General features: G+C 42.3%; 44 protein-coding genes, 4 tRNA genes and 1 other RNA gene. 26 read left to right on the top strand and 23 right to left on the bottom strand.

The genetic code is table 11. From position 1 onward, the window contains the following. From B9T34_RS18360 to B9T34_RS18330, 7 genes are all read left to right on the top strand, one after another. Positions 1-1624, top strand: a 1624-nt coding sequence (locus B9T34_RS18360) for an Ig-like domain-containing protein (RefSeq protein WP_171265243.1), incomplete at its 5' end; no start/stop codon positions are given. Positions 1625-1762: 138 nt separating this feature from the next. Beyond that, complete coding sequence (locus tag B9T34_RS18355) at positions 1763-3412, top strand: poly alpha-glucosyltransferase (protein WP_086214571.1); 1650 nt, start codon at positions 1763-1765, stop codon at positions 3410-3412. 13 nt (positions 3413-3425) lie between these two features. After that, positions 3426-4919, top strand: a complete 1494-nt coding sequence (locus B9T34_RS18350) for a glycosyltransferase (protein ID WP_086214570.1) — start codon at positions 3426-3428, stop codon at positions 4917-4919. Further along, on the top strand, positions 4912-6708 hold the full coding sequence (locus tag B9T34_RS18345; protein WP_086214569.1) for a CapA family protein: 1797 nt from the start codon (positions 4912-4914) through the stop codon (positions 6706-6708). The genes B9T34_RS18350 and B9T34_RS18345 overlap by 8 nt, the downstream gene beginning before the upstream one ends. A gap of 122 nt (positions 6709-6830) precedes the next feature. Continuing rightward, on the top strand, positions 6831-8354 hold the full coding sequence (locus B9T34_RS18340) for a TolC family protein (RefSeq protein ID WP_086214568.1): 1524 nt from the start codon (positions 6831-6833) through the stop codon (positions 8352-8354). Then, positions 8351-10489, top strand: a complete 2139-nt coding sequence (locus tag B9T34_RS18335; protein ID WP_086214567.1) for a type I secretion system permease/ATPase — start codon at positions 8351-8353, stop codon at positions 10487-10489. The genes B9T34_RS18340 and B9T34_RS18335 overlap by 4 nt, the downstream gene beginning before the upstream one ends. Next, positions 10473-11651 (top strand): HlyD family type I secretion periplasmic adaptor subunit, encoded by a 1179-nt coding sequence (locus B9T34_RS18330; RefSeq protein WP_086214566.1) that lies wholly within the window; start codon positions 10473-10475, stop codon positions 11649-11651. The genes B9T34_RS18335 and B9T34_RS18330 overlap by 17 nt, the downstream gene beginning before the upstream one ends. Positions 11652-11805: 154 nt before the next feature. Here B9T34_RS18330 and ssrS read toward each other — a convergent pair. The 3 genes from ssrS to B9T34_RS18315 form a co-directional block, all read right to left on the bottom strand. After that, positions 11806-11988: non-coding RNA, 6S RNA (ssrS, locus tag B9T34_RS18325), on the bottom strand. 97 nt (positions 11989-12085) lie between these two features. Next, on the bottom strand, positions 12086-12373 hold the full coding sequence (locus tag B9T34_RS18320; RefSeq protein WP_086214565.1) for a cell division protein ZapA: 288 nt from the start codon (positions 12371-12373) through the stop codon (positions 12086-12088). A 2-nt stretch (positions 12374-12375) separates the two neighbouring features. Then, positions 12376-12927 (bottom strand): hypothetical protein, encoded by a 552-nt coding sequence (locus B9T34_RS18315; protein ID WP_086214564.1) that lies wholly within the window; start codon positions 12925-12927, stop codon positions 12376-12378. A gap of 64 nt (positions 12928-12991) precedes the next feature. Between B9T34_RS18315 and B9T34_RS18310 the strand changes: the two genes are divergently transcribed. Beyond that, the gene (locus B9T34_RS18310; RefSeq protein ID WP_086214563.1) at positions 12992-13609 is read left to right on the top strand and encodes a UPF0149 family protein; all 618 of its coding nucleotides are present in this window, start codon (positions 12992-12994) and stop codon (positions 13607-13609) included. A gap of 55 nt (positions 13610-13664) precedes the next feature. Further along, entirely contained in the window at positions 13665-14987 is a 1323-nt protein-coding gene (gene pepP, locus B9T34_RS18305; protein WP_086214562.1) for a Xaa-Pro aminopeptidase, read from the top strand. Between the two features lie 44 nt (positions 14988-15031). On the opposite strand, the gene B9T34_RS18300 is transcribed toward pepP, so the two are convergent. Together B9T34_RS18300 and B9T34_RS18295 are read right to left on the bottom strand one after the other, a co-directional pair. Continuing rightward, positions 15032-15412, bottom strand: a complete 381-nt coding sequence (locus tag B9T34_RS18300) for a hypothetical protein (RefSeq protein ID WP_086214561.1) — start codon at positions 15410-15412, stop codon at positions 15032-15034. A 128-nt stretch (positions 15413-15540) separates the two neighbouring features. Continuing rightward, on the bottom strand, positions 15541-16077 hold the full coding sequence (locus B9T34_RS18295) for a hypothetical protein (protein WP_086214560.1): 537 nt from the start codon (positions 16075-16077) through the stop codon (positions 15541-15543). A gap of 570 nt (positions 16078-16647) precedes the next feature. On the opposite strand from B9T34_RS18295, the gene ubiH reads away from it, so the two are divergent. From ubiH to B9T34_RS18280, 3 genes are all read left to right on the top strand, one after another. Next, complete coding sequence (gene ubiH / locus B9T34_RS18290; protein WP_086214559.1) at positions 16648-17856, top strand: 2-octaprenyl-6-methoxyphenyl hydroxylase; 1209 nt, start codon at positions 16648-16650, stop codon at positions 17854-17856. Between the two features lie 2 nt (positions 17857-17858). Continuing rightward, a complete protein-coding gene (locus B9T34_RS18285) occupies positions 17859-19097 on the top strand; it encodes an FAD-dependent monooxygenase (protein ID WP_171265246.1) in 1239 nt (412 codons plus the stop codon). A 177-nt stretch (positions 19098-19274) separates the two neighbouring features. Then, entirely contained in the window at positions 19275-19523 is a 249-nt protein-coding gene (locus B9T34_RS18280) for a hypothetical protein (RefSeq protein WP_086214557.1), read from the top strand. 40 nt (positions 19524-19563) lie between these two features. Here the strand turns inward: B9T34_RS18280 and B9T34_RS18275 are convergent, their stop codons facing one another. Both B9T34_RS18275 and rsmI read right to left on the bottom strand, forming a co-directional pair. After that, the gene (locus tag B9T34_RS18275) at positions 19564-19980 is read right to left on the bottom strand and encodes a hypothetical protein (protein ID WP_086214556.1); all 417 of its coding nucleotides are present in this window, start codon (positions 19978-19980) and stop codon (positions 19564-19566) included. Between the two features lie 220 nt (positions 19981-20200). After that, entirely contained in the window at positions 20201-21046 is an 846-nt protein-coding gene (gene rsmI, locus B9T34_RS18270) for a 16S rRNA (cytidine(1402)-2'-O)-methyltransferase (RefSeq protein WP_086214555.1), read from the bottom strand. Positions 21047-21056: 10 nt separating this feature from the next. Between rsmI and B9T34_RS18265 the strand changes: the two genes are divergently transcribed. The 4 genes from B9T34_RS18265 to B9T34_RS18250 all read left to right on the top strand — a co-directional run bounded on the left by B9T34_RS18265 (position 21057) and on the right by B9T34_RS18250 (position 24048). Then, entirely contained in the window at positions 21057-21992 is a 936-nt protein-coding gene (locus tag B9T34_RS18265; protein ID WP_086214554.1) for a penicillin-binding protein activator, read from the top strand. A gap of 34 nt (positions 21993-22026) precedes the next feature. Continuing rightward, positions 22027-22434 carry a YraN family protein gene (locus tag B9T34_RS18260; RefSeq protein WP_086214572.1) on the top strand — a complete coding sequence of 136 codons (408 nt, stop codon included), beginning with the start codon at positions 22027-22029 and terminating at the stop codon, positions 22432-22434. Between the two features lie 62 nt (positions 22435-22496). After that, the gene (locus tag B9T34_RS18255; RefSeq protein ID WP_086214553.1) at positions 22497-23177 is read left to right on the top strand and encodes a BON domain-containing protein; all 681 of its coding nucleotides are present in this window, start codon (positions 22497-22499) and stop codon (positions 23175-23177) included. Continuing rightward, positions 23167-24048 (top strand): alpha/beta hydrolase, encoded by an 882-nt coding sequence (locus tag B9T34_RS18250; RefSeq protein WP_086214552.1) that lies wholly within the window; start codon positions 23167-23169, stop codon positions 24046-24048. The genes B9T34_RS18255 and B9T34_RS18250 overlap by 11 nt, the downstream gene beginning before the upstream one ends. 79 nt (positions 24049-24127) lie before the next feature. On the opposite strand, the gene nudC is transcribed toward B9T34_RS18250, so the two are convergent. The 3 genes from nudC to dnaQ all read right to left on the bottom strand — a co-directional run bounded on the left by nudC (position 24128) and on the right by dnaQ (position 28057). Then, positions 24128-24901, bottom strand: a complete 774-nt coding sequence (gene nudC, locus B9T34_RS18245; protein ID WP_086214551.1) for an NAD(+) diphosphatase — start codon at positions 24899-24901, stop codon at positions 24128-24130. Further along, on the bottom strand, positions 24901-26544 hold the full coding sequence (locus B9T34_RS18240) for a chemotaxis protein (protein WP_086214550.1): 1644 nt from the start codon (positions 26542-26544) through the stop codon (positions 24901-24903). The genes nudC and B9T34_RS18240 overlap by 1 nt, the downstream gene beginning before the upstream one ends. A 127-nt stretch (positions 26545-26671) precedes the next feature. Beyond that, positions 26672-28057: a DNA polymerase III subunit epsilon gene (gene dnaQ, locus B9T34_RS18235; protein ID WP_086214549.1), complete on the bottom strand. Its 1386-nt coding sequence runs from the start codon at positions 28055-28057 to the stop codon at positions 26672-26674. 207 nt (positions 28058-28264) lie between these two features. On the opposite strand from dnaQ, the gene B9T34_RS18230 reads away from it, so the two are divergent. The 6 genes from B9T34_RS18230 (at position 28265) to B9T34_RS18205 (ending at position 38460) form a co-directional block, all read left to right on the top strand. Then, positions 28265-31573, top strand: a complete 3309-nt coding sequence (locus B9T34_RS18230) for a lytic transglycosylase (RefSeq protein ID WP_086214548.1) — start codon at positions 28265-28267, stop codon at positions 31571-31573. A 24-nt stretch (positions 31574-31597) separates the two neighbouring features. Beyond that, entirely contained in the window at positions 31598-33439 is a 1842-nt protein-coding gene (locus tag B9T34_RS18225; protein WP_086214547.1) for an extracellular solute-binding protein, read from the top strand. Positions 33440-33463: 24 nt separating this feature from the next. Further along, a complete protein-coding gene (locus B9T34_RS18220; RefSeq protein WP_086214546.1) occupies positions 33464-34531 on the top strand; it encodes a microcin C ABC transporter permease YejB in 1068 nt (355 codons plus the stop codon). Then, positions 34531-35544: an ABC transporter permease gene (locus B9T34_RS18215; RefSeq protein WP_086214545.1), complete on the top strand. Its 1014-nt coding sequence runs from the start codon at positions 34531-34533 to the stop codon at positions 35542-35544. The genes B9T34_RS18220 and B9T34_RS18215 overlap by 1 nt, the downstream gene beginning before the upstream one ends. Next, positions 35519-37111 (top strand): ABC transporter ATP-binding protein, encoded by a 1593-nt coding sequence (locus tag B9T34_RS18210; RefSeq protein ID WP_086214544.1) that lies wholly within the window; start codon positions 35519-35521, stop codon positions 37109-37111. Before B9T34_RS18215 ends, B9T34_RS18210 begins: the two co-directional genes overlap by 26 nt. A gap of 104 nt (positions 37112-37215) precedes the next feature. Continuing rightward, entirely contained in the window at positions 37216-38460 is a 1245-nt protein-coding gene (locus B9T34_RS18205) for an NADH:flavin oxidoreductase/NADH oxidase family protein (RefSeq protein ID WP_086214543.1), read from the top strand. Positions 38461-38525: 65 nt separating this feature from the next. Here the strand turns inward: B9T34_RS18205 and B9T34_RS18200 are convergent, their stop codons facing one another. From B9T34_RS18200 to pyrC, 12 genes are all read right to left on the bottom strand, one after another. After that, positions 38526-39215, bottom strand: a complete 690-nt coding sequence (locus B9T34_RS18200) for a glutathione S-transferase (RefSeq protein WP_086214542.1) — start codon at positions 39213-39215, stop codon at positions 38526-38528. A 219-nt stretch (positions 39216-39434) separates the two neighbouring features. Further along, positions 39435-39510, bottom strand: a tRNA-Glu gene (locus B9T34_RS18190). 45 nt (positions 39511-39555) lie between these two features. Further along, positions 39556-39631: transfer RNA gene (locus tag B9T34_RS18185), tRNA-Glu, on the bottom strand. Between the two features lie 24 nt (positions 39632-39655). Continuing rightward, positions 39656-39731 (bottom strand) — tRNA-Glu (locus B9T34_RS18180). A gap of 132 nt (positions 39732-39863) precedes the next feature. Next, positions 39864-40769: a hypothetical protein gene (locus B9T34_RS18175; RefSeq protein ID WP_086214540.1), complete on the bottom strand. Its 906-nt coding sequence runs from the start codon at positions 40767-40769 to the stop codon at positions 39864-39866. A gap of 100 nt (positions 40770-40869) precedes the next feature. After that, positions 40870-42294: an amino acid permease gene (locus tag B9T34_RS18170; protein ID WP_086214539.1), complete on the bottom strand. Its 1425-nt coding sequence runs from the start codon at positions 42292-42294 to the stop codon at positions 40870-40872. 121 nt (positions 42295-42415) lie between these two features. Further along, positions 42416-42491, bottom strand: a tRNA-Glu gene (locus B9T34_RS18165). A 346-nt stretch (positions 42492-42837) separates the two neighbouring features. Then, positions 42838-44268 (bottom strand): amino acid permease, encoded by a 1431-nt coding sequence (locus B9T34_RS18160; RefSeq protein ID WP_086214538.1) that lies wholly within the window; start codon positions 44266-44268, stop codon positions 42838-42840. A gap of 129 nt (positions 44269-44397) precedes the next feature. Then, entirely contained in the window at positions 44398-44538 is a 141-nt protein-coding gene (locus B9T34_RS18915; protein ID WP_171265242.1) for a hypothetical protein, read from the bottom strand. Positions 44539-44658: 120 nt separating this feature from the next. Next, the gene (locus B9T34_RS18155; RefSeq protein WP_086214537.1) at positions 44659-47142 is read right to left on the bottom strand and encodes a TonB-dependent receptor plug domain-containing protein; all 2484 of its coding nucleotides are present in this window, start codon (positions 47140-47142) and stop codon (positions 44659-44661) included. A gap of 243 nt (positions 47143-47385) precedes the next feature. Next, entirely contained in the window at positions 47386-48045 is a 660-nt protein-coding gene (gene rnt / locus B9T34_RS18150; RefSeq protein WP_086214536.1) for a ribonuclease T, read from the bottom strand. Beyond that, the gene (gene pyrC / locus B9T34_RS18145) at positions 48030-49064 is read right to left on the bottom strand and encodes a dihydroorotase (RefSeq protein WP_086214535.1); all 1035 of its coding nucleotides are present in this window, start codon (positions 49062-49064) and stop codon (positions 48030-48032) included. Before pyrC ends, rnt begins: the two co-directional genes overlap by 16 nt. A 152-nt stretch (positions 49065-49216) precedes the next feature. Between pyrC and B9T34_RS18140 the strand changes: the two genes are divergently transcribed. Further along, complete coding sequence (locus B9T34_RS18140) at positions 49217-50473, top strand: GGDEF domain-containing protein (RefSeq protein WP_086214534.1); 1257 nt, start codon at positions 49217-49219, stop codon at positions 50471-50473. Between the two features lie 92 nt (positions 50474-50565). On the opposite strand, the gene argG is transcribed toward B9T34_RS18140, so the two are convergent. After that, positions 50566-51909 carry an argininosuccinate synthase gene (argG, locus tag B9T34_RS18135; protein WP_086214533.1) on the bottom strand — a complete coding sequence of 448 codons (1344 nt, stop codon included), beginning with the start codon at positions 51907-51909 and terminating at the stop codon, positions 50566-50568. 233 nt (positions 51910-52142) lie between these two features. On the opposite strand from argG, the gene B9T34_RS18130 reads away from it, so the two are divergent. From B9T34_RS18130 to B9T34_RS18120, 3 genes are all read left to right on the top strand, one after another. After that, positions 52143-52529 carry a metal-dependent hydrolase gene (locus B9T34_RS18130; protein ID WP_086214532.1) on the top strand — a complete coding sequence of 129 codons (387 nt, stop codon included), beginning with the start codon at positions 52143-52145 and terminating at the stop codon, positions 52527-52529. A gap of 164 nt (positions 52530-52693) precedes the next feature. After that, positions 52694-53047 (top strand): hypothetical protein, encoded by a 354-nt coding sequence (locus B9T34_RS18125; protein ID WP_086214531.1) that lies wholly within the window; start codon positions 52694-52696, stop codon positions 53045-53047. A 238-nt stretch (positions 53048-53285) separates the two neighbouring features. Further along, positions 53286-54808, top strand: a 1523-nt coding sequence (locus B9T34_RS18120; RefSeq protein WP_086214530.1) for an NADPH-dependent 2,4-dienoyl-CoA reductase, incomplete at its 3' end; no start/stop codon positions are given.

Below are 54808 nucleotides of genomic sequence, written 5' to 3'. Positions count from 1 at the left end.
AACCGAACCAAATGCAGTGATTACTGTGAAAGATGCAGACGGCAACCCGATTGCAACGATTACAGCGGATTCAAATGGCGGCTACACCGTTCCATTGAGCCCGGCGCTTGTAGATGGTGAAGAAGTCACGGTAACAGCGAAAGATGCAGGCGGTGAATCAGCAGGTGCAGCAGTGACTGCGCCAGATACAACTGCGCCAGATGCTCCTGTTATTACAATGGGTTATGATGATGTAGGTACTACGACTGGACTGATTAATTCAGGCGCTACTACAGATGATTCGACCCCAACATTGTATGGAACAGCTGCAGCAGGCAGTGAGGTTTCTTTCTATATTGATGGAAATCCAACAGCAGTTGGTACTGTTACTGCAAATGCGGATGGATCGTGGGTATATACGTTGTCAACACCGTTGGCAGTTGGTTCACACACAATTCAGGCAAAAGCAGCAGATCAAGCTGATAATGAGAGTGGACTTTCAAATAGCTTTGCAATTACGGTAAATGCTCAGCAAACAGTTAATGTTGCCCCTGTAGTTGCGATCAAAGATTCAAGCTTATTAGGATTGATTGGCGCAGATGTTGCAGGATTAATCGTATTTGAACAGCAACCGTTATTAGCAGCCGATGCTAATAATAATATTACGAAGTTAACACTTAGTACGAGTAATGGGCTATCACTGTTAAGTACTCTGAAATTTGTATGGGGTGGAGACAGTTATGCAGTTACAACAGGTGCATTCAATAGTACTTATCAGCCCGCTGTTAATGGTCCTCATGGTTCAGCTTTGTTAGAAGAGCTAGGTATTAAAATCAGTACTGGAAGTACAAATACTTTCGTCGGGATTAATGCAACTGCAAACCTTGTCATTGAGTCAGCTGTTACAGGAGGTAATATTAGTAATGATGTGTTGAATGAGTTCTTGGCAGCAGTACAGATCCAAAGCGGAGGATTGGCATCACTTGTTGATTTATCATTGCTAGGATCGTTATCAATTAGTGCGACAGATTCAAATGGATTAACTACAACGGCGAATCAAGGCCAGTTGCTGAATTTAGGTGTGTTGCCAGGATTGTTGGATGGAGGGAATACCTTTATCAATTATGGTTCATCTTCTGGTGATATTATTGATAAGTCGGGAGTATTGACTAATCAGCGTCTGTATGGTTTTGACGGTGATGATACGTTGAAGGGTGGTTCTGCTGGCGACATTATTCGAGGTGGCGACGGTAATGACACACTTCAGGGTAATGGTGGAAATGATCAGCTTTATGGTGGTTCCGGTTCAGATACTGCAATATATACATTGTTAAATAATGCAGATAAAACTGGCGGAAACGGTATGGATACATGGGAAGATTTCCATTTTGGAAATGTAGCCACTGATCAGCAGGCTGATAAAATAGATGTATCCAGTTTGTTAGCTAACCAAAATGTAACATCAGCGAATATTAGCCAGTATGTATCTGTACTTTATGATGCTGCTAATAAAGTGGCAATAATAAGTGTTGATAAAGATGGTACGGGTAGCACTTTTGAAACAACACCATTGTTGGTCTTAACTAATCAGCAAAGCACAGTGACTTTGGATGATTTAATCCAAAATCAGCAATTATTATTCTAATTAATTAGAATAAAAGTGATATAAAAAGAGTCTCTGCGGAGGCTCTTTTTTTAGTCAAAAAAAACAATAAAAATTTAAAAAAAATGAATAATATGATATATTTAAGTTGTATTTTAAATTATAAAGAATGAGGGGAAAATGACGATTTCGTCTTATAAAGAACTACAGAGTTTTAAGGAAAAAATTACAATTTGGGTGCAGCAGAATAGTCAAAATATACAGCCTAAATATGGTCTTTTTTTATCTTATGGAGATAAAAAAAATAGGTGTAAAGTTTGGAACAATGTAGACACAGACATTGGTAAAGTACTGAAAAGGACCTGTACTTTTTTAGATAAAATTTTTGAAAAAAATTCTCGATTGCTTGAATATGTCAAACTAGATTATTTGATCAATTTAGAGCAAAAATCATGGAATGAGTTGGTTAAAGAAGTAAATACACAAAAACATAATAACCATTATAGAAAAGGCATCGGTTTTGATTCAAATCTAGAAATAAGTTTTTTAGAACAAGAGATGTATGGTAAAGCCATCATCCGCGGTGTCGTTTATAGTGAACCCAACTTTCTTGATGAAAAAAACTTAAATAATGCAATTCATAAAAAATATCCAAATATTACTAAGGAATATTCCTTTGATAAAATAGAAAATATATGGGTGTTTGATACTATTGCTGCTTTTTATGAAAATGGTGAGTTGCTTGAACTGTATTCTACAGGTCCAGAAAATGGAATAAGAAAACCAAATAAATCTAGAAAAGAAGAAATTAAAAAAATAGTTTTAGATAATGCAGAATTTTTATATCGTGATATTATAGAAAGCGGAAGATTTTGCTATGGATACTTCCCAGCATTTGATAGGGAAATTAAAAGTTATAATACAGTACGGCACTGCACAGCAATTTATGCATTATTAGAAACCTTAGAGGTTGAATATAATTCAAAATATTTGGATAAAATTAAAAAATCTATTCAATACGCCATTGATGAGTTTTATAAGGTTGTCGATGATAAAGCGTTTATGATTGATAGTGCTAATGATGGCATTGAAATTAAATTAGGTTCAAATGCTGCTGCTATTTTCATGTTTGCTAAGTATCAAGAAATAACCGAAGATAATAAATATAAAGAAATTGCAGAAAATCTTGCTAAAGGTATTATGCATATGGTTGATGAATATGGTGAAACAACACATATTCTTGATTATCCATCATTAAAATTAAAAGAAAAATTTAGAATCGTTTATTATGATGGTGAAGCTGCATTAGGTTTATTGCGACTATATCAAATTAATAATGATAAAAAATTACTGGATACTGTCAAATTAATGTTTGAGCATTTTATCACTAAAAATTATGATAAATACCATGACCACTGGTTAAGCTATTGTACAAACGAATTAACAAAAATATGTCCAGAAGAAAAATATTTCCAATTCGGACTGGATAACTATTTAAAACATATGAAATTTATTTATGAGCGTAAAACAGCTTATGCAACATTCTTAGAAATGATGATGTCTGCTCATAAGATGGTTAAGCGTATGAATGAGCAGGGATATAGTGAATTATTTGATCAGGCTAAGTTTGAAGAGTTGAAAGAACTCATTGAGCATCGGGTTGAGTTCCAGCGTGCGACGGGATATTTCTATCCTGAAATGGCGATGTATATGGCTAAGCCAGATAAAATTTTAAATGCTTTCTATGTGCGTCATGACCGTTTCCGTACACGAATTGATGATCAAGAACATAATTTGTCTGGTTATGTTGCATATATTAATCATTTTTGAATAGGGCTTTATTATGTATTTCTTTTTGAGTGCAGGTATAGGACAAAGTCTTACAGGAATTGAGCATGCAATATTAAAACGTGGTAAAGTTTTTAATTCATGTGGTATGCAATATAAAATTGTTACGCTTAATCATAATCCAGACTATAAGAAAAATTTAGATATACATGGTATATCTGAAAGTAATTTTTTAAATATTTATGATACATTTCAAAATATTATTTTTAAACAATTTAAGGAAAATAATTTAAAAAATTTTCTATCAGAAATTCATGGTGAAATTAGAGTTGAAGATAACACAAATCATTTTGATGTGAAGATATATGTAAATGAAGTTTATTATTGTTATATTCATTTTCATGAAAATGAGCAAATTTCCTATGTAAATTATTTTGATGGGGAGCGTATAAAATTTAAGAGAGAAATTTATACAGAAAATGGGTGGCTGTCACGAATTATTTATCTTGATAAAAACACTCCTAAGTTTTTGCATTATTTAGATTTTAAAAGAAATGTTGTTATAGAGGAGTGCTTTACGGAAGAGAAGAGTATTTCATGTATATTGTTGAAGCACTTTGATAAAAAAATAATATTTTATAATAAAAATGATTTTACCAAATACTGGCTAGATTTTATATTTTCAATGTACGAGAAAGCAGTTGTTTATTCTGATAAAAATAAACTTTATAATGATGTTTTAGTTGATATGGAAAATAAAAAATTTAAACTGATTTCGGTTTTTCACAGTGTTCATGTAAGTAATCCAAAACAAATTGAGAATGGAAAGTTAAATAGTAATTATCAAAAAGTAATTAATCATAAAGATCAATTTGATGGTTTTATTGTCTCGACGGAAAATCAGAAGCATGATTTACAGCTTAGATTTGGAACTGATATTAAGATTTGGGTAATCCCACCTTCATATGCTGAAGTTGAAGCTATAGAAAAAAATAATCATGAGGATTTTACAGTAATTTCCGTTGGACGTTATTATGTAGAAAAAAGATTGCATCATATTATTGAAGCAATTGAGTTATTAAAAGAAAAATATCCTGATATACAGCTTAATTTGTATGGTTTTGGAGACTCTAGAGATAAATTTGCCTATGAAAAGAAAATAAGAGCTTATGTGATCGAACATCAATTAGAAAATAATGTTCATTTTAAAGGATATTCACAAAATATCTTATCGCACTTAAGAGAGTCTAGTGTTTCTGTAATGACAAGTACCATTGAAGGTTTTTGTATAGGTATCTTAGATAGCCTTTCTGTTGGAACACCAGTTGTTGCATATGATATTAAATATGGTCCAGCTGAAATTTTACAACATGACTATTCAGGCTACCTTGTTGAGGAAGAAAATATAAATGAGTTATCTGCTGCAATTGAAAAATGCTATCTCAATACTGAGATGAGAGAAAATTCAGTTAACTCAATTGAAAAGTTTAGTTTTGAAACACTGAAGAAGAAATGGATTAATCATCTTTTGGAGTTGAGCAATGTTTAATTTTATCTTTAAAAAAGCTTTAAATGATATAAATTTATCTAATTCAAAAAAAGTAGATTTTTCTAAAAATAATCAGGGAATTGGTCCATTCTTAGCTCTATATACAGTTTTTAAACTTTTAGAACAGCGGAAAATTAATTTCGAAGATATTGTGGTTGTAAATGAAACAGCTATAAAAGAAAAAGGAAAAGGTATTGTTGGCTATCAATTAGGAGATCAACTTAGCTTATTTCAGGTATTAGTAAATTATAAGATTACCTCAGGTGTGGATTCACTTTTTTTATTATCAAATCATGTTTTTTTGAAAACACAAAAAAAAATGAGTGATTATTTTATTGAGATCATTAATGAAAATAATCTAAGTGAAAATTGTGCAAAAAATTTGTCTGGTAAATCAAATTCAAAGCTAAACCAAGATTATAATTTGGAAGATGTTTTAACTATTTCAGAATTGTTTTCTAAAATTAACCCATTTTATTTAAATATTCTTTCCGAAAGTAAAACGTATTTCAAAGGAAAGATTTTTTTAGCACAGTCTTATTTGCTTGATTTAAATAAAATTACATATTTTTTTGATTTTTTAAATATAAGTGTTTCTTGGAAGATCGAGCAGAATAAAGTTTTCTCTTATGTTGTTACTCAAGGTGTGGAAAATTCATTTCAACAAGACTCATTAATCGAAAGAGTTTTTTTAGACGAAAAAATTAATTTTCTAAGCTCTGATTTTTTGCAAGTCGATGCAGATATTAAAAAGTCTAATGCCATAATTAATTTAATTGGGGATACTTATTTAGGTGAATATTATTCAGCGCGTAGAAGTAAGCGTAAAGATTTTTTTGATCCATTAATTAATCATGGTTATTCTTATAGTTTTGGAAAATTAGAAATTTTTTTACATCATGCTGATATTAATATTGCAAACCATGAAGCGTGTTTTATTAATCAAAGTATTCAATCTCCACTCATTGGTTTGAAAAAATTTATTTTAGGTGCGGATGATGAAAAGACTATTACTGCATTGGAAAAAGCAAATATAAAATATTTATCATTAGCGAATAATCATACCGCAGATTATGGCGAAGACGGAATATCGCATACCTTAGAAATATTAAATAAGCACAATATTAAAAATTTTGGTGCAGGATTAAATGAATTAGATGCTTGTAAGCCATTAAGAGTTAAGATTAATGGGAGAGTCATTTCATTTTATGCAGGTTATTGGCATCGAGCGACGAATCAAAAAATATTTAAGTTTTATGCGACTCCTTCTGAACCAGGGGTTGCCACTCTTGAAAGTATATTAACTGAGTCAATTAAAGCAGAAAAAACATTTTATCCAGATCATACAATAATTGTTTTATCTCATTGGGGGGTAGATTTCTTACCTACTCAAAATTATCAGAAACATTTAGCAAATAAATTAATTCAATGTGGTGCAGATCTGATTGTTGGTCATGGTGCACACGCACTTCAGTCCATTGAAGACCATAAAGGAAAAACAGTTTTATATAGTATTGGTAATGGAATTTTTAATAGTGACGGGGAATATGAAGGTTATCCAGACGCTATGCCTTTTGGAATGATTGCGCAATTAAATTTTGATAATTCAAATATGAGCTTAAAGCTATTTCCTATAGATTCAAACAATAGAGAAACAATGTGGCAGCCAGATTTTGTGAATTTAGAACAATTTGCTGTGGTGCAAGATTACTATTCGAGTTTTAATTTTGATAGCGTAAATACATCTGAATGGCCATTTTATTTTGAAAAAAGGATTATTAATTTTTAATGATTGATGTGAGGGAATTAATACTAATTTTAGATTAATTAAATTTAGACAACAGGGTTGGCATGTATATTTTACTTGTCAGGTAAATTAATTAATAGTGGATTTAAAATAGATTTTTTAAAATGAGTATTATTAAATCAAAATTAGGACTGATGATCTTGATGTTGCCATTACCACTTGCTTTACAGCAAGTGCAGGCGGCTGAATTTCAAGACTATTTAAACTCAGCCAAAAAAGAAGTAAGCCAGATATTTAACCCTCAGCAAAACGACAGTAATAAAGTCAGTGTACAAGCATTAAGTAATTTTCAACTAGAACAACGCACAGAGTATGGCGCTTTGCCGACGGTTACAAGTGCGCAGCCTAAAGCCGTCGCTTCAGTTGCGGCATTAAGCAGTAATCAAATATCGAACCGCTCTGAAGTTTCTATGGTTGACGCAATCCATCAAGCTTTGCAGCAACATCCAGATATTTCTCAAAGTATTGCAAGTATGGCTAGCCAGAATGCCAATATTGATACTGCAAAATCACAGTATTTCCCACAAATCTCAGGCGGTATCAGCACTGCAGATTTAACCACAGGAGAACGCGGCAGGCAGCTGTACACTTTGTCTGCAACTCAAATGCTGTATGACTTTGGCAAAGTTAAAACATCAGTCAATACCGAAGAAGCGAAGTTATTAGAAAGTCAGGCACAGCTTTTAGTTGATGTCGATAACATTGCATATCAAACTGTTAATGCCATTGTAAATATCAACCGCTATCAGGAAATTGTTAAAATTGCCGAACAGCAAGTTAAAGGTGTGGGCCGTATTGCTGAAATTGCAAATTTGCGTGCACGGGCAGGTATCAGCAGTCAGGCCGATCCAGTGCAGGCACAATCTACTTTAGAAGCGGCAGAAACCAATAAAATTGTGCAGGAAACTGCCTTACGCCAATATCAGCAGAAACTCAGCACCTTGCTTGGCTATAACGCTTTAGGTATGAAATTTACGATTCCAGATTATGTCGTACGAAATGCGGGTTTATATCAAGATCCTGAATTTACGCGTATTCCAGATATGATGGCTGCGCAGGCTAATGTGGAAATTGCCAAATCACAAAAAGAACAGGCTAAATTGAATGCTTATCCCACAATCAATATCAAAGGCAGTTTAAGCCAAGCGCTGAATGGCCGAAATCCAAATAACAATGAAGATGATGGCTTATACAGTTCAGTCATGCTCGAAGCAAACAGCAACTTCTTCCAAGGCGGTGCAATTCGTTCTAGAGCGCGTTCAGCAGGCTATGCTGAAGAAGCGGCAAAAGCGCAAGTGAAAGCTGTATACAGAGATGTGTCAGATCAAGTCCGCTTAATCCGCGAGCAAGTAGTTTATAAGCAAAAACAGATGGATGTATTAAGCGCCCGCAGAGAAACTACAGCGCGCACTAAAGAGCTATATCAAGAGCAATATAAATTAGGCACTCGAACCGTGCTGGATTTATTGAATGCCGAACAATCCATACATAGTGTGGCTCAAGAAATTGAAAACGCCAGATACGATATTTATTCGGGCCTGATTGAATACATTAAAGTCACAGGCCGCTCCCGCGAATTTTATCAGTTAAATAATTTACCTATTCAAGGGATTGAGATCGAGCCATGAGCAATTCTATAAATTACCAGCCATGGCTGAATGCCGTACTTGCCATTGCTAAGCATTACCGAATCGAACCCTCAGAAGAGCGTTTACGCCTGCAGTTAGATTGGAACCCAAACCAAGATATTGACGATGTGCTGTCTACGGTTTGCCGTCAAATTGGTTTAAGCCTCAGGAAAAACAGCTTCAGTGAGGAGATGTTAAATCCATGGCGTTTGCCGCTGTTGATTGAAATGAAAAACGGTCAAGTTGGCGTTCTGGATAAAGTGGATGCAGAAGGAAATGCCAGTATTCAATTCAGCGGCGACCAAGGCCTTGCGCAAGTAATTAGTATTGATCTGCTTAAACAAAATACTGCCAATGTCTATATTCTGCGCCCAGAAAAATCTATTGCTGATGTGCGGGTTGATGAATACGTTAAACCCTATGAGCCGAGCTGGTTTTGGTCCATTGTATTGAAAGACTGGAAACGCTATATCGACATCATGTTTGCATCGATGATGGCAAATATTTTGGCGTTGGCTACCGTTGTTTTTTCGATGAATGTGTACGACCGCGTCATTCCAGCCCAATCTGTTCCAACCTTATGGGTATTGGCTGGCGGTGTTTTAATTGCTGCAGTATTTGAATTTAGCCTGCGCATTGCTCGAATATATCTGTCTGACATTATTGGTAAACGTGCAGATTTAAAAATTTCTGACCGTGTATTTGGTCATGCGCTGCGCATTAAAAATAAAGAACGTTCGAAATCTACAGGAACATTTATTTCTCAAATCCGTGAATTGGAAGGCGTACGTGAGCTAGTCACCTCGACCACAATCACAGCATTAGCCGATTTGCCATTTTTCTTATTGTTCTTGGCTATTTTCTGGATCATTGGCGGTAATTTATTCTGGGTGATGGTCGTTGTTGTGCCATTGATGATTATTCCAGGCATTTTAATTCAAAAGCCGCTGGCAAAATTAGCCTCAGAAGGCATGCGTGAAGGCGCTATCCGCAATGCTATTTTGGTAGAAGCAGTTCAGGGCATTGAAGATATTAAACTGCTGCGCGCTGAATCCCGTTTCCAAAATCAGTGGAACCATATGAATGAAATCTCAGCTGAGATTTCAATGCGTCAGCGTAAGCTGGTCGGCATTATGACCGCGTGGACACAAAAAATTCAGGGTTTAACTTTTGCCATTGTCGTGCTTGTGGGCTGTTTCGCAGTGATGAAAGGCGATATGACGACGGGTGCACTGGTTGCATGTTCAATTTTATCATCACGTATGCTTGCACCAATTTCACAAATTGCTGGCGTGCTGGGCAGATTGCAGCAGGCAAAAGTGGCAAAAGCCAGCTTAGATGAATTGATGAAAAAACCTGTCGATCAGCCGGATCAGGCACATTTAATTCACCGTCCTGCCATTTTAGGCCATTACGAATTGAACAATGTGATTTTCCAATATGGACAGGATGATGAACGCGCTTCTTTAACCATCCCTAAGCTGGAAATTAAAGAGGGAGAAAAAATTGCGATTTTAGGCCGCAACGGTGCGGGTAAATCGACCTTGCTGCAATTGCTTTCCGGTATGCAAGAGCCTGTGCAAGGCAAAATTAAATTGGACGGCATTGATCTAGGTTTGATTGATCCTTCGGATGTGCGCCGCGATATGGGCTTGCTGAACCAAAATGCACAGCTGTTCTTTGGTTCTGTACGTGAAAATTTAAAGCTGGGTGCGCCGCTGGTGACTGATGACGAAATTTTGCATACTTTAAAAATTACAGGCGCTTTAAGTTTTGTTCTTGATAAAAAAGAAGGTTTAGATCATCAAATTCTAGAAGGTGGTGTTGGTTTTTCTGGCGGTCAGCGTCAGGCTTTACTGTTGACTCGTTTGCTGCTGCGCCAGCCGAATATTCTGCTGTTGGATGAACCTACAGCAGCCATTGATGATGTGACAGAAAAAATGCTGATTGATCAATTAAAAACGTGGCTGGGCAATAAAACCTTGGTTATTGCGACGCATCGCCGCGCGGTGCTTGAATTGGTGGACCGAATTATTGTGGTGCATGAAGGCCGAATTGTGATGGATGGGCCCAAGGCGCAGGTATTAAATCAGACAACACCACATCAGGGGCAAAAAAATGAATCAGCAAAGTAAAGCAAGCCATATGCGTGATTTAGAACCGAGTTTGCCTAAACCGTCGTTGTTTATTTGGATAATTTGCATTGGATTACTGGCCCTGCTGATTTGGGCTTGGATGTTTAAGCTGGAAGAGGTTTCTACAGGTACGGGGAAAGTGATTGCATCGTCTAAAGAGCAAGTCATTCAATCACTTGAGGGCGGTATTTTAACTAAATTGACTGTACAGGAAGGTCAGATTGTTGAAAAAGGCCAAGTTTTGGCGCAGCTCGATCCGACTCGATTTGAATCCAATGTAGGTGAATCCGCGTCATTGCTTTTGTCGTCAAGAGCGACGGCTGCGCGATTGCGTGCAGAAGTCAACGGCACGCCTTTAAGCTTTCCTTCAGAGCTGGCCAAAGAGCAGGCGCTGATTCAGGAAGAAACAGCGTTATACCGTTCACGCCGCGCCAATTTAGAAGAATCGATTGCGGGTTTAAAACAGGCGCTGGTTTTAGTTGAGCAAGAACTGAAAATGACCGAACCCTTGGTTGCAAAGGGGGCTGCCAGTGAGGTTGAAGTGCTGCGCTTAAAACGTCAAGCAAATGAATTGCGCAATCAGATGAATGATATCCGTAATCAGTATTTTGTTCAGGCGCGGGAAGAGCTGGCAAAGGCCAATACTGATATTGAAACACAATCTCAGGTGGTGAGAGGCAAGTCTGATTCGCTGAGCCGTACTGTATTTAAATCGCCTGTACGCGGTATTGTCAAAGAAATTGATGTGATGACAATTGGTGGTGTCATAACTCAAAACGGTAAATTGATGACGATTGTTCCTTTAGATGAACAACTGCTGGTAGAAGCGCGAATTTCTCCGCGCGATATTGCCTTTATTCATCCGGGACAGGAAGCGCTGGTCAAAATTACTGCTTATGATTATTCCATTTATGGCGGGCTGAAAGGCAAAGTCACCGTAATTTCACCTGATACTTTGCGTGATGAGGTCAAGCAGGATCAATTCTACTACCGCGTTTATATCCGTACCGATGTAGACAAATTGAAAAATAAAGACGGTAAGCAATTTGCAATTACGCCGGGTATGGTGGCAACCGTAGATATTAAAACGGGAGCGAAGAGTGTGCTGGACTATCTGGTCAAGCCGTTTAACAAAGCGAAAGAAGCCTTGCGTGAACGATAGAAATGGCTTAGAAGATCATTAACTGAAAAACTCTGCTGAATGCAGGGTTTTTTATGCAATAAAATTAAAAAAGAATAACTAATATTAGCGGATAAGTTTCAGAAATAAGAGTGTATTTTTATAATGATTATAGGAGACAGACAGCAATAAAATAAATAGCTCCGAAAGTGCCGCTGCAATGTCGTTACCCTGAACCCGATGAGTTCAAGGTGGACGCGACGCATACTCCATGGGTTTCCTGCACGAAGGCAGGCATACACTCTAAATATGCAGAACGCATCCGGAGATATAAGTATCGGCAGGGATATAGACTTACTGGCGAACACCTCAGAGTTAAGGCAAGTATAACGAATTAAGCGCTGTTGGCAAATCACTTGCGGTATTTGATGCGTAAACTTATTTTATTTGGCTATGCTTTATGCAAAAAATCCCGCTTATTCAGCGAGATCTTTGGCTTCTTCTAAAATTGTCTGAAGCAATCGCTCACAGTGTTCATATTCCTGCAGGCTCTTGTTCATGCTGAGGACTTCCTGCATCAGTTCCAGCGCAACCATAATGATCAGCTTGCTGGGTTCCATACGTGGCGCTTTGCGGCGGAACTCATCATATTTATCATTTAACAGTTGAGCTGCACGTTCCAAGTCTGCTTGCTGATTTGCTGTGGTCGATAAACGGAAATTATGCCCAAGGACTTTTAAATCGACGGCAATTTGTTCGCTCATGCTTAAACTTCCTCGTTTGCGTCAGTTGGGTGGGCCAATTGCTGGATTTCCTGTGCATGCTGATCCTGCGCGGTGCCTAAAATGGCTAAACGCTGAATAATGGCTTCCACTTTTGCTTTGGCATGTTCATTTTTTTGCAGCAGGCGCTGGCGCTCTTGCTGCAAAGATTGAATTTCCTGCGCGGCTTGACGCTGTTCGTTTTGCATTTTTTCTTTCACCACTCGCAGTTCATTGCGCTCGGCTAAGATTTCCTGAAAACGGTTTTTTAAATCGGTGCAGCTTTTTTCCAGACGGCTATAGCGGTCAGCTAAAGACGCCGCATCGGTATTCAGATTTTGAAATTGACTGCGCGATTCAGTCAATTGCTCAGTCAGCGTATCAATTTCTTCTTGTTTTTGGGTGATGATGCCGTTTTTATGCACAATCTGCGCATGATGCTGTTCACCCGCAGAATTTTTTTCTTCTGTCAGTGAGCTGTTTTCACTTTCAAATTGCGCAAGTTTCGTTTTTAAAACGTTTAAATGCGCTTGCAGACGCTGTAATTCTTCTAACATATCGAGGTCGCACAGTATTGCAAACAAAGGTAATATATAAGAAGTATAGAGATTGGATAAACGAATGCAAGACGATATTTCAGGTTGGACCGAGTGGCACAGCAATTTTAGCGAAATCGAAGAGATTTCCAGCCCAAGCGAACTGCATGGTTTGCTCACGGGCATTGTCTGTATAACCCAAGCGCCGACGCGTGAAGAATGGCAGCAAATTCTAGCAACGCTGGAAGTGAATGAAATTAGCGAAGAAGCGATTGCGATTTTAGCTGATGAAACTGAAGACATCTCACATGCGCTTTCAGAAGATGAATTAGACTATTTACCGCTGCTTCCAGATGATGAACATAGTTTGGCAGAACGCGTTCAAGCCCTTGCAGATTGGTGTACAGGTGTAGTTTTGGGCTTTGGTTTGGCTTCTGGTCAGCTGCGTGCAGAAGAGCAAGAGTTGATTGAACATCTGCAAGATGTCGCATCGGTTGAATTTGATGAATCCGATGATGACGATGACGGTGAAGAAAGTTATCAGGAACTTTATGAATTTGTGCGCTTGATTCCGATCAGTCTGTCTATGGGCCGCAAGAAAATTGAAGTGGCTGAAAGCCCGCTTTTACAGCTCTTTTCTAAAAAGAAATCGGCTGAAACAAATAATGTTGTAGAAATGTTTACACCGCACCGCCCAAGCTAATTTTGGGCGTTTAACACCATTTAATCCATTTTTAAGAGTGACAAGAAGCATTCAGATGAAGAAACTTACACAAGCTGACTTTCAGGAACGCCGCGATATATTGGCTGGCGAAATGGGGCTGCGCAGCATTGCGATTATTGCAACCAGCAAAGAAGCAATGCGCAACCGAGATGCAGACTATAAATTCCGAGCGGACAGCAGTTTCTTTTATCTGACAGGCTTTGCAGAACCTGAAGCGGTAGCGGTCATTGAAACTTTTGACACGGAAGAAGAAGGCTATAGCTATAGCTTGTTTTGCCGTGAACGTGACCGTGAAATGGAAATTTGGAATGGTTACCGCGCGGGTGTTGATGGCGCAGTGGACGATTATGATGCTGATGAAGCTTATGCGATTGATTTGCTGGATGAAGAAATTCTAGAAAAACTGCAAAACAAGGACAAAGTATTTTACCGCATTGGTCAGCAAGCAGATTTTGACGCGCGTGTTGCCAAATGGATTGCTGATGCAAACGCTGACTCGCGTAAAGGCGCTTCTGCGCCCTCTCAGTTGATTCAGCTGGACCGTATTGTGGATGAAATGCGTCTGTGCAAATCTGCTGATGAATTAGCGTTGATGCAAATCGCTTCGGATATTTCAGCAGAAGCGCATACCCGTGCCATGCAAACAGTCAAACCCGGCATGATGGAATATGCGCTGGAAGCAGAGCTGAATTATGTATTTGGCAAAAACGGCTGTGTGCCGTCTTATAACAGTATTGTCGGCGGAGGCGAAAATGGCTGTATTCTGCATTATGTGGAAAATGACAAAGAACTGAAAGATGGCGATTTAGTGCTGATTGATGCGGCATGTGAATATCAGCTGTATGCCTCAGACATTACCCGTACTTTTCCTGTGAATGGTAAATTCAGCGCAGAGCAAAAAGCGCTTTATAATGTGATCCTCGAGGCGCAAATCGCTGCGATTGATGCGGTGCGAATCGGTAATTCATATAAAGAGCCGCATACTGTTGCGGTACGTATTATGGTGCAAGGCTTACTGGATTTGGGCTTGATGCAAGGCGATATTGAAGACATCATTACCAAAGAAAGCTATCGTCAATTTTACATGCACGGCACTGGCCATTGGTTAGGTATGGATGTGCATGATGTGGGTTCATACAAGCAAGAAGGTGAATGGCGTGCCTATGAAGAGGGCATGGTGGTCACGGTCGAGCCTGGACTTTATATTGCACCTGATGACGAAACGGTTGATGAAAAATGGCGTGGGATTGGCATCCGTATTGAAGATGATGTGGCGGTGACCAAAGCTGGTCCTCTGGTTTTAACTGCTGCTGTCGTTAAGTCTGTAGAAGAGATTGAAGCCTTGATGGCGAAGTAAGCCAAATTAGAAATAAGACCCGATCATATGATCGGGTCTTATTTCTAATAAAGCTTAGTAAGAGGGAAAAGACCATTTTCATCTTTCCATATAGGTGCATATTGAAAGCAAATGGGTTGTTGTGGCTGCAATGTACTGAGTCTTGGTAAATGCGTGTGAATGTATTTAATACCACTAAAACTGAATAATTCTCCTTGAGAATTCTTGAATGTATAGATAGCCCCAATACTGTCAGCTGCTTTCCCAGAGCTTTCTTTAACTATTTCTTTTCTTTCAATAAATTTACCACACTCTTGAATTTGGTTATCAGACTTCAAAGCCTGTTTATATTTCCAATGATGGTAGGAAGTATATCCGAAATACAGTGTAAAACCTAATACAGCCAGTATGGAAAACTCGACTACTTTTTTTGAATTTAATGACATTTAAAATATAAAATATTGATTTTATTAAGCTTAATATACGTTAATACTTGTCAATTTCACAGCAAATTATCAGTTTCTTCATGGTTTTTTATTAAAATTTCTGGCTACTATAGTTAGATTGATAATACTTAATGATCTCTTAACGCACTTATCACAACGGTGATTAATACAGTGAAAATAGTGAAGGATGAATATAAAAAAAACATAAAAACTAGATCAAAATAAATATTCCCGTTGTAAAGCCATAAACTTTTTGATGACTCAGTTGGATCCACCATAAAGAAGCCGTTAAAAGATAAGATATACAAGGTAATAAGAACTGTAGCTTCCAATAATGGTGATTTTTTTGAGTTCTTCTTTTTTTGGATTAACTTACGATGCTTTCTTATTTGAGCGATTGTTGATCTTGAAAAACCCTTCAAAAGGTAAATTAAAAAAATATAAAGTGCAGTAAAAAGTGTTAAGAAAAAAAGAACATCCCATAAGAGCCTATGGCTAGAAGTTACCAACTCATTCGTAGCTTTTAATGTTATACCTGTATAATCATCAGTTTGAATGAATGTTGTACAGAGTAAAACAATTAATCCCATAAAAAATAAGCTATATTCATTTTTAAAGGGGAAAAGATCTCTAAGGATGCTTTTATAATTACCTTGATTGGCCATTAACGTATCATCTATCTAAAGAAGTTAATAACTAACATAAATACAAAAAGTCCAATGAAGAGATATAATGGTTTCATAGTTTGATTTTTGAAAAAATTTTGTTTAATTATATAACTTAAATATTTAAGTTAAAATGTTTTTTAAATTAAATATCTTAGATAAAAGTCTAGGGCTGTTGATCTCGTATAATGCCCATTATGGATTACCTACTTTTTAGTTTATCTGCTAAGTTAAGGTTTCCTAAAATTAACATAATACACGTTATACGAAATGATTTTAATTTATTAATAATTTTCAGTATCTTAAATTAATTTAAAAGCCCAATCTCAGCCCATTGGGCTTTTTTTAATGATTTTTTATGTTTTAGTGATTAATTTTTGATCAATGTTCCACTTTTTTGTTGAGCTAAAATTCATCATAAGATTGAAGTATGGATTGATCCTTTCGAACTTTACTAAATGATTCAATATAAAAAATCATGTCCTTGATGTAAGATAAAATCCATTACAGATTATACGTATTTCGAGTGAATCTCCTGAATTCGAATACCTGATAAAAAAGGAACAAAGCATGCAGCAAGAAGTCATCATTGTTGGCGGCGGTATGGTCGGCCTGAGTCTGGCGCTCATGTTGGCAAAGGCAAATATTGGTGTAAAGCTTTTAGAAGCCATCAAATACCCAAATTATGATGATGCAAATCTTGCGCCGTATCATTCCAGTTTTGATGCCCGAAATAGCGCCTTATCACGCCGTACTGTGCAAATTTATCAAGAACTTGGCCTTTGGGATGCTTTGCAGGAACATGCAACGCCTATTTATGAAGTCCACATTACAGAGCAGGGCAGTTTTGGCAAAGCACGCTTAAAAGCAGAACAAGAAAAAGTCGAAAGCTTTGGGCAAGTCATAGAAAATGCATGGCTGGGCCGTGTGCTTTTGCAGCAAGTTAAACAAGAAGCGTTGATTGAGCTGATTGATGGCGTGCAAGTGACGTCACTGACTCAAGATGCAGACTTTGCTTATATTGAAGCAGAGCGCGGTGAATATACTCATAAATTACAATCAAAAATCGTCATTGCAGCAGATGGCCGTGATTCATTCTGCCGTAAGGCCTTAGGTATTGGTGCATCAGTACATGATTATGACCAAGTTGCCATTGTCACCACTGTACAAACATCAAAACCGCATTGTCATGTCGGTTTTGAGCGTTTTAGTCCGCTTGGCCCGCTAGCGCTGCTGCCGCTGCCGGGCGAATACCGCCGCTCAGTGGTTTGGCCTGTGCCTAAAGGCACAGAAGGCGAATGGATGGGTGATGAAAATGATCAGCACTTCTTAGATGCCCTACAAGAAACCTATGGCGACCGTGCCGGTAAATTCCAAAAAACCGGCAAACGCTTTAGCTTTCCATTGTCACAAGTACTTGCAGAAAAACAGGCTGTAGGTCGTGTAGTACTGATGGGTAATGCTGCACATACCATTCATCCTGTCGCTGGTCAGGGCTTTAACTTGTGTATGCGCGATGCCTATGTACTGCGCCGTTATTTAACAGAGCAAGTTGAAAATAATGCCGATTTGGGTGAAGCAGCTATGCTGCTGGATTATGAAAAATCACGCCTGACCGATCAGCAGCGCGTGATTAAGTTCTGTGATACGGTTGTGCGCGGATTCAGCAACCAAAACCCAATTTTAAAACTGATTCGTAATACAGGATTGGTTGCCTTTGACACCATTCCGGGCATTAAACCTTTAGTGGCGAACTATGCAATGGGGCTAAAAGCATGAATATGGGCCATGATCCGGTATTGGATGCAGTCATCATTGGCGGCGGTTTGGTGGGCGGCTTAGCAGCATTATTATTGGCGCAGGGCGGAGTACAGGCAACAGTTTTAGATGCGGCGCCTATTTTAGATGCAGAGAAAAATCTAGCAGCAGCCAATCCACGGGTACTGGCTTTAAGCCAAGCCACCATTCATTTGTTAAAAACTGCGGGTGTGTGGGATAAGCTGGCGCGGCAAATGCCATATAGCGGCATGCAGGTGTGGAATAAAAACGGCTATGGCGAAATCAATTTTGGTCAATCCTCAGTAAAGACACCAAGTGCCGAGCAAGCCTTAGGTACAATGGTCGAGCCGAGCATTTTAAATTTGGCTATTCAGCAGCAAATGCTGGAACAGCTTAACGACTACCGCACTCAAGTAAAAGTGACCCGTGTCGAAGAAGGTGTAGGGGGGTGGCATATTCATTTGGCAGACGGCACGCAGCTGAAAACCAAACTGGTGATTGGTGCAGACGGTGCAAATTCATTTGTACGCGAGCAGGCTTTTATTGATATTGATGTGCTGGATTACCAGCAGGCAGGCATCAGCTGTGCAATTCGTACTGCGCAGCCGCATCAGCATGTCGCGCGGCAGATTTTTTTAGAAACGGGCCCTTTGGCATTTTTGCCGATGGCAAGTTTAAAACCTGAAGAAAACGGCTATTGGCAGTCCATTGTTTGGACCTTGCCAGATGATTATGCCGACGAATATGCAGCTTTATCAGATGCAGAATTTACAGCGTTGCTGACGCGTGAAAGCTATCACATGCTAGGCGAAGTCTTAGAAGCAACGCCACGTGCTAAATTTCCATTGAAAGCGCGCGCGGCGCAGCAGTATGTCAAAAATGGTCTGGCTTTAATTGGCGATGCTGCACATGTGATTCATCCTTTAGCAGGTCAAGGCGTGAATATTGGCTGTTTGGATGCTGCTGTGCTGTGTGATGCGCTGCTGCATGACCAAGCGCGCGGCGTATGGGCGCATGAGCAGACGCTTAAGCGTTATGAACACCGCCGTAAAGGGCAAAATGATGCCATGATGCACAGCATGTCTGCGATTGGCTGGATGGAAACAGTCTCTTTATTCCCTGTAGTTTGGGCGCGTAATTTTGGCTTAAATCAGGTTGAAAAGCAGCCTGTGCTGAAAGATGCCTTTATGGCGCAGGCCAATGGTTTGTCACTGCTGAAACAGACCCGTTACAGCGTATAAGCTGAAATAGCGAGTTTTTTAAGCACTCGTAAATACTTGATTACGATTTTGATTAAAAAAGATACGATTTTTTAACTATTGGCTCTATGCGAAAGGCAAAGAGATTGTTAAATTTCTTCTAAATCAAAATCAGGAAATTGCCTGACAGTACAAGCCGTCATTCGTGGGGAGAGCAAGATGACAGATATGAATGATTATGATGATGCAGAAGATTCTGCGGTTGATGATGAAGAAGCGAAAGCAGCTGAAAAAGGCGCATCAGATTCGTCTGAAGGTTCATCTGATGGTGATGTAGCCGAAGCGGAAACACTGACAGTGACTGCTAAGCTGAAACAGCGTCAATCATTGGAAGATGAAGTTGCAGCGTTTTTAGCGCGCGGCGGTAAAATCACAGAAGTGCCGCCGGATGAAGCTGCACATGACTGATGAAGCCCTAAACTTTATCTTTAAAATGATTAAAACACCGCTATGAAGCGGTGTTTTTCTTTTGAGCATATTTTTGGCACAGCGCATAGATAGGATAAAACACAAAATGCGCCAGCAGGGTGAACATGCAGCTGATAATCAGCGCTCCCCAGTATGGCGGGGCATGCATCGCGCCAATGAAAGCGGCAAAGCATTGAAAGATTAAAATTGCGCTCAAAAGGGTATATGCCCAGTAAGGCATGTTGCGCCAAAAGGGTATCAGGCGCAACACGTTGCCGCAAATAAAATACAGTGAATAAATTGCACAAGCCATGAGCATAGCTTGAAAATCAGGGCTAATCATTTCATCAGAAATATAATGCGGATAAGGCTTTGAGCCATAATAGCCAATGTGCAGCAGACCCAGCAGCCAGAGCAGATTGAATATATAAGCGGCTATGAACTTTGCTTGAGTCATATTGTTATGATCTATTTAAATTTTTTCATGTGATGAGCATGCAATATGGACGGCATCTTCACAAGTATAAAAGTGTAGGCCAATCCTTTAACGCTTCGTTCAAATTAGATCGCATGACAACAATATAATGAGATCATAAAAAAGCACATTCAATATGCATCTGAATGTGCTTTTAGGCTTTAAGACGCCGTAGTTTAGTGATAGGGCGCTTAATCTATGCTTATGCGTCTTGTTGCTGCGTCAGTTCTAAAGCGCGCTGATAGGCCACTTTCTTTTTAATGCCAGTCAAATCTGCAGCCAGTTGGGAAGCGGCTTTAACGGATAAATCCTGCAGCAGGCGAGTAAGTAACTGGTCCAGCTTTTCCTGTTCCATGTCTTTTTCTTCAGTCGCACCGCCAATCACCAGCACAATTTCACCTTTTTGCTGATTGTGGTCAGACTCTACAAAAGTCACCAATTCACCTAAAGTCATCTTTTTGATGGTTTCAAAGGTCTTGGTAATTTCACGCGCAAAACCGACAGGACGGTCTGCGCCAAATACTTCTACCATGTCTTTCACGCAGTCCAAAATACGGTGCGGCGCTTCATAAATAATCAGGGTTTGGGTTTGGTCTTTGAGTTTATTCAGTGAAATCAAACGCTGTGACTGCTTAGACGGCAAAAAACCTTCAAAGCTAAAGTGGTCACTAGGCAAGCCTACAGCACTTAAAGCAGCAATGGCTGCACAAGCGCCCGGAACTGGAATAACTTTAATATTGTGCTCTTGCGCGGCACGAACCAGCTTAAAGCCAGGGTCGCTGATTAGCGGGGTGCCAGCATCACTGATTAACGCCATATCTTCGCCGTTTTTCAAGCGCTGAATCAGCAGATCAATCTTATTGCTTTCATTATGTTCGTGGCAGGCAGTGAGAGGTGTTTGAATATTAAAGTGTTTGAGCAATTGAGCTGAAGTTCGTGTATCCTCTGCGGCAATAATACTAACAGACTTCAGCACATTAATTGCACGATAACTAATATCATCTAAGTGCCCGATTGGAGTCGCAACAACAAATAACTGAGCACCCATAGGTTTCTCCATGTTCAAAAATAAGAAAAATTTACTTGTATTGGCGTTAATGGGAGGGATGACTTACGCCCAAGCGGAGGTTTTGGTTATTTTACCCGAATCAGGCCCTATGGCGCGAGCGGCATCGAGCATCAAGCTGGGTTTTCAAAGCGCATATCGCGCTTCAGGCGATAAAGAGCCCATTAAATTTGTTAATTCAAATCAAAAAAAGATGGCCAATGTGCTGAAAAAGAATATTACCGCCAAAACCAGAGTCATTGTTGGGCCTTTGGCGCGCAGTGATGTCGATGCACTGATGAAGGCCAAACCCAAAATCCGAGTGCTGACGCTGAATGAAGGCTCCGCGCAAGCGGGCAACATCACCCAGTTTAGTCTGGCAAAAAAAGACGATGCGCAGGCTCTAAAAAGTGTATTGGCTGCTGACAAAATGAATGAGCTGCTGGTGCTGCGTCAAACGGGCAGTGAAATAGAACATGAACTTTTCTTAATGTCCTTGGTGACTCAGGCAGAATTGCCGATGCAAGTGCTGGATGCGCCGCCCCAAAAGCTTAAAAAGCATCAGGCCTTGCTGCTGCTTGGCAATAATGAATGGCTGAACCAGCTGCAGAAACTGCCGAGCAAGCATCTTTATACTTTATCCAATGCCATTGAAGAGAAGCAGCCCATCCCCAAAGGCATAAAATTTTGTGATACGCCCGCTCTATATCGAGGGCAGTGGGGTGATATGTACAGCGCTTATCAGCAAAACCCTGTGAGCATGCCTTATCAGCGGTTACTGGCTTTTGGCGGCGATGCATGGAGCATTACACAGCTGTATCTGCAAGACCCAAAAATGAAAAGCGCAGTGTTTGAAGGCAGAACAGGCATGATTCAAATCAGCGGCAATCAGATTCAGCGACTGCCAAAGTGTTATCAAAATACAACTAAAGGCGTTGTTGCGATCTAAGTGCAGAAGGCAGTTGAAATGTATGAATAAACCAATGAAATTAGGCCAATGGGCAGAGCAGGAGGCACTGAAATTAGCGCAGCAGCAGGGTTTTTCCTTGGTACAGGCCAATTATCACAGCCGTTTTGGTGAAATTGATCTGATTGTGCAGCGCGGGCAGGAACTGCTGTTCATCGAAGTCAAAGCGCGTTCAAAAACGGCCTATGCACAGGCTGCGGAAACCGTTTCAATACACAAACAGCGCAAAATGTGCAAAACAGCGCTGCATTTTCTGCAAGTATGGCCTGATTTTCAGCAATATGATTGCCGCTTTGATGTCATTTGTTTTGATTTTTATCAACGCTTTGCAAAATCACTACAGCATGATTTTTTAAATTTCACTTATGATCTGCAATGGATAGAAAATGCTTTTACTTTTGATCAAGAGTTTATTAATCTTTGAACAAAATATACTGTGTAAATGCAGAGTTATAAAACGATTGAATAATTAAGGAGTCTTGCTGAGTGGTTAAGCGTATTGCAATGACAATGTTATGTGTCGCAAGTTTATCGGGATGTGCGAGTTTTATCGCTGGCGGTACAGGAACAGCTCCTGTCGGAACTGAAAGCGGAGCGCGTTCTTTAGGCCAAGTTTTTATCGATTCTTCAATTGTTAGAACAGCAAAAATTAATTTATATAAATTGGATGAGCGTTTTAGGCAGTCCCGCGTCAATATTGACAGTTTTCACGGTAATGTGCTGCTGACAGGTCAAGTGCCGGATGCGCATCTTAAACAGCTGGCTGAAGACAATGTGAAAGCCATGACCGATGTAAAAAGCATTCACAACTTTATTACCGTCGGCAACCAAATCAGCTATAACACCATCATGCAGGATACGGCTGTAACAGCCAATACCCGCGCGCTGATTATGAAAGCGCCAGTGGTATCTGACAGTAAAGTCAACATTCATACCGAAGATGGCGTGCTGTATGTGATGGGCCGTTTAAATACAGCAGAAATCAATGATTTGAATCAGGTATTGCAGCAAGTAGGCAATGTCACGAAAATCGTGACCTTGGTCGATAACATTGAGCAGAATGCTTCAATGAATTCCAGCTTCTCATCTCCAATGGTAGGCGGCACGTCTGACACATCAACCCCTATAGCAATAGATCCGGATACTGCTGACCCGAATGCGCCTTAATTTACAGCGCTGGTCTGGCCAGCTGAATGCAACCGTTGAAACGGCAAAAACACTGTATCGTGATTTCCGTATTTATGATTTTGGCAGTTATGCATTAAACCGCTTAACGCCAAAACAGGGCTATAGTGTACAGCGGAATGTGCCTTATGGCTTGAAAGCGCGTCACCGTATGGATGTGTACCGCAGCAGTTCACCAAGGTCTGAGCGTCCGCTGATTGTTTTTGTGCATGGCGGCGCTTGGATGCATGGCGATAAAAAGGATTATGGCTTTATTGGCGAAGCATTTGCTAAAGAAGGCTTTGATGTAGCGGTGATTAACTATCATCTTGCACCTGAACATATTTTTCCAAGCTATATCGATGATTTAAGCCTAGCCTTGAACTTTATGAGCCAATCTCAGCAAAAACTGCACATTGCTGTCGACAACATCGTGCTGATGGGGCATTCAGCAGGCGCGTTTAATGTCATGTCTGCACTGTATCATCCGCAGCCTTATCAGCTGCAGAGCCGAGATAAAATCCGTGCGATTATTGGCTTGGCTGGACCGTATCATTTTGACTATAAAGGCGATCCCTTATGTGCGGATGCCTTTGATCAGGAGCTGCCGTATAATCAGGTGATGCCGTATTATTTTGTCCAGCAAAATACCATCAAGCATTATCTGTTTACTGCAGCCAATGACAATATTGTCAGCCTCAGCAACAGCACAGATTTAGATGCAAAGCTTAAGGAGTTGGGCAATTACAGCCGGCTGATTTCTGTGCCGCGGGTGGGGCATATCACCATGATTGGTTCTGTTTCCAGCCTATTCAGCCGTTTCTTTTCAACCAAGGCGCAAATCATGCGCGCTTTAGAAGATGCGCTAAAATAACTCAGCTGTTTGAGTTTAAATTAAAAAACCGCTCAAATATGAGTGGTTTTTTAAACTCGAATACTGCGGCACAATGGCCTTAAAGCCAGGCTTGAGTATCATCAGCAACGGCGGTACCTTGAATTACATGCATAATCATGGCATGCGCAATACTGCCTTTAAAAGGAATCTCCGGCAGCTGATCAAACTTAAAGAAAGCGGCATCACTGATTTCTTCGGGCTGCAGCTGCAGTTCACCAGATGCATATTCCGCTTTAAATGCAATCATCAGGTTGCTTGGGAAAGGCCAAGGCTGACTGGCTAAATATTCAATTTTGCCCAGCTTTAAACCGACTTCTTCCAAAGTTTCACGCCGTACTGCATCTTCCAAGGTTTCGCCAACTTCGACAAAACCTGCAATCAAGCCATACATATTGCTGGTGTTGCGGGCATTTTTGGCCAATAGAATTTCGTCTTTACCGCGGGTAATCACAGTAATCACGCAAGGATTGACGCGGGGATATTGATGATAATTGCAGGCAGGGCACACCATGGCATATTCACTGGTGTGAACATCTGTTTTATGACCGCAGTGGCTGCAGAATTTATGGTTGCGGCGCCATTCCAAGAGCTGAATAGCGCGGCTGGCCTGTTCAAATTCTTGAATGCTCCAGAGCTGAAGCAATTGGCGTATAGGAATCAGCTGCAAGCCATCAGGAATAGCCTCATGCTCTTGCAGGTCACGGGCAATCACTTGATCACCCGTGCTAATCAGCAAATCACTTGCTAAAGTTTCAACGCGAGGCAGTTGAAATTGTTCATCGACTAACAGCTGCTGCTGTTTAAAAATATAAGCAAGTGAGAGTGTGGTCATTAGGCTGCAGATTTCAATTTATCACTGCTTTCCAATGCTACCTTAAACATGCTGTGCAATACAGGCATTTTGTTCTTTAAATTTTCAATCAGCATGTCTGCACTTGCCAATGTATCCAGCACGCGATTGATGTTTTGACCATCAATGGCTGTGCCAGCTTCTAGATGGCCTTGCACAAAGCTTGCTGCTGTACTTAAAGACTCCTGACCTGTTTCTGCATTTAAGAACAGCAAAGCGCCGCCAATTTCACGCAATTGTGTTGGCACGGTTTCCAGCACGGCTGCATCTTGATCTTTTACATATTGAACCAGGGTTTGGCTGGCAGCATCAATCAGTACACGTGTTTCGTTCAGCAGCGCTTCATGGGCCTCATCCAGACGGTCCAACGAAATATTCATGTTGTGTACGCGCAGCTGCAGGCGGCTTGACGTATGGTGGCGTTCAAGGACACCAATCGAATTCATCGCGGACAAAATGCAGTTCATCAGCTGCTGCGCAAAACTTTCATCTTTTAAGATTTCAGCTTGGTTCAATGACGCTGCTTGGCGGGTCAAATCATTATGCGCTTCGTTCAAGTTCAGCACTTTGAAAATATTGCCCAGCTGCATCAACTTGCCTTGAAGTTCTTGCGTTTTCTCTGGCGTCATATTTTGGTAATTGTACTCAATATCGTTGCGGATCTGAGCCATTTCAGCTGTAACTAGGCCGCTGATGGTATGCATGGTGTCAAAGTCTGGACCATATAAATGGCGGCTGAAGACTTGCAGCTGCACATCGGTCAGCAGGTCATCGCCAATATTCAATTTGGTGCGGATATGCTGCGACACTTCATCTTCTTGGCTGATGCACAGGCTTAGCACATTGGCAATATCCGACAGCGACGGCTTAAAACGGTCTTGCGCTGTAAAATACTGCGCCATATTGCGTTCAATGCTTACCAGCGTGCGTAAACGCGGCTCATTAATCAGCAAGTGATCAATTTGATTGAACGCAGTAAACACTAAGTTCCAATACTGCTTGCTTGGGTGGGTTTCTGCTAAAGCAGAAAGATATGTGCCCACCAGTTTAATCGCTTGCAGGTCAGATTCAGTTTCTTCCTGTTTCAGCAGTTTATTCAGCGCAAGTTTGTATAAGCGGTGTACATATTTAGATTTTTCTAAAACGGGCGCTTGAGGCAAATCGAAATCTGGCGTAATAGAGTCCAGCAGGGATTCGATGTGCTGGCCTTCTGAGGTCAGCGGCTTGCCCAATGACAATTCTAGACGGTTTAGCGTGTCTAATAAAAATTGCGGAATTTTGACTTCACGCAGGCAGATGAACTCAATATAGCGCTTCAGCATGGTTGTGCCTTCGCTCAGTGCAATAACATCTGTCGAATTAATAACGGCAGGATTCCCCATAATCTTGCGCATTAATTCTGCAGAGTATTGAGCGATTTTGGCGAGGCTAGACATATCGATCAGAGCAAGGACTTGTGCGCATTGCTCAAATTGATTGAGTGCATCATCAATGCCAAAAGGCAAGGTTTGGTCTTCTACTAAGGTGCTGACTGCTGATTCGACTAACTTGATCGAGTTATCAACCTCATTTTTTATTATCAGCAATGCCGTTGGATCAAAATGTATAGAGGTTTGGTAAGACATGGATCTGCACCTTTCCTAGGGTTTTATCTTGTTTGTGAACCGCCTGTTTATAGGCGGACCATCTTTTGTTTAACTATAGCGTATGTTTTAACGGTTTAAATACAAAAAGTAACAGGAAATTTAGATTTTATTTTGCGAAAAGGCAAGGCGTACCCTGTTTTTCCTCAAATTGTTTGACCCAATTCTCATGCTCGGTCAGCTCTTCTGCACTTGGTAAAATCACAGGAAGCTCGATTTGCACGGCTTGACGCGAAGAAGCGCCTTGTCCACCTTCGCTGTTTGTCAGTGCATCAATATCAAAAGATACTTGACCGCCGGTCATGGCTAAGTAGACGTCAGATAGAATCTCTGCATCGAGCAAGGCGCCGTGGAAGGTACGGTCGCGCTGCGGAATTTCATAGCGGCGCACCAATGCGTCCAATGAGTTTTTTTGCCCCGGATGCTTGGATTTTGCCATCGCCAAGGTATCGGTGACTTCGCAGACCGTTGACAGTGCAGGGAAGCCTGCACGGGTGAACTCCATATTTAAGAAGTTCATATCGAAGGTTGCGTTATGCGCAATAATTTCTGCGCCTTTTAAATAGTCAAACAGGGTATCTGCAATTTCAGCATACAGTGGTTTATCTTTTAAGAAATCATCACTGATACCGTGGATGTTTTCTGATTCACCTACAGGCTTCTTCGGGTTGATATAAATATGAATTGAGCTGCCGGTCAATTTACGGTTGATCATTTCAACGGCGCCGACCTCAATGATGCGGTCGCTGTCTTGAAAATAAAAACCGGTAGTCTCTGTATCTAAAATCAGCTGGCGCGGGCCTTGCAAATCCAAAGTGGCAGGGGTAATTACAATCTTCGGATGCATCGGCGCTGCTGGTTTTGCTGCTGGCGGAATTTTTTCAGCAGATTCAGGCTGAGATTCGGGGTGTGCTGTGTTTATCAGGTTCTCATCTGCAGCGCTTGAGTTTTCTTCAAATACCGTTTCTTCTTCAATCAACTCGTCTTCATCCTCTGCGCTGTCTAAGCCAAATGGGTCATTCAGCAGCCAGTCAGGTTCCGCTTTTTTTTTTGCATTGCCATTTTTCAGCTGCAGTGCGGTTTCTTCTGCACCTTGGTTCGCCAGCTGATCCGCCATTTCATTGCCCGCATGTCCAGCGTGGCCTTTAATCCAATTCCACTCGATTTCTCGGCCTTGGCAGACAGCATCCAGTTTTTTCCAAAGATCTGGATTTTTGACGTCTTTCCAGTTTTTCTTTTTCCAGCCATGAATCCACTCGGTGATGCCTTGCTTCACATAATTGGAATCTGTCCAAATGACCAGTTTGGCATTGGCAGGGCAAAACAGCACGCCTTCAATTGCTGCTGTCAGCTCCATACGGTTATTGGTGGTTTCTGGTTCGCCGCCGCAAATCTTGTGCTCTTCAGTTTCGGTAATAATATATGCACCCCATCCGCCTAAACCAGGATTGCCTTTGCAAGCGCCATCGACGTAAAGCGTGATTGTTTGTGACATAGATGTGAATCCGAAAATTAAGGCTGAGTTCAGAGCTGTATTGTATAACGCAAATGCAATAGAGGAAGCGGAATCCTTACGTTTTTTTAATTTCTTGTAACATTTATACGCGAAACGCGTTAAATTAACGCCTTGTGTCTGCGTGCCGCTTCACTACAATGACAGAGCTAAAAAATAAATTTTTATACGAGTTGTTTGGATTTCTTTATGTATAAACCAACCAAAATCTGGTGTCAGCCTACTTTCCCATCTTTATTTAAAATTACAGTACTGGGTTCAGCGTTAGCTGCTTTAGGTTTAACGGGCTGCTCATCTTCTTCAAGCGCAACACAGGCTTCGAAGTCGAAAATGGTTGGTTCATCAGGCTATTTAGATGCCAACAGCTTGGATGGTTTAGAAGATTTACTGTCGGCAACAGACATGCGCGCAGTAGAAGGCGACCGCCTGCAGGTTTTAAAACATGGTGATGTTTGGAAGCGTATGACCGTAGGCTTCAAAATGGATCTCAATCATTGGGATACGCGTATTGAAGCGCAGCGCGGCTGGTTCTCGTCACGTCAGCCTTATATTGAACGCTTAAGCGCACGCGCATCACGCTATTTGTACCACACAGTAAAAGAAGCAGAACGCCGCGGCATGCCGACAGAATTGGCGTTGCTGCCTGTGATTGAAAGCTCGTATGACCCAGCAGCAACATCAAGCGCTGCAGCTGCGGGCCTATGGCAGTTTATTCCGAGTACTGGCCGTATTTATGGCCTAAAGCAAACCAGCATGTATGACGGACGCCGTGATGTTGTGGAATCGACCCGTGCAGCCTATGAGTTTTTAGGCAGCCTGTATAATCAATTCGGTTCTTGGGAGCTAGCTTTGGCTGCTTATAACGCAGGGCCGGGCCGTATCCAGCAGGCAATTAACCGCAACAAAGCAGCAGGCTTGCCTACAGATTACTGGTCTTTGAAACTGCCACAAGAAACAATGAACTATGTGCCGCGCTTTATAGCTGTGGCGCAAATTATTAAAAATCCAAACAATTACGGCGTGAGCTTACCGCCAATTGCCAACCGCCCGCACTTTAGGGAAATTACGGTAGGACCAGCAAATTTAAATGAAGTTGCATCTGTAACAGGTTTAAGCCGTGCAGAACTATATGCCCTGAATCCAGGGCACCGCGGTGAAGTGATTGATACTTCAAGTCCAATGCGTATTTTAATTCCTGCAGATGTTAGCCCGACAGTGGATGCGAAACTGAAAAAGCTGAAATCTGCATCTGGTGGATATTGGGCTGGCGGTTTAAATCAGCCTTTGCCGCAGAATAATGTCACCATTGCCCCTGCACGTACTGCGCCGCCTACGTTAAATACCAAAGTTGTGGTGCCGTCAGTCTCTGCGCCGCCTGTGATGACTGTAGCTAAACCTGCCGCAAGTACATCTAAAGTGTCTACGCCCAAAGGTTCTGCAGCTTTGGCGGCCTTTGCAGCAAGTACAGATATTCCGAGTGCGCCGCGTATTCCTGTGGCTGTAACACCAACAGCATCTATCAAAGCCGTTTCTGCAGAGCCGCCTTTGTCTTCGCAAGAACGCAGCCAAATTATGGCTGCTATCAAAGCTGAGGGCGAAACCAAAACTGTGGATGAAGTGCTGAAACCGGTTGCAACGAAAGCTGAGCAGGAGCAAGTGGTGCAGGAGCTGACAGCTTTGGCGCCTAAAGGCACTGAAATTGTCGATCCCTACGATGGCAAGATTAAGCTGACCGCCATTCAAACCAGCCAATCAATTGCAGATCAGCAGGGTAAAGAACTGACTAAGGGCTTTGCTTATCCGAAAGGAGTGGCTGAAAGTACAAGTGCGGATTCTGAAGAAGCGAAGCGTAATTTAGACAAAAATTACATTAAGACCGATTCAGAAGTGGTCGTGGTCGCGCCTAAAGGCAAACGCAGCACTTATACCGTTCAGTCGGGCGATACGCTTGCGCTGATTGCGATGAAAAACGGCGTGAATTGGCGTGATGTGGCTAAATGGAACCAGATGGATGCGGAGTCTAAGCTTTTTGTGGGGACAGCGATTTATCTTTATGATGCTAAACCTGTTATTGATGAGCCGAAAGCCAAAACTCAAAATGCCAAAGCACCTGACAACTATGTGGTGCAGGCCAATGACAGTTTAACTGGCGTGGCAGGCCAATTTGGTTTATCAGTGAAGCAGCTGGCTGATTATAATAATCTCAGCACATCCAGCGGTTTATTCGTGGGTCAGAAGCTGTCTCTGAAAGAAACAGCTGCATCTAAAGCGAAACTTGAAGCGGACAGCAAAAAAGCGGACGCAGAGAAAAAAGCGCTTAAAGTTCAAACCAAATCATATACAGTTAAACGCGGCGAATATTTAAAATTGATTGCAGACCGCTATGCGCTTTCAAATCAGGAATTGGCGGATTTGACAGATGGCTTGAATGCTTCGAGCAGTTTGATGGCGGGTCAAAAAATTAATGTGCCGCTGAATGACGTGAATGAGGCGAACGAAACTGCCGCAGCAAAAACTGAGACTAAAGCGCTTTCTGCTAAAGCTGATAAGAAATCGGCTGCACCAAGCTACAAAACAGAAAGCTACAGCGTACAGCGCGGTGATACTTTGTATAGTTTGGCATCGCAGGCAAAAATCAGTGTGTCAGAATTGGCCGAGATCAATGATATAGCCGCCAATACGGGTTTGCGCGTAGGCCAAACGCTGAAAGTGCCTGCACAGAATAAAGCGCCTGAACAGTATGTTGTGCAATCGGGTGATACCTTAACTGCGATAGCCAGCCGTTATGAGGTCAGCATTGATTATCTTGCGAATGTAAATGGAATTAACCGCAATACGGGTTTACGCGTAGGTCAAAAACTGCAGTTGTCTGGTGATGTGCCGGAAGAAAATACTGAGCTTAAAGCTTTAGTGAAAGCTGATGCAAAATCAGAAGCGAAGGTGTCAGCCAAAAATGAAAAAACTCCATCTGGTTTAATGCCGGACACACATACCGTGAAATCTGGCGAAACATTGACGTCGATTGCGCAAAAGTACAAATTGCAGTTGAGCTATTTAGCGGAGCTGAATAATTTGACACGCAGCAGTACGGTCAGAATTGGTCAGAAGTTGAAGGTTTCTGAAGATGATGCGCCTGCTGAAAAAGTGGCAGCAACGGTGAAATCTGCTCCAACAGCTTCTGCATCAAGCAGCAGTTCACGCAGTACAGAAAGCTATACTGTAAAATCGGGTGAGTCTTTAAATCTTATTGCCAGCCGTAACAGTATGAGCGTATCCGAATTGGCGGAGCTGAATAATCTCAGCGCCAAAGCAGGCCTGCGTGTGGGACAGAAAATTCAAGTGCCGAAAACGATTGCTGAATACCGCATCAAGCGCGGTGATACCATGATTGGCCTTGCGAGCCGTTACGGTATGGATACCAATACTTTGGCAGAAATGAATAATATGCAGCCGTCTGCACAGCTGCGGATTGGTGAAGTCATTAAAGTGCCTAACTAGAGCCAGAACACTGCAGGGAGTGCCGTGAATATTTTATTAGCCAAGGTTAATCCTTATGTGCTGGCAATTGGGGCTGTTTTAACGCAAGGGGCATGGGCTGCAGTGCAGACCACGCCATTTATCGCCATACACAGCACCCCCAAATATGCATCACTGCCAGCCATGCCTTATGCGAATGCTGGCGCGCCTAAGGGCGGTTATATCAGCAGCGCCAGCAACGGCACCTTTGACAACTTAAACAGCATGAATGGCAAGGGCAGCGCTGCCGATGGGGTCAATTATCTATTTGATTCCTTGATGAGTAGCTCGCTGGATGAACCAGGGGTGATGTATCCGCTGCTGGCCAGCAGCGCAACCTTTGATCCGAAAAAAACCTCGTATGTGATTTTTAATCTGAACCCAAAAGCCAAGTTTAGTGATGGTTCACCCGTGACGGCTGCAGATGTTAAATTCAGTTTTGATGCTTTTCAGACCAAATCCAATCCTGGCCTGCAAATGTATTTGGCAGATTTAGCTAAAACTGAAGTGCTATCAAAGCATCAAGTAAAAATGAGCTTTAAGTCAGACAATAATGCGGAAATGCCGCTGATATTGTCGCAGATGCCGATCTATTCTCAAAAAGACTGGGCCAAAAAAGACTTCACTCGCGTAACCATGCAGCCGATTTTAGGCTCAGGGCCGTATCTTTTAGACCGCGTTGATGCTGGACGCAGCTTGAGCTATAAGCGCAACCCCAATTATTGGGCCAAAGATCTGCCAGTCAATAAGGGGCGTTATAACTTTGACCGCCTGAAATATGTGTATTACCGCAGTCTAGATATTGCTTTTGAAGGTTTTAAATCGGGTCAATATACCCTGCATGAAGAATATACTGCGCGCAAATGGGTGACTGAATATAACTTCCCTGCGGTAAAGGCGGGCATGGTGGTGAAATACCGCTTTAAGCACAGCAACCCGATTGCTACGCAAAGCTTTGTGTTCAATACCCGCCGCAATCCTTTTCAAGATATTCGCCTGCGCCAAGCGCTGACTTATGCCTATGATTTTGAATGGCAAAACAAGGCGCTGTTTTATGGGCAATATACTCGTCTGCAAAGCTACTTCAGTAATAGTGAATTGGAAGCCAAAGGTACACCTTCAGCCGAAGAACTGGCGGTGCTGAAACCTCAGCTCTCTAAATTAGATCCGGTGCAGCGTGCAGGCGTATTAAGAAATTGGAAATATCCAGTTAGCGATGCCAGCGGATTTAACCGCAATAACCTGCTGACAGCACGCCAGCTGTTATTAAATGCAGGCTATAAATATAAAAATGGTCAGTTGCTGGATAAGAAAGGCCAGAATATCCGTATTGAATTCTTGATTCATCAGGAAGGCCTGCAGCGCACGCTCATGCCTTTTGTACGCAATATGAAGCGCTTGGGCATACAAGTAAATATCCGACAAGTGGATGTGCCGCAATACATTGAGCGCATGCGCAGCAAAGATTTTGATATGACCACCAGTGTGATGCCGCAGTCTTTAAGTCCGGGCAATGAACAGTCGCAATTCTGGGGCAGCGCATCAGCCGATCAGCCGGGCAATTACAACTATGCCGGCATTAAAAATCCAGCGATTGATGCCATCGTGGAACAGGTGATCCGCGCGCCAGACCGTAAGGCTTTGGTGATTCGTACACGCGCTTTAGACCGTTTGCTGCGGGCGGGCTATTATCAGATTCCAACTTATGGCAAAGGTGAAAACTGGCTGGCTTATTGGAATATGTATAAACAGCCAGCCGTGAAGCCAAAGCTGTCGACCGGTATTGATTACTGGTGGAGTGACGCTGAGCAAGCGCAAAAAGTTGCCAGCTATTTGCGCAAGCAATAAGCCCAAAGCAGAAGGAATAGAATAATGGGCACATATATATTAAAACGGCTGCTGCTGATTATCCCGACACTGCTGGTGATCTTGCTGATTAACTTTGTGGTGATTCAGATCGCGCCTGGCGGGCCAGTGGAACAGGCCATTCAGCAGGCTGAATCTTTTCAAGGTATGGGAATAGGCGGCGGCGGTGAAACAGCGCAAGGCGGCAGCAAGTATCAAGGCGCGAAAGGCCTCAGCGAAGACATGGTGCAGAAGATTGAAGCGCAGTACGGTTTTGATCAGCCTGCCCATATCCGATTTTGGCATATGCTCAAAGGCTATGCCACGTTGGATTTTGGCACCAGTTTTTTTAAAGATAAGCCAGTGACCCAGTTGTTGTGGGAAAAGCTACCCGTCTCACTATCCTTGGGGTTGTGGAGCACATTGCTGATTTATTTGGTGTCTATTCCTTTAGGCATTAAAAAAGCGCGTCAGCACGGCTTGCTGTTTGATAAGGCCACCTCGCTGCTGCTGGCAGTGGGTTATGCTATTCCTGCCTTCGCTTTTGCTATTTTACTGATTGTATTTTTTGCCGGCGGCTCTTATTTCCAATGGTTCCCGCTGCAGGGTTTGGTCTCAGAGAACTTTGCTGAGTTAAGCCTGTTTGGAAAAATTGCGGATTATTTCTGGCATATGACCTTGCCGCTGCTGGCGATGGTGATTGGCGGTTTTGCAGGACTGACCTATTTGACCAAATATTCATTTATGGAAGAGCTGAATAAACAGTATGTGCTGGCGGCGCGATCTAAAGGTTTAACGGAGTCTCGTGTGCTGTACGGTCATGTATTCCGCAATGCCATGCTGATTGTGATTGCGGGATTGCCAGAAGCTTTAATCGGCATCTTTTTTGTCGGCAATTTATTTATTGAAATTATTTTCAATTTAGATGGGTTGGGCTTGCTGGGCTTTGAAGCCATTGTGCAGCGGGATTATCCAGTGATTTTCGGCACTTTATTCATCTTCACTTTATTGGGGCTGATTTTAAGGCTGATTAGTGATGTGCTGTATCAGGTGATCGATCCGCGCATTAACTTTGAATCACGGGGGGCAAAATAATGTCTCCCATCATGCAGGCTCGTTTAAAGCGTTTTAAAGAAAATAAATTGGGTTTTGGCTGTTTTATTCTTTTTGCGATCATATTTGTTTTGTCCTTAGGTGCAGAGCTGATTGCCAATGATAAGCCGCTGCTGGTGAAGTACGGCAGCAGTCTGTATGTTCCAGCCTTTAAAAGCTATCCGGAAACTGAATTCGGCGGTGTGTTTGAAACGGAAGCGGATTATAAAGACCCAGCGGTACAGCAGATGATTAATGAAAAAGGCTGGGCTATTTGGCCGATCAATCATTTTTCCTATCAAACTCCGAATTTAGAATTGGCTGTACCCGTGCCGTCAGAGCCGACTTCGCAAAATTGGCTAGGCACGGATGATCAAGGCCGTGATGTGCTGGCGCGCATACTATATGGCTTGCGGGTGTCACTGCTGTTCGGCTTTGCTTTAACGCTGACATCAGCAGTGTTGGGCATTATTGTCGGCGCGGTGCAAGGCTATTATGGCGGCTGGATCGATTTAATTGGGCAGCGCATTTTAGAAGTGTGGGGCGGTCTGCCTATGCTGTTTATGGTGATGATTTTGGTCAGCATGTTTACCCCAAGCGTGTATTGGCTGTTTGTGATTATGCTGCTTTTTGGCTGGACAGCGTTGGTGGGTCTGGTGCGGGCAGAGTTTTTACGTGCGCGTAATTTTGACTATGTAAGGGCCGCGCGCAGTTTGGGTGTATCTGACCGAACCATTATTTTTAGGCATATTTTACCCAATGCCATGAGCTCAAGTTTATCGCAGCTGCCTTTTATGCTGACCGCAAATATTACCGCTTTAACAGCTTTGGATTTTCTGGGTTATGGCTTGCCGCCGGACGCAGCCTCTTTAGGTGAATTGCTACTGCAAGGTAAAAATAACTTAAACGCGCCGTGGCTGGCGCTTTCAGGCTTTTTCACCTTGGCGATTGTATTGTCATTATTGATTTATATTGGGGAGGCGGCGCGTGATGCATTCGATCCAAGACGTCAATAAAACGCAAACGAACAGCATACTTTCAGTTCAGCAGCTAAGCATTCACAATGAAGCGCAGCCTCTGGTGCAGCAGCTGAGTTTTGAGCTGGCAGCGGGTGAAACGCTGGCAATTGTCGGTGAAAGCGGTTCAGGAAAATCCATCAGCAGTTTGGCTGTATTGGGTTTGTTGCCTAAAAACCTGCGCGTTGCAGGGCAAGTGCAGCTGAATGGTCAAAATCTGCTGAGTATGAGCCAAACACAGCTGCGGGGCATCCGCGGCGATAAAATCGCGATGATTTTTCAGGAGCCGATGACAGCGCTGAATCCGCTGCACCGTGTTGAAAAAATTATTGGAGAAAGCCTGCTGCTGCGCGGCTGGTCAAAAGCCAAAACCCGTGAGCGGGTGATTGGATTGCTGAATGATGTCGGCATTTCAGAACCTGAAGAAAAATTAAAGCGCTATCCGCATGAATTGTCTGGCGGTCAGCGTCAGCGGGTGATGATCGCCATGGCTTTGGCGCTGGATCCGGATATTTTGATTGCCGATGAGCCGACGACTGCGCTGGATGTCACCTTGCAGGCTCAGATTCTGAACTTGCTTAAAGAGCTGCAGCAAAGCCGTAAAATGGCCATGATTTTGATTAGTCACGATCTAAACTTGGTGCGTAAATATGCCGACCAAGTGATTGTGATGCATCAAGGCCAAGCCGTTGAGCAAGGTGCGGTCGAACAGATTTTTAATGCGCCTGCGCAGGACTACACCAAAGATTTGCTGAATCATGACTTTGGTGAGGCCTTAATGCTCGATCCTCAGCCTGCGGTGCTGGAACTGTCCAATGTCGGTGTGAAATTTCCCATTAAGCAAGGTCTGCTGAATCGGGTGAAAGATTATTTTGTTGCGGTAGAGCCTTTAAGTATGGCGCTGCAGCAGGGCCAGTCGATTGGCATTGTTGGAGAAAGCGGTTCGGGTAAAAGCTCTTTGGCTTTGGCAGTATCACGTTTAATTGAAAGCGAAGGACAGATCTTGCTGCAAGGGCAGGATTTAAATCAGCTTAATGAGAAAAAGCTGCGGCCTTTACGCAGTGACTTTCAAATTGTGTTTCAAGATCCATTTAGCAGCTTAAATCCACGTTTAAATGTGGAACAGACCATTGGTGAAGGTTTGGCGTTAAAAAAACTTTCGTCGGATCAAATCCACGCAAAAATTGATGACGCTTTGCAGCAGGTCGAGTTGCCCGTAAGTTTTAAACAGCGCTATCCGCATGAACTCTCAGGCGGTCAGCGTCAGCGTGTTGCACTGGCACGTGCGTTGATATTGCAGCCGAAAGTGCTGATTATGGATGAGCCAACTTCGGCATTAGACCGCACTACACAGCGTGCGATTGTGAAATTGCTGCGCCGTTTACAGCAGCAAACAGGGATGAGCTATCTTTTTATTAGCCATGACTTGCAGGTGGTGAAAGCGCTGTGCCAGAAAGTTCTGGTGCTGCGTCATGCGCAAGTGGTCGAATTTCAAGACACTGATCAATTGTTTGCACATCCGCAAGCGGAATATACACAGAAATTGATTGAAGCCAGCCAGTATTGATACTGGCTTGTATAAATTGACAATATATATTGTCTAACTGCTATTGACGTGAGAATAAATACAGCTAGAGTAAAGGTATTAACTCAAAAAGTGAATAAAACAAAATGAGCCACCTTGCCCAACCGATTCGAATACGCAATACACAATTTAAAAACCGCATTATTAAAGGTGCAATGAGCGAAGCTTTGGCCAATGTTCAGGGCCAGCCAAACCATTTGCATTTCGGCTTGTATGAGGCATGGGCCAAAGGCGGTTTAGGCTGCGCGATTACGGGTAACGTGATGGTGGATTTACGCGCCAAAAATGAGCCAGGCGTAGTGGGTGTAGAAACGGAACGTGATTTGGCTTTGCTGAAGCAATGGGCGGATGTGGGTAAAAAGCACGGCATGGTGCAATTGGTGCAGTTGTCGCATCCAGGCCGCCAATGTCCAAAAGGTTTAAATAAAGAAACAGTGGCGCCATCAGCAGTGCCATTCAGCCCCATGTTAGCCACGACCTTTGGCACGCCGCGCGCGCTGCGTGAAGAAGAAATTTTAGATATTATCCAGCGCTTTGCTACCGCGGCAGCCGTATGTGAAAAAGCGGGCTTTGAAGGTGTGCAGCTGCATGGTGCGCACGGTTACCTGATTAGCCAGTTTTTATCGCCGCTCACCAATCAGCGCAGCGACCAATGGGGCGGTACGGTGGAAAACCGTATGCGCTTTTTATTGGAAATCTACAAAGCCGTTCGTGCCGCGACTTCAGATAAATTTATTATTGCAGTGAAGCTGAACTCGGCGGATTTCCAGCGCGGCGGTATTACAGAAGAAGACGTCATTACTGTATTTAAAGCCATTGATGCTGCCGGTATTGACCTGATTGAAGTGTCGGGCGGTACTTACGAAGCGCCAGCGATGGCCGGTGCGAAAGAAGATAAGCGCAAAGCTTCGACCATTGCCCGCGAAGCTTATTTCTTGGATTTTGCCGCGAACATCCGCAAAGAGGTGAAATGTCATCTCATGGTGACGGGCGGTTTCCGCACGGTTGCAGGTATGAATGCGGCGCTGGATAGCGGCGCCTGTGAGTTTGTGGGTATTGCGCGGCCATTTGCGGTGGAAACAGCCTTGGCAGACCGTTTGATCGCGGGGCAGGATGTGCGTTATGGCGTAGACAAAATTAAAACCGGTATCCCAATGGTCGACAAGATGGCGATTATGGAAATCGTTTGGTATGCCGCGCAGTTTAAAGCCATTGCAGAAGGCAAACAGCCGAATCCAAAACTGTCACCTTTAAAAGTCTTCTTTAAATATCTGAAAGGCAATTTAACAGCGGTGATAAAAGGCCGAGTGAATTCACGAAAATCGGCCTAGTATTAAAATTGCGATTTAGAGTTAATTATCAGTGTGGCTGGTGAATTACATAAACTGCTTTGAGTTTATTGCGTGATTTGCCAATAGCGCTGAAATTCTTCAGCAGACCAGCGTCCTTTTTGCAATGCAGTTTGGAAGGCGGGTCTGCTTTTTATTTGCATTAAATATTGGCTCAACGCTGGATAGTCAGAAAATTGCGGGTAAGCATATTGGCTGGCGTGCAGTGGAAACCATAGCAAAATATCTGCAATGCTGAATTGAGCTCCTGCCAGCCAAGTGCGCTGCTGTAAATGGGTATTTAGCTGATTAAGCTGCTGCTTCATTTCCGAGTTTAGATAACCACGGTTAAAGGCTGCTTTAAATGCAAGGCTGACAAAACGCAGCAGCCAAGGCGTTTGCTGAACAATTTGTGAAAAGACCTGTTTTAGTGCCAAGTTGGGCATGAAGCTGGCATCGGCATAATGCTGATAAAAGCAGTAATGCCAATAATGTTCATTGTGCGGTGTTAACACCAGTTGCTGTTGATGCTGTGCTAAATATTCAGCTATCGCACTGCTTTCTGTCAGCTTCTGAACAATATCATTTTGCTGCAAGCAGAGTGTGGGAAATTTTAGTTTTGTATTCTTCGCATCTGCAGCATTTTTATTATCATAAATCTGCAATTCATAATTCAAACCCAGTTCTTCCAATAACCACAAAATTCGCTGTGAACGTGAGTTGGGTAGATGATGCAGGGTTATTTTTGCAGAATTCATATACGTTCTGTGCTGAGGGTTATTTAGTAGATGAATATAACGAAAGCTTCGATGCTTGCACAGATTGACCTACGCAAATTTTCGGGCACAGCCTCTGAGTGGAAGCAGCTAGTAGAACTTAAGGCTGATTACAGTATTGAATTTCAGCAGAAAATGCAGACAATAAAAAGCCCAAGTCGTAATGCTTGGGCTTTTTATAAGATGTTGCCATCTTGAATATGGCGTCCCTACGGGGATTCGAACCCCGGTTACCGCCGTGAAAGGGCGATGTCCTAGGCCTCTAGACGATAGGGACAGTACAGAAAATAAATTTTAAACCGCTACTTTTAGCTTGAAGTAATGGCGTCCCTACGGGGATTCGAACCCCGGTTACCGCCGTGAAAGGGCGATGTCCTAGGCCTCTAGACGATAGGGACTTAATAAAATCTACTTCTGAAAATTGGCGTCCCTACGGGGATTCGAACCCCGGTTACCGCCGTGAAAGGGCGATGTCCTAGGCCTCTAGACGATAGGGACGTTTCAGAGGTGGGCGTATAATAGGGTGAAAATAGGGGGGTGTCAAACGCATTTCTATAAATAAATTCAGTTTTAGGTGCTGAGTGCATGAATTTCAAACAATCTGACCGGAAAGTATGAAAATTACATTGTTTATGCTGGATTTTTAAACGTATTAACGATGGCTTGAATCACTTCAGGATGTTTTAAATAACCGTCTATATCATGCGGACGGTCAATTGAGGTGCGGATTTGATGATTGATAATTTCAGGGCTGAAATCAAAAGGCGCATTCTGCAGTGGAAATGCGGTTAGAAAATCATCATGTGAATAAAAGTTAATCCAATCCCCTTTAATGGACGTTGGGCGTTGAATAGGCTGCGGCAAATGCCCTTGAATGACACGAAAAGCTAAGGGCGAACCCAGTGTAATAAAACTGGAAATATTCAGCTCTGGATGCAGCAGCAGGAAATGATAGGCAATGACCGAACCTAGAGAATGCGCCACAAGTACATTGGGTTTGGATGTATGTAATTGTTCATGGATGCGCATATGCACAGTACGGATAAAATGCGGATTGGATAAATACAGATAAGTTTCCACTAAAAATTTGTGCAGCAGTGTGGCATGCAGTTTTGGAAAATAATTCATCAGCAAGGCAAAGTCGCGTAAAGCATAATCTTTACTTAGCGCGCTCAAGGTATGCAGCTCATGGCTAAAACTATACTCATCATTCATCTGCATTTCGGGCAGGGGGTTGCTTTCAGGCTGATGTTCTTGATGCTTTGCAGGTTCGGTTTCGATTTTTGCAGGATGGATAAACGGGAAATGCGGCCACGATTGAGGCATTAAGGTGCTGGCGCTGAGTGTATTTTCCAAATGATGGCGCGAAAGTAAATCACCATAAAAAGGCATGCGGAAATGCTGTTTTAAATAAGGCAAAAAATTCAGCTGCTGTGTATTGCTTAGGCCTTGCTCTAATAGGTTTAGCCAATGTTGTTCTATAGATTGTGCAGTTTGGCGCTGTTGATTCATCCCGTGAATAAAAACAATATTCATAAGCCGCTCTCAGAATGCAAATCTGTTATTTTCCATTCAGTATAAATAAAAAAAGAGCAGCCTAGGCTGCTCTAATTTGCTGCTAAATTGTCATTGATGACTACTTCTGCGATTCGCTTTTATGGTGATAAAAGGCATAATAGCTGATGTAGCATGCCGCGATAAACGCTAAGCAGCCAAAGAAGCTGATGCGCATCGCAGGATCAAAGACCATGCTTAGGCATGTAATGAAGCAGAACAGAAAGCCTAAAATTGGCACAATAGGGAACAATGGCGCCGCAAAGCCGAGTTCTGCTTTGGTGTGGCCATCTTTGTACCACTGGCGGCGGAAATTAAATTGGCTGAGGCAGATGCTCATCCAAACCACGACCATCGTAAAGGCTGCAATACCCAATAAATTGGTAAAAATAGCTTCTGGCGCAAACTGTTCAGACAGCAAGCCAGGCATGCCGCCTATCATGGTGACAATCACTGCAACATAAGGAATGCCGCGCGCATTTACTTTAGAGAACACTGCAGGCAGCTGTTTCTTATACGAGAGTGACCACATCATGCGTGAGGCTGCGAACAAGCCCGAGTTGGCTGCAGACAGCAATGCTGTGATAATCACAAAGCGGATAATGTCTTCTGCATACGGAATGCCGATATGCTGGAATACTGTTACGAATGGGCTGCTGCTGACCCCTTCAGCGGCTAAGCCTGCTTCTTGATGCGGCAGTAAGGCAGTCACGACGATAATGGTACCGACAAAGAAAATCAGCAGGCGGAAAATAGCCGTGTTGATTGCTTTAGGTACGTTTTTGGCAGGATCTTTGGTTTCACCGGCAGCTACACCAATCAACTCAGTTCCTGAAAAAGCAAAGTTTACAATCAGCATGGTAGCGAAGATTGGAAATAGGCCTTCTGGGAACCAGCCTTGCGCGGTTAGATTGGTGAAGAGCGGCGCCGACTCATAGCCGCGGTAACCCAATACGCCAAAAATAGCCATTAAACCGAGAATAATAAAGGCAACAACAGTGATGACTTTAATCAAAGCGAGCCAAAACTCAGATTCAGCAAACCATTTGGTTGAAATCATATTTAAGCTAAATACGAAAGCGCCAAAAATTAAAGTCCACATCCACATGGAGCTGTCTGGGAACCATTCCTGCATCAGCAAAGCCGCCGCAGTGAATTCTGTCCCTAAGGTGACAGACCATGTCAGCCAATATAGCCACGTCATGGTATAGCCTGTGCCTGGACCAATATAGCGCGTTGCATATGCGCCAAATGAGCCGGATTCAGGCATATGGACCGCCAGCTCACCTAAGCACAGCATGACCATATAGGCGATAATACCGCCCAAAAAGTAAGAAATAATGGCACCAACAGGCCCCGTTTGTGCAATGACTTCACCCGACCCTAAAAATAAGCCGGTACCGATTGCGCCGCCAAGCGAAATCATGACCAGATGTCGAGTACTCATAGCGCGTTTTAATGGCGCAGAATTGCCCTGATGCGAAGCATCATTCGGAGATGAGTGCATAAAATTGATAAGAAAAAAACAGTGAAGCGGGCTATTGTAGAGTAAAACAGCCAGAGTGCAATCTAGATTTAATTATTTGATGAAATGATAATCTATGGAAAAGAATTATAATAAAAATATATGGCGTCCCTACGGGGATTCGAACCCCGGTTACCGCCGTGAAAGGGCGATGTCCTAGGCCTCTAGACGATAGGGACGTTGCGAGGTGATGGCTATATTAGGGATTTTTAAAAACACTGTCAAACAGGATTAGGCATTATTTTTAAAATATTGAATTGATTGATTAAAAAATGAGAGATTTGCTTTAAGTTAAGGAATTTAAAGCTCAAAATATTTTAATGCTTAATTTTAAATGGATTGTAGCTGAAATCAAAAAATTAAAATATTCAGCCTAGAAAAGCATTTGCAAATACCTTTTACATTCCAAAGCGCAACAGGACTGCTGCGCTTTGGATCTCCTGCAAAATCGTATCAAAACAAGAAAAATAAATGCGATTTTTCAGGTGTATTTGAATTTCCTGCAGTGAATGCGGGGAGCAGTGTTTAATGTTTATTGTGATATAACCAATAATAGCTGGCATAGCAGGCAGCCATAAACAGCAAGCAGCCAATAAAGCCAGACAGCATTTCTGGGTCTGCAGCCATACTGAGGCCTGTGGCCGTACAGCAGACAAAACCAAGAATGGGAACAAGCGGGAACCAAGGTGTGCGGAATTTTAATTCCGCCAGCGTATGACCTGACTTTAGCCATTGGCGGCGGAAATTGAATTGGCTCCAGCAAATGCTCATCCACACAATGACTATAGTAAAGGCCGCCACCCCCATCAGGTTTTTAAAGATCACATCGGCACCAAACTGTTCAGACAATAAGCCTGGTAAACCGCCAATCATCGTGACCCAAATCGCAACGACCGGAACGCCTGATTTGCTGACTTTAGAAAAAACACGAGGCAGCTGGTTTTGAGCCGACAATGCCCACATCATGCGTGAAGCCGCATATAAACCTGAGTTAGCCGTTGAAAGCAGGGCGGTGATAATCACAAAACGGATAATGTCCTCTGCATAAGGAAGCCCCATTAAATTAAATACAGAGACGAATGGACTGCTGCTGAGGCCGCCGTGACCGCCTACATTTAAACCTGCATCGGTATAGCTGAGCAGCGAACTGATGACGATGATCGTACCGACAAAGAAAATCATCAAACGCCATACGGCAGCATGAATCGCTTTGGGGACATTTTTTTCAGGATTTTGGGTTTCCCCCGCGGCAATGCCAATCATTTCTGTACCGTTAAAGGCAAAGTTCACAATCAGCAGAGTAGCAAATAGCGGGAACAATCCATTGGGCAACCAGCCATGCTCAGTCAAATTGCTGAACAGCGGCGCAGAAGTGTAGCCTTTGAATGGAATGAAGCCAAAAATGCAGGCGAAGCCAAGGGCAATAAATACCAGAACTGTAGCGACTTTAATTAGAGACAGCCAAAATTCAGATTCTGCAAATGTTCGGGTAGAACTCAGATTAGAGAGCAGGACACCTGCAGCAAAAATGAGAGTCCAAAGCCAAATTGAGGTTTGTGGGAACCATTCCTGAACCAGTATTGCAGCTGCAGTGAATTCTGTGCCTAAAGTGGCAGACCAGCCTAGCCAGTACATCCATGACACCATATAGCCTGTACCGGGACCTATATAGTTGGTGGCAAACGCGCCGAAAGACCCAGAGACTGGCAGATGCACTGCGAGCTCTCCAAGACAAAGCATCACCATATAGGCAATTAGGCCGCCGATGATATAGGCTAGAACTGCGCCTAAGGGGCCTGCTTGGGAAATTACTTCGCCAGATCCCATGAACAGGCCAGTACCAATAGCACCGCCTAAAGAGAGCATAATTAAATGACGCGTGGTCATTGCACGTTTTAAAGACAAGGAATTCCATTCCGCAGGCGATTGCTGCGAAGGCTGAGCGGGAGATTGCATAAATTAAGGATTAAATATTATGAAAATATATTTTATCGGTTCATCATGTGAAAAATCACATAAATCGATTTTTTCTTATCATTTACATTTTACTATCCGTAAAATAGATATAAAAATTTGTCTGATTATTCAGGGCTTAGCAGGAGATTGCTGTTCAGTGGCATGCTGATTTGGTGTAGTAGAAGCAGTGCCATCATCACGGCTGACCATATAAATATAGAGTGCAGCAGGTAAAAGAATAAGTAAAACCAGCAAGATATTTTTAAGCATAACCATTGAATAAGCTGAATAAAAGCAGGCTTATTATAGCGAAAACACAACAGGCTGTAAGCCTTAATATGTTTGGCCTAAATCAATCAAGAGCGCTGAGCGCTCTTGATTGGGATTTTATTAAAACTTAAATGTGACATCTGCAATAAATTGACGGCCGATTTGCGGGCTCACCACACCTGAGTCTACTGTAAAGTTGTTGCGGTTGGTCACGTTGTTGATCGTAAGCCCGAAAATGGTTTTGGTATGCTGCGTATGGGAAATTGTATATGTGGAACGGATATCCCAGTAAAAACTGTTTTTAGTGGTGTATGGCGTATATTTGTCATATTCAGTGCCATTTTCATCGATATAACCTTTTGAGGTTTCTTTCATTGCATCAACTTTTCCTTGGTAGCTGAAGAAATTGTTAATTTGCAACGGAAGGGCATCAAAAACGATATCCCAGCCTAAGCGAATGGTCCAAGGTGTGTTAAACGCTTCAGCAGGCTTGTCCTCAGCATTGATGATTTTTCCATCATAATAAATCTGCGGTGTGCCTGTGTATACACTTGAACTGTATGATTCAAAGTTACGCTCAGTTTGAGTGTAATCAGCGTTTAAGCTTAATTGATGATGAGTGCCGTTTAACTTTAATGGTTCAATATTTTTTAAGCTTAAAGTATAGATCTCAGCATTTGACGTACCTTCATTATCATAGGTATAGCTAAAGCGAGTTGCTGAAATAGCAGGATCAATCACAGATTCTGTTCGGCGTAATTGATCCTTATTGTCACGGTTTAGCCATTTTAAAGCTAAGGCAGTATTTGCATATTCAGTCTGAATACCAAACATGGTTTCGTCGGTATATGGTGTATCTAATTGAGAACGGTAACTAAAAATTGATGTCATATCTTTTTCAGTCCACAAGTCTGAAACGCCTACTCTTGTGCCGCTTTTTGTAAATAAGTTTTTACCATCTTGAAGCTCATTATAAAAAGAATTTAAACCATAATAACGGTTCCATCCTGTAGTAAAGCTTAGAGCAGAATTACCAAATGGCATGAGAGTAAAGCTGCTACGCGGCGCGACATTATTGTTTTTGGTTAGGCTGTCGTAATCGGTACGTACGCCAAGCGTTGCAATGAAGTATTTATCCCATTGAATTTGATCTTGTAAAAAGGCATGCCAGCGGTCTTGCTGTACATCAATTTTACTTGCTAAATATGTGGTGCGGCTTTTTAAATATTGGCCATCAGTACCATTTCCTTCATCACAAGCATCATAACGTTCTCCATTGCTGGCATAGCAATTTAAATTAGCTATATTTTTTGCTTGATTGAAATAGATACCAGTCGTTTCAGGACGTTCCCAATAGGCATTATAGTGTCCATAGCCTGCGCCCATTTTAAATGTGTGTGTAGTACGGTTTGAAACGATTGGGGCAAAAAGGGCCTTGATGTTGTACTCAAGTTTTTGTTCTTGCTGTTCTGTACTGCCGAAGCTGCCTTCAGTTTGATTGCCTGTTGCTTTCCAGTTCTTAGTGGATGATTTAGCCCAAGATAAATTGTCTTTAGCGCTTTCTCGATTGGCTGTTTGAGTCTGGTAATTCAGCTGCTGTTCTAAATCGACGGTTTTAAGACGATTTTTTAAATTGACGTAAAAACTTTGACTATCAGAGCTATGCATGCTTTGAGAGTTGCTGGCTGTAGCGAGGTAATAGTCTCCGGAAGACTCCATAAACTGTGTGCCGACTTTAAGTTCGGTGTTGGCGTTAGGAGTATAGAAAAATTCGAGACCAGCATTGGTAGAGTCGCGGCTTTGTTCATATTCCTTAGGTACATCAATACTGGTTTTAAGCGGTATATCTGAACGTCGATACGAGCCAAAGCTGTTAAAAGCAAGTGTTTCGGAAAGTCTGCCGTAAGCCGTAGCGCTGACACCTTGGCGAGTAAAAAATGGCTGTTTTGATTCACTTGCAGATTCTTCAAAATTTTGTTCAGCATCTTCAGATGGGAACTCAATTTTTGCCCAGTCATCTGTAGTGTAGTCATAGCTGATACTGCCATGGATTTTGCCAATTTCAGTTTGTGGGGCGCAGGTTTCAGCACTAACTACACCGCCGGTAAATTCACCATATTCAGCACTGACATTACTGTCTAAAATAGTTAAATTGCACAGTAAATCAGTATTAACAGTAACACTTTGACTGCTTCCCATCATTTCATTCAGGGTATTGCCTCCAGCAGTACTCGCAGGGTTGATGTTATTGTTAATACTCATTCCATTGATGAGGAATTTATTGTCATATGGCAAGCCGCCATTAATGCTGATATCTGCAGCATTCAGTTCACCTTGCTGCAGGGCACTGCGTGCTTTGGAATTAAACTGAACGTTTGGATTAACTTTGAGGAATTCTGTAATTGTTTTTGAGCCATTAGGCGTTTTTTCTAAATCTTCTTTGCCATAAGTTGTTTTTCCAACTTCATCCGCCTTTCGCGCTTCAACTACAATTGTGTGCAGTTTAACTTCAGGCACAATTGTGCTTTCTGTTTGATTGGCATATGCGATAGGGCTAAGAACTGAAATGATAGCCCATGTAAGTGGAGAGTAATTGAATCGCATATTTTTCTAAAGGCAGGAATAAATAGTAATGCGAGCGATTATCATTAAGTTTGATGCAATAATCAATATAAATGAGAATTATTTTCAATATGAAAAAACGATCTAATAAATATAAAAAAACGATTACATAAGCTCTGAATTATTTTTTAAGAATATAAGCATAAATAAGCCCCAAGCACTTTAAAATAGAATGCTGTGTTGAACTGAAGCACTCTTGATTATTTTAAGGCAATGGGGCGGGTATTATTTGTCAGCGTTTAAGGTATCTAACAAATGTGGACCAAGTTTATTTAATATAAAACAAAAGAGCTCAGCCGTTTTTTGCGTATCGTACAGCGCAGAGTGCGCTTCTTTACCATCAAAGTCTATGCCGGCTTGAATGCAGGATTTGGCTAAAACAGTCTGACCAAAAACTACTGCACTTAAGGTCACCGTATCAAAGACAGAGAAGCTATGAAACGGGTTTTGATTTTTGGTGCTTGTACGGGCAATGGCTGCCTGCACAAAACCTAAATCAAAATGCGCATTGTGGCCAACCAAAACAGCATGGGTGCAGCCTTGCTGGCGACGAACTTCATTGACTGATTTGAAAATACGCTTCATCGCGCTTTTTTCATCTTCTGCCATAGCCATTCGCATCGGGTTAAATGGATCAATACCAATAAAATCCAATGATCTGCGGTCTAAGTTTGCACCCTCAAATGGGTTGATATGCGCGTGGTGCGCTTCACCCGGTACAAATTTCCCCTCTGCGTCATACACAATAGGTATGGCTGCAATTTCCAGTAATGCATCGGTCTGTGAATTGAAGCCTGCAGTTTCTACATCGACAACAACAGGCAAGAATCCACGGAAACGCTGACCAATGACTGGTAGAGTTTCATCTGTCACACTTTTCTCCATTGAATGGTTTTACCCGCATGCAGCGGAATAATTTTCTCACCATCCAAATAGTCTAAACTTTCAGGAATCACTTGATCTTCTTTGACTAAAGTAATCGTCGAAGTATTGCGCGGCAAACCATAAAAGTCTGCGCCAAAGTGGCTAGCAAAACCTTCTAGACGGTCAATTTTACCGACTTGATCAAATGCTTGAGCGTACAGCTCAATTGCGCTAGGGGCACTATAGCACCCTGCGCAGCCGCATGCATTTTCTTTAGCATTTTTTGAGTGCGGGGCGCTGTCTGTCCCTAAGAAAAATTTAGGATTACCACTGGTCGCCACTTCAAGCAAAGTTTGCTGGTGTGTCTGACGCTTTAAAATCGGCAGGCAGTAGAAATGCGGTTTTATACCGCCAACCAGCATATCGTTGCGGTTGAACAGTAAATGCTGCGGAGTGATTGTAGCCGCCACATGGCGGTCATGCTCTAAAACAAAATGAGCCGCTTCGCTGGTGGTGATATGTTCTAAAACCAATTTTAGCTTAGGGAACTGTTTTAATAATGGAGACAGCACTTCGTCTATGAAACGCTTTTCGCGGTCAAAAATATCGACATGATTATGTGTGACTTCACCATGCAGCAAAAGTGGTACTTGGTGTTCTTCCAGCTGTTCAATCACACCGTAGACTTTGCTGATGTCGCTTACGCCGCTATCAGAATTCGTTGTCGCGCCGGCAGGGTAAAGCTTAATGGCATTCACATGCTCAGACTGCTTAATCTTCAGCACTTCGCTGGGCGCGGTATTGTTGGTGAAATACAGCACCATACGCGGATCGAAATTTACGCCTTCAGGTACATGCGCCATGATGCGTTCACGGTAGGCCACTGCTTCTTCAACAGTTTTTACAGGCGGAACAAGATTCGGCATGCAAATTGCGCGTGCAAATTGGTTGGCTAAATCTGGAACCGTGCGTTTTAGAGCTAAACCATCACGCAAGTGAGCATGCCAGTCGTCTGGCTGAAGAATAGTAATCGAGTTCAAGGCGACTTCAAACTTGGAAATAAAAGAGATGATAATGCAAAAAGTGTGAAAATGGTAACGGGTTTTAAAGACAAATGGTCTTGGTGATATAAATAAAACGAAAAAAAATATGTTATTTTAAAACCACTAAAATAATTACATAAAAATCGGCAATGGAATACAAGTATAACCTTGCAAAATTGCAATATGACAAAGAAAAGTTAGAGCAATTGATTGCACGCCAAAGCCGCCGTGTGGGACAGGTATTTCCAAAAAAACTTGAAACGCAGTTCTGGAATTCAAATTTAGATCGCGCACGCGACAACATCAATCAGTATGTTTGGGTTGGGGTTTTAATCTACTTTATTCTCACCTTGCTGATTATTCCAGGCGATTACTGGATTATTGATAAAGCCTTTTTTCCGCATGATTTTATTCATTGTTTAGCCGGTTTAGTGAATGGGTCACTCTGCTTATTTACACTGTATGTTTTTGCGCATCACCCAAAGCTCAATCCCTATTTTCCGCATGCAGCTATGGCAGTAGTGTTTTGGGCGGTCATCTCAATGTCTTGGCTGACTATGACTGTTTATACAGAAGCATTGAAGCATCAGGCAATGATGATCATCTGCATGATCTACATTTTAGGTTATATTTTAACTGGGGTTAAACCCGTGCAAATGCTGTGGGTTGGGCTGGCCGCGGCAATTGTTACGCTGCTCATGCTTTTTGCGCTGTATATTAAATTTGATGCCATGGTGATGGGGCGGGTGCTCATCGGCAGCTGCGTATTGGGTTTTGCCATCAGTAAAATGCTCTGCGCGCGTGAACGGATGATTTTTCTGAGTATGCTGCGCGCGGAAATCAGTGAAAAAATCCACCGCATACATACCACAGAACTGCTTCATTTAAGCCAGCATGATGAACTGACTAAAATCTCAAACCGCCGTACATTTGATGAGATGCTGGATACCTGTTATGAACAGGCCAAGCGGGACGAAAGCGCGCTGTCTATTCTATTTATTGATGTGGACCATTTTAAAAACTATAACGATTTTTATGGACATCAAAAGGGGGATGAGGTGATCTCCTCGATTGCCAAAAGCATTAAAAATGCCATCCGCCATATGGATTTTGTTGCGCGCTATGGCGGTGAAGAATTTGTTGTACTGCTGCCAGAAACCGATGCGCATGGCGCTTATGCGGTAGCCTCCAATATTTATAAGGCGATTGACCGTTTGGAAATTCCGCATGCTAAGTCGTTGGTGTCTAATCATGTCACCATCAGTCTCGGCATTACTGTATTCCGAGGTGAGGACTTAGCCAAAGAAGACCTATTGTCTATTGCAGACCAAGCGCTGTACCGTGCTAAACAATTAGGCCGCAACCAAATTTATTATCAATCCATCCGTTCTGCACAAGTGGCTTAAGCTTTAGGCCTAGTTTTATGTAATGCGCTTAAAGTGCTTATTTCAGATATAAAAAAACCGCTCATTTGAGCGGTTTTTTGGCTCAACAAATCTTATTTGTTTTTGTCTTTCAGCTGAGGAACAGCAGATCCTGTACCTACAGCCAACAAGCCTGCACCAGTATAGATGCCCAATTTCGCGCGGGTATCTGTGATGTCTAGGTTACGCATAGTCAATTGACCGATACGATCCATAGGAGAGAACATTGAATCGCCTTTTTCCATAGTCAAGCGTTCAGCTTCGTATGTCAGGTTTTCAGATTCAGTGTTCATGATTGTGTAATCATTGCCGCGGCGAAGCTCTAAAGTAACTGTACCAGTTACAGCTTTAGCAACCCAGCGCTGAGCAGTTTCACGAAGCATAAGCGCTTGAGAATCAAACCAGCGGCCTTGGTAAAGAAGACGGCCTAAACGTAAACCGTTGATACGGTATTGTTCAATGGTATCTTCGTTATGAATACCAGTTACAAGGCGTTCATAAGCAATATGAAGAAGCGCCATACCAGGAGCTTCATAGATACCGCGAGATTTCGCTTCGATGATACGGTTTTCGATTTGGTCCGACATACCTAGACCATGACGGCCGCCGATACGGTTTGCTTCAAGAATGAATTCTACTGGATCTTCAATACGTTGACCGTTGATAGCAACAGGGAAGCCTTCTTCGAAAGTGATTGATACTTCTTCAGGAGCGATTTTAACGTCTTCTTTCCAGAACGCAACGCCCATGATTGGATCAACAATTTTGATACCAGCATTAAGGTATTCAAGATCTTTCGCTTCGTGCGTAGCACCAAGCATGTTTGAGTCAGTTGAATACGCTTTTTCTTTTGACATTTTGTAGTCAAAGCCATTGTCGATCAGAAACTGTGACATTTCTGCACGTCCGCCAAGCTCGTCAATGAAAGTTTGGTCTAACCAAGGCTTGTAAATTTTAAGCGCAGGATTAGTTAAAAGACCGTAGCGGTAAAAACGCTCAATGTCGTTGCCTTTATAAGTAGAGCCGTCACCCCAAATGTTAACGTCATCTTCTTTCATTGCTGTAACAAGCATAGTACCTGTTACTGCGCGGCCTAACGGAGTAGTGTTGAAGTATGGAACACCGCCAGTCGAGATGTGGAACGCGCCACATTGAATCGCTGCAATACCTTCTAATGCAAGCTGCAAACGGCAGTCCACTAGACGAGCTTTAACAGCACCGTAAGCTTCAGCTTTACGCGGAATCGCATCATAATCATCTTCATCAGGCTGACCTAGGTTTGCTGTGTAAGCATAAGGCTCAGCGCCTTTTTGTTTCATCCACAATAAAGCAGCTGAAGTATCTAGACCACCAGAGAAGGCAATACCAACTTTTTTGCCTACTGGGACATTTTGCAAGATAGTTGCATTATCAGACATTGTTAATCCTAACGATATTAATATAGGCACCTAGAGTGGGTGGCCCGAGAGAATACAAATTTCTTTAATTGTAGCACTTTTAGCATTAAATTTTTTCAAAAAAAAATTGCACTGAAAAAAATTAATAGATTAAAGGTGCGAATTTAATCGGTTATGAGCATTGGGATTCAACTTTAGTCTGTAACTTAACGTGTTGAAACAGCCCTGATTTATAGCTTTTGCAGTTTACTGGCATGTTTGAGGGAATGGAACATCGTGATGTAGCTTATGATGTAATGTCTGAAGTTGGCGATGTACCCGAATGGATGCGTAAAATTGCCTTACCCATAGCAACTGCACACATGATGGGAACAAGTCTCTTTCGGACGCATTATTTGCTGCGTCATGAAGGTTATAGCCGTAAAGAATGCGCGAAAATGTTTGTGCAAGGCGTGCCAAAACTGTTTGGTTTAAAGGGCATATTGGGTAAAAACAGAAAGCAGCTGTTTTCATGGTTCCAGAAGGACTTTCACCCGAGTCAGCATGCGGTCATTGCACAATATGATGTTTGGATTAATGTGCTTGCAGAAACAAATGATCCGATTCAAGCAAGCGAGGCTTTCTGGAGAGCCGGCCGCTAATTTGTATGATATGCGCTGATGAAAAGTAGTCTAAATTGGTATCTATAGACCATTTTTTTTATATTTAATAAATGCTTATAGAGTGTTATTCTCGGTGGAAGCTGCATCTGGGTGTGCAGGAACTTGAATAGAAATACACTCTTAACGGTGTAATGAGAGGATTTATGATGAAGCATAATTTGCCGCCATTATACCCGCATCAAAAAGGCAGAAACGAAACTTTAAGTTTAATCCATGGAATTTATGCAGGGCTTTTAAGCTGCGCATTGGCAGTTGTACTTTATTTAGAGTTTCAGCAAAGCACGATGGAAATTTTAGCATTGAGCATACCGTGTCTAGGTGTTGGCACGTTAATCTTGCTTAATATTGTAGCCTGTTTGAAAGTTAAAAAAGGGGCAAATGAAGGTCTGATTATGTCTAGGGTCTTGGCGCTTTTTATGCTTTTGAGTTTTCCTATCGGTACGGTATTAGGTGCTTTAGCGCTGTGGAAAAGTTTAAAATCCCAGTGGCAGGTTTAGGCTTTTTTGGCATTTTGCTGTGAGTCCGAACCAAGCTGTTCAATATTAAAAGCGGCTGAAGGCTATTTCATACTGTCTAAATAAATATATTTCATTGTATATAAAGAGGTATGCAGCCAAATTTGAGCTGGATTGACTGTTTCACCGTATATTTTTTTTTAAATGCCATAAACAAAAGCAAAAAAAATATTAAAGTAGTATGCAACAAGTTGCAAAGCCCGATATAAAAGGATTCATCATGACAACCAGCTATGCAAATATTTTAAAACCGCTCCATCTTGGCTTTACTACGATTAAAAACCGTGTCGTGATGGGTTCTATGCATACAGGCCTAGAAGACCGTTTTTATAATTATCCTAAACTGGCAGCTTACTTCGGCGAGCGTGCGAAAGGCGGTGTTGGCCTGATTATTACGGGCGGTATTTCGCCAAACCGTTCCGGCTGGCTTTTACCAGCAGGCGGCACCATGAATACTTTGGGGGATATTGCCCCACATCGTTTAGTTACCCATGCCGTGCATAAGCATGGCGCTAAAATTCTAATGCAGATTTTGCATGCAGGGCGTTATGGCTATCAGCCATTTGTGGTTTCTGCCAGCCCGATTAAGTCTCCTATTTCACCATTTAAGCCGCGTCAGCTCAGCGAAAAGCAAATTTTAGATACTATTGATGATTATGTAAATTGCGCCAGCCTAGCCAAAAAAGCAGGGTATGACGGCGTAGAAATAATGGGTTCTGAAGGCTATTTATTAAATCAATTTTTAAGCCGTCACGTGAACCAGCGTACTGATCAATGGGGCGGAGCAATTGAAAACCGTATGCGCTTTGCTGTAGAAATTGTCAAAGCCATCCGCGCCAAAGTCGGTGAAAAATTTATTATCTGTTTCCGGTTATCGATGCTGGATTTGGTGCATGACGGCAATACCATGGCAGAAGTTATTACTGTTGCGCAAGCCTTAGAACAGGCGGGTGTGACACTATTGAATACAGGTATTGGCTGGCATGAAGCGCGCATTCCGACCATTGTGACCTCAGTGCCGCGGGCGGCTTTTGCAGACTACACAGCAGAAGTGAAAAAGCAGGTATCTATTCCTGTGATTGCCTCTAACCGTATTAATATGCCGGAAACAGCAGAAGAAATTTTAGCTTCGGGCAAAGCGGATATGGTGCAAATGGCGCGTCCATTATTGGCTGATGCGTTTTGGGTGAATAAAACCGCGACCAACCGTGTAGATGAAATTAATACATGTATTGCCTGTAACCAAGCGTGTTTGGATCATACATTTAAAAATCAGCGTGCCACTTGCTTAGTGAATCCGCGCGCAGCCTTTGAAACTGAGCTGGTTTATCTGAAAACAGTAAAACCTAAGCGTGTGGCAGTAATCGGTGGCGGTGTAGCAGGTTTGTCGGCAGCAACGGTTGCGGCGAGCCGCGGCCATCAAGTCACACTTTTTGAAGCCAGTAATGACGTAGGCGGACAATTCAACTTGGCGAAAGTGGTTCCAGGCAAAGAAGAATTCCATGAAACAATTCGTTATTTTAAAGTTCAAATTGAAAAAACTGGTGTAGAGCTTCGATTAAATACCAAAGCGAACCGTGAACAGCTTGAAAGAGAAGGTTTTGAAGAGGTTGTTGTTGCTACGGGCGTTGTCCCGCGCCAATTAAAAATAGCGGGAAGCGATGCGCCGCAAGTTTTGTCCTATGCTGAAGTGCTGCGCGGTGCATCTGTAGGCAACCGAGTGGCGGTCATTGGAGCGGGCGG

The sequence above is a fragment of the Acinetobacter sp. ANC 3813 genome, from assembly GCF_002135435.1.
GTDB lineage: Bacteria > Pseudomonadota > Gammaproteobacteria > Pseudomonadales > Moraxellaceae > Acinetobacter.
This window is presented reverse-complemented; position numbering and strand designations above follow the sequence as displayed.

Coding starts and splice junctions, on each gene's coding strand:
- B9T34_RS18260 (WP_086214572.1), top strand. CDS start 22,027: ATGAAATTAGGCCAATGGGCAGAGCAGGAGGCACTGAAATTAGCGCAG.
- B9T34_RS18340 (WP_086214568.1), top strand. CDS start 6,831: ATGAGTATTATTAAATCAAAATTAGGACTGATGATCTTGATGTTGCCA.
- B9T34_RS18215 (WP_086214545.1), top strand. CDS start 34,531: ATGTCTCCCATCATGCAGGCTCGTTTAAAGCGTTTTAAAGAAAATAAA.
- B9T34_RS18200 (WP_086214542.1), bottom strand. CDS start 39,215: ATGAATTCTGCAAAAATAACCCTGCATCATCTACCCAACTCACGTTCA.
- B9T34_RS18210 (WP_086214544.1), top strand. CDS start 35,519: ATGCATTCGATCCAAGACGTCAATAAAACGCAAACGAACAGCATACTT.
- B9T34_RS18315 (WP_086214564.1), bottom strand. CDS start 12,927: ATGTTAGAAGAATTACAGCGTCTGCAAGCGCATTTAAACGTTTTAAAA.
- B9T34_RS18330 (WP_086214566.1), top strand. CDS start 10,473: ATGAATCAGCAAAGTAAAGCAAGCCATATGCGTGATTTAGAACCGAGT.
- B9T34_RS18335 (WP_086214567.1), top strand. CDS start 8,351: ATGAGCAATTCTATAAATTACCAGCCATGGCTGAATGCCGTACTTGCC.
- rsmI (WP_086214555.1), bottom strand. CDS start 21,046: ATGGGTGCTCAGTTATTTGTTGTTGCGACTCCAATCGGGCACTTAGAT.
- pepP (WP_086214562.1), top strand. CDS start 13,665: ATGAAGAAACTTACACAAGCTGACTTTCAGGAACGCCGCGATATATTG.
- B9T34_RS18125 (WP_086214531.1), top strand. CDS start 52,694: ATGATGAAGCATAATTTGCCGCCATTATACCCGCATCAAAAAGGCAGA.
- B9T34_RS18205 (WP_086214543.1), top strand. CDS start 37,216: ATGAGCCACCTTGCCCAACCGATTCGAATACGCAATACACAATTTAAA.
- B9T34_RS18300 (WP_086214561.1), bottom strand. CDS start 15,412: ATGTCATTAAATTCAAAAAAAGTAGTCGAGTTTTCCATACTGGCTGTA.
- B9T34_RS18350 (WP_086214570.1), top strand. CDS start 3,426: ATGTATTTCTTTTTGAGTGCAGGTATAGGACAAAGTCTTACAGGAATT.
- B9T34_RS18230 (WP_086214548.1), top strand. CDS start 28,265: ATGTATAAACCAACCAAAATCTGGTGTCAGCCTACTTTCCCATCTTTA.
- B9T34_RS18250 (WP_086214552.1), top strand. CDS start 23,167: ATGCGCCTTAATTTACAGCGCTGGTCTGGCCAGCTGAATGCAACCGTT.
- B9T34_RS18265 (WP_086214554.1), top strand. CDS start 21,057: ATGTTCAAAAATAAGAAAAATTTACTTGTATTGGCGTTAATGGGAGGG.
- B9T34_RS18310 (WP_086214563.1), top strand. CDS start 12,992: ATGCAAGACGATATTTCAGGTTGGACCGAGTGGCACAGCAATTTTAGC.
- B9T34_RS18130 (WP_086214532.1), top strand. CDS start 52,143: ATGTTTGAGGGAATGGAACATCGTGATGTAGCTTATGATGTAATGTCT.
- B9T34_RS18170 (WP_086214539.1), bottom strand. CDS start 42,294: ATGCACTCATCTCCGAATGATGCTTCGCATCAGGGCAATTCTGCGCCA.
- B9T34_RS18345 (WP_086214569.1), top strand. CDS start 4,912: ATGTTTAATTTTATCTTTAAAAAAGCTTTAAATGATATAAATTTATCT.
- B9T34_RS18280 (WP_086214557.1), top strand. CDS start 19,275: ATGACAGATATGAATGATTATGATGATGCAGAAGATTCTGCGGTTGAT.
- B9T34_RS18220 (WP_086214546.1), top strand. CDS start 33,464: ATGGGCACATATATATTAAAACGGCTGCTGCTGATTATCCCGACACTG.
- argG (WP_086214533.1), bottom strand. CDS start 51,909: ATGTCTGATAATGCAACTATCTTGCAAAATGTCCCAGTAGGCAAAAAA.
- B9T34_RS18155 (WP_086214537.1), bottom strand. CDS start 47,142: ATGCGATTCAATTACTCTCCACTTACATGGGCTATCATTTCAGTTCTT.
- B9T34_RS18175 (WP_086214540.1), bottom strand. CDS start 40,769: ATGAATATTGTTTTTATTCACGGGATGAATCAACAGCGCCAAACTGCA.
- ubiH (WP_086214559.1), top strand. CDS start 16,648: ATGCAGCAAGAAGTCATCATTGTTGGCGGCGGTATGGTCGGCCTGAGT.
- B9T34_RS18285 (WP_171265246.1), top strand. CDS start 17,859: ATGGGCCATGATCCGGTATTGGATGCAGTCATCATTGGCGGCGGTTTG.
- B9T34_RS18320 (WP_086214565.1), bottom strand. CDS start 12,373: ATGAGCGAACAAATTGCCGTCGATTTAAAAGTCCTTGGGCATAATTTC.
- B9T34_RS18160 (WP_086214538.1), bottom strand. CDS start 44,268: ATGCAATCTCCCGCTCAGCCTTCGCAGCAATCGCCTGCGGAATGGAAT.
- B9T34_RS18295 (WP_086214560.1), bottom strand. CDS start 16,077: ATGGCCAATCAAGGTAATTATAAAAGCATCCTTAGAGATCTTTTCCCC.
- dnaQ (WP_086214549.1), bottom strand. CDS start 28,057: ATGTCACAAACAATCACGCTTTACGTCGATGGCGCTTGCAAAGGCAAT.
- B9T34_RS18240 (WP_086214550.1), bottom strand. CDS start 26,544: ATGTCTTACCAAACCTCTATACATTTTGATCCAACGGCATTGCTGATA.
- nudC (WP_086214551.1), bottom strand. CDS start 24,901: ATGACCACACTCTCACTTGCTTATATTTTTAAACAGCAGCAGCTGTTA.
- B9T34_RS18915 (WP_171265242.1), bottom strand. CDS start 44,538: ATGCTTAAAAATATCTTGCTGGTTTTACTTATTCTTTTACCTGCTGCA.
- rnt (WP_086214536.1), bottom strand. CDS start 48,045: ATGGAGAAAAGTGTGACAGATGAAACTCTACCAGTCATTGGTCAGCGT.
- B9T34_RS18140 (WP_086214534.1), top strand. CDS start 49,217: ATGGAATACAAGTATAACCTTGCAAAATTGCAATATGACAAAGAAAAG.
- B9T34_RS18355 (WP_086214571.1), top strand. CDS start 1,763: ATGACGATTTCGTCTTATAAAGAACTACAGAGTTTTAAGGAAAAAATT.
- B9T34_RS18275 (WP_086214556.1), bottom strand. CDS start 19,980: ATGACTCAAGCAAAGTTCATAGCCGCTTATATATTCAATCTGCTCTGG.